General features: G+C 68.4%; 48 protein-coding genes (2 of these 48 running past the window's edge). 26 read left to right on the top strand and 22 right to left on the bottom strand.

The window, feature by feature from the left end; all coding sequences use genetic code 11:
* The 4 genes from ACFOPO_RS11045 to ACFOPO_RS11030 form a co-directional block, all read left to right on the top strand.
* Positions 1-572, top strand: the 3' portion of a protein-coding gene (locus ACFOPO_RS11045; RefSeq protein WP_386703240.1) for a sensor histidine kinase. It extends 682 nt beyond the left edge of the window; 572 of the gene's 1,254 nt are visible here — the last part of the coding sequence; its start codon lies off the left edge, out of view; its stop codon occupies positions 570-572.
* Positions 573-582: 10 nt separating this feature from the next.
* On the top strand, positions 583-1,344 hold the full coding sequence (locus ACFOPO_RS11040) for a LytR/AlgR family response regulator transcription factor (protein ID WP_386703316.1): 762 nt from the start codon (positions 583-585) through the stop codon (positions 1,342-1,344).
* Between the two features lie 82 nt (positions 1,345-1,426).
* Positions 1,427-1,768 carry a hypothetical protein gene (locus ACFOPO_RS11035; RefSeq protein ID WP_386703239.1) on the top strand — a complete coding sequence of 114 codons (342 nt, stop codon included), beginning with the start codon at positions 1,427-1,429 and terminating at the stop codon, positions 1,766-1,768.
* A 121-nt stretch (positions 1,769-1,889) separates the two neighbouring features.
* Positions 1,890-3,293: an FAD/NAD(P)-binding protein gene (locus ACFOPO_RS11030; RefSeq protein ID WP_386703238.1), complete on the top strand. Its 1,404-nt coding sequence runs from the start codon at positions 1,890-1,892 to the stop codon at positions 3,291-3,293.
* 130 nt (positions 3,294-3,423) lie between these two features.
* Here the strand turns inward: ACFOPO_RS11030 and phhA are convergent, their stop codons facing one another.
* Positions 3,424-4,317, bottom strand: a complete 894-nt coding sequence (phhA, locus tag ACFOPO_RS11025; RefSeq protein WP_386703237.1) for a phenylalanine 4-monooxygenase — start codon at positions 4,315-4,317, stop codon at positions 3,424-3,426.
* A gap of 122 nt (positions 4,318-4,439) precedes the next feature.
* Here phhA and ACFOPO_RS11020 point away from each other — a divergent pair, with 122 nt between their 5' ends.
* Positions 4,440-4,916 carry an Lrp/AsnC family transcriptional regulator gene (locus ACFOPO_RS11020; protein ID WP_386703236.1) on the top strand — a complete coding sequence of 159 codons (477 nt, stop codon included), beginning with the start codon at positions 4,440-4,442 and terminating at the stop codon, positions 4,914-4,916.
* Here the strand turns inward: ACFOPO_RS11020 and ACFOPO_RS11015 are convergent.
* On the bottom strand, positions 4,913-5,533 hold the full coding sequence (locus tag ACFOPO_RS11015; protein WP_386703235.1) for a glutathione S-transferase family protein: 621 nt from the start codon (positions 5,531-5,533) through the stop codon (positions 4,913-4,915). The two genes, ACFOPO_RS11020 and ACFOPO_RS11015, sit on opposite strands and share 4 nt — an antisense overlap.
* A gap of 132 nt (positions 5,534-5,665) precedes the next feature.
* Here ACFOPO_RS11015 and ACFOPO_RS11010 point away from each other — a divergent pair, with 132 nt between their 5' ends.
* Positions 5,666-6,136, top strand: coding sequence for an Lrp/AsnC family transcriptional regulator (locus tag ACFOPO_RS11010; protein WP_386703234.1), 471 nt, complete (start codon positions 5,666-5,668; stop codon positions 6,134-6,136).
* A gap of 30 nt (positions 6,137-6,166) precedes the next feature.
* Positions 6,167-7,216, top strand: a complete 1,050-nt coding sequence (locus ACFOPO_RS11005) for a pyridoxal-phosphate dependent enzyme (RefSeq protein WP_386703233.1) — start codon at positions 6,167-6,169, stop codon at positions 7,214-7,216.
* A 101-nt stretch (positions 7,217-7,317) separates the two neighbouring features.
* Here the strand turns inward: ACFOPO_RS11005 and fabR are convergent, their stop codons facing one another.
* A complete protein-coding gene (fabR, locus tag ACFOPO_RS11000) occupies positions 7,318-7,944 on the bottom strand; it encodes an HTH-type transcriptional repressor FabR (protein WP_386703315.1) in 627 nt (208 codons plus the stop codon).
* A gap of 128 nt (positions 7,945-8,072) precedes the next feature.
* Here fabR and ACFOPO_RS10995 point away from each other — a divergent pair, with 128 nt between their 5' ends.
* Positions 8,073-9,191, top strand: coding sequence for a ferredoxin reductase (locus ACFOPO_RS10995; protein ID WP_386703232.1), 1,119 nt, complete (start codon positions 8,073-8,075; stop codon positions 9,189-9,191).
* An 8-nt stretch (positions 9,192-9,199) separates the two neighbouring features.
* Positions 9,200-10,348, top strand: coding sequence for a fatty acid desaturase family protein (locus ACFOPO_RS10990; RefSeq protein ID WP_386703231.1), 1,149 nt, complete (start codon positions 9,200-9,202; stop codon positions 10,346-10,348).
* 72 nt (positions 10,349-10,420) lie between these two features.
* Here ACFOPO_RS10990 and ACFOPO_RS10985 read toward each other — a convergent pair whose 3' ends face one another.
* From ACFOPO_RS10985 to ACFOPO_RS10970, 4 genes are all read right to left on the bottom strand, one after another.
* Positions 10,421-11,479, bottom strand: coding sequence for a patatin-like phospholipase family protein (locus ACFOPO_RS10985; protein WP_386703230.1), 1,059 nt, complete (start codon positions 11,477-11,479; stop codon positions 10,421-10,423).
* A gap of 157 nt (positions 11,480-11,636) precedes the next feature.
* A complete protein-coding gene (locus ACFOPO_RS10980) occupies positions 11,637-12,656 on the bottom strand; it encodes a TIGR00266 family protein (protein WP_386703228.1) in 1,020 nt (339 codons plus the stop codon).
* A 100-nt stretch (positions 12,657-12,756) separates the two neighbouring features.
* Entirely contained in the window at positions 12,757-13,446 is a 690-nt protein-coding gene (locus ACFOPO_RS10975) for an aspartate/glutamate racemase family protein (RefSeq protein WP_386703227.1), read from the bottom strand.
* Positions 13,443-15,125: a M28 family metallopeptidase gene (locus ACFOPO_RS10970; protein ID WP_386703226.1), complete on the bottom strand. Its 1,683-nt coding sequence runs from the start codon at positions 15,123-15,125 to the stop codon at positions 13,443-13,445. Before ACFOPO_RS10970 ends, ACFOPO_RS10975 begins: the two co-directional genes overlap by 4 nt.
* A gap of 101 nt (positions 15,126-15,226) precedes the next feature.
* Here ACFOPO_RS10970 and ACFOPO_RS10965 point away from each other — a divergent pair, with 101 nt between their 5' ends.
* Positions 15,227-15,886 (top strand): DUF2238 domain-containing protein, encoded by a 660-nt coding sequence (locus tag ACFOPO_RS10965; protein WP_386703225.1) that lies wholly within the window; start codon positions 15,227-15,229, stop codon positions 15,884-15,886.
* 1 nt (position 15,887) lies between these two features.
* On the opposite strand, the gene ACFOPO_RS10960 is transcribed toward ACFOPO_RS10965, so the two are convergent.
* A complete protein-coding gene (locus tag ACFOPO_RS10960; protein WP_386703224.1) occupies positions 15,888-16,652 on the bottom strand; it encodes a rhomboid family intramembrane serine protease in 765 nt (254 codons plus the stop codon).
* A 124-nt stretch (positions 16,653-16,776) separates the two neighbouring features.
* Here ACFOPO_RS10960 and ACFOPO_RS10955 point away from each other — a divergent pair, with 124 nt between their 5' ends.
* Both ACFOPO_RS10955 and rmuC read left to right on the top strand, forming a co-directional pair.
* Positions 16,777-17,946, top strand: a complete 1,170-nt coding sequence (locus tag ACFOPO_RS10955) for a class I SAM-dependent rRNA methyltransferase (RefSeq protein WP_386703223.1) — start codon at positions 16,777-16,779, stop codon at positions 17,944-17,946.
* A 98-nt stretch (positions 17,947-18,044) separates the two neighbouring features.
* Positions 18,045-19,403, top strand: a complete 1,359-nt coding sequence (gene rmuC / locus ACFOPO_RS10950; RefSeq protein ID WP_386703222.1) for a DNA recombination protein RmuC — start codon at positions 18,045-18,047, stop codon at positions 19,401-19,403.
* A 239-nt stretch (positions 19,404-19,642) separates the two neighbouring features.
* Here rmuC and ACFOPO_RS10945 read toward each other — a convergent pair whose 3' ends face one another.
* The 6 genes from ACFOPO_RS10945 to ACFOPO_RS10920 form a co-directional block, all read right to left on the bottom strand.
* The gene (locus tag ACFOPO_RS10945) at positions 19,643-20,701 is read right to left on the bottom strand and encodes an MlaA family lipoprotein (RefSeq protein WP_386703314.1); all 1,059 of its coding nucleotides are present in this window, start codon (positions 20,699-20,701) and stop codon (positions 19,643-19,645) included.
* 196 nt (positions 20,702-20,897) lie between these two features.
* Positions 20,898-21,179: an STAS domain-containing protein gene (locus ACFOPO_RS10940; RefSeq protein ID WP_386703221.1), complete on the bottom strand. Its 282-nt coding sequence runs from the start codon at positions 21,177-21,179 to the stop codon at positions 20,898-20,900.
* A 2-nt stretch (positions 21,180-21,181) separates the two neighbouring features.
* Positions 21,182-21,856, bottom strand: coding sequence for a phospholipid-binding protein MlaC (locus ACFOPO_RS10935; protein WP_386703220.1), 675 nt, complete (start codon positions 21,854-21,856; stop codon positions 21,182-21,184).
* Positions 21,853-22,416, bottom strand: coding sequence for an outer membrane lipid asymmetry maintenance protein MlaD (gene mlaD, locus ACFOPO_RS10930; RefSeq protein WP_386703219.1), 564 nt, complete (start codon positions 22,414-22,416; stop codon positions 21,853-21,855). Before mlaD ends, ACFOPO_RS10935 begins: the two co-directional genes overlap by 4 nt.
* A 27-nt stretch (positions 22,417-22,443) precedes the next feature.
* Complete coding sequence (locus tag ACFOPO_RS10925) at positions 22,444-23,193, bottom strand: MlaE family lipid ABC transporter permease subunit (RefSeq protein ID WP_386703218.1); 750 nt, start codon at positions 23,191-23,193, stop codon at positions 22,444-22,446.
* Between the two features lie 28 nt (positions 23,194-23,221).
* Positions 23,222-24,010: an ABC transporter ATP-binding protein gene (locus tag ACFOPO_RS10920; RefSeq protein WP_386703217.1), complete on the bottom strand. Its 789-nt coding sequence runs from the start codon at positions 24,008-24,010 to the stop codon at positions 23,222-23,224.
* Between the two features lie 231 nt (positions 24,011-24,241).
* Between ACFOPO_RS10920 and recC the strand changes: the two genes are divergently transcribed.
* The 3 genes from recC to recD are packed head-to-tail and all read left to right on the top strand — an operon-like array spanning position 24,242 to position 33,035.
* Positions 24,242-27,583 (top strand): exodeoxyribonuclease V subunit gamma, encoded by a 3,342-nt coding sequence (gene recC / locus ACFOPO_RS10915; RefSeq protein ID WP_386703216.1) that lies wholly within the window; start codon positions 24,242-24,244, stop codon positions 27,581-27,583.
* Positions 27,580-31,188 (top strand): exodeoxyribonuclease V subunit beta, encoded by a 3,609-nt coding sequence (recB, locus tag ACFOPO_RS10910; RefSeq protein WP_386703215.1) that lies wholly within the window; start codon positions 27,580-27,582, stop codon positions 31,186-31,188. Before recC ends, recB begins: the two co-directional genes overlap by 4 nt.
* Positions 31,185-33,035: an exodeoxyribonuclease V subunit alpha gene (recD, locus tag ACFOPO_RS10905; RefSeq protein WP_386703214.1), complete on the top strand. Its 1,851-nt coding sequence runs from the start codon at positions 31,185-31,187 to the stop codon at positions 33,033-33,035. The genes recB and recD overlap by 4 nt, the downstream gene beginning before the upstream one ends.
* A gap of 258 nt (positions 33,036-33,293) precedes the next feature.
* Here the strand turns inward: recD and ACFOPO_RS10900 are convergent, their stop codons facing one another.
* Entirely contained in the window at positions 33,294-34,376 is a 1,083-nt protein-coding gene (locus tag ACFOPO_RS10900; RefSeq protein WP_386703213.1) for a LysR substrate-binding domain-containing protein, read from the bottom strand.
* 161 nt (positions 34,377-34,537) lie between these two features.
* Here ACFOPO_RS10900 and ACFOPO_RS10895 point away from each other — a divergent pair, with 161 nt between their 5' ends.
* The 6 genes from ACFOPO_RS10895 (at position 34,538) to folE (ending at position 42,790) form a co-directional block, all read left to right on the top strand.
* Positions 34,538-34,819: a DUF2798 domain-containing protein gene (locus ACFOPO_RS10895; protein ID WP_386703212.1), complete on the top strand. Its 282-nt coding sequence runs from the start codon at positions 34,538-34,540 to the stop codon at positions 34,817-34,819.
* Positions 34,816-35,862: an SDR family NAD(P)-dependent oxidoreductase gene (locus ACFOPO_RS10890; protein ID WP_386703211.1), complete on the top strand. Its 1,047-nt coding sequence runs from the start codon at positions 34,816-34,818 to the stop codon at positions 35,860-35,862. The genes ACFOPO_RS10895 and ACFOPO_RS10890 overlap by 4 nt, the downstream gene beginning before the upstream one ends.
* A complete protein-coding gene (locus tag ACFOPO_RS10885) occupies positions 35,859-37,052 on the top strand; it encodes an efflux RND transporter periplasmic adaptor subunit (RefSeq protein WP_386703210.1) in 1,194 nt (397 codons plus the stop codon). The genes ACFOPO_RS10890 and ACFOPO_RS10885 overlap by 4 nt, the downstream gene beginning before the upstream one ends.
* Before the next feature lie 203 nt (positions 37,053-37,255).
* On the top strand, positions 37,256-40,426 hold the full coding sequence (locus ACFOPO_RS10880) for an efflux RND transporter permease subunit (RefSeq protein ID WP_386703209.1): 3,171 nt from the start codon (positions 37,256-37,258) through the stop codon (positions 40,424-40,426).
* Between the two features lie 46 nt (positions 40,427-40,472).
* Positions 40,473-41,981 (top strand): efflux transporter outer membrane subunit, encoded by a 1,509-nt coding sequence (locus ACFOPO_RS10875; protein ID WP_386703313.1) that lies wholly within the window; start codon positions 40,473-40,475, stop codon positions 41,979-41,981.
* A gap of 218 nt (positions 41,982-42,199) precedes the next feature.
* Positions 42,200-42,790 (top strand): GTP cyclohydrolase I FolE, encoded by a 591-nt coding sequence (folE, locus tag ACFOPO_RS10870; RefSeq protein ID WP_200607948.1) that lies wholly within the window; start codon positions 42,200-42,202, stop codon positions 42,788-42,790.
* A 142-nt stretch (positions 42,791-42,932) separates the two neighbouring features.
* On the opposite strand, the gene ACFOPO_RS10865 is transcribed toward folE, so the two are convergent.
* From ACFOPO_RS10865 to gltB, 3 genes are all read right to left on the bottom strand, one after another.
* A complete protein-coding gene (locus tag ACFOPO_RS10865) occupies positions 42,933-43,223 on the bottom strand; it encodes a GIY-YIG nuclease family protein (RefSeq protein ID WP_386703208.1) in 291 nt (96 codons plus the stop codon).
* Positions 43,224-43,375: 152 nt separating this feature from the next.
* Positions 43,376-44,866 (bottom strand): FAD-dependent oxidoreductase, encoded by a 1,491-nt coding sequence (locus ACFOPO_RS10860; RefSeq protein ID WP_386703312.1) that lies wholly within the window; start codon positions 44,864-44,866, stop codon positions 43,376-43,378.
* Positions 44,867-44,871: 5 nt separating this feature from the next.
* Positions 44,872-49,338 carry a glutamate synthase large subunit gene (gltB, locus tag ACFOPO_RS10855; RefSeq protein WP_386703207.1) on the bottom strand — a complete coding sequence of 1,489 codons (4,467 nt, stop codon included), beginning with the start codon at positions 49,336-49,338 and terminating at the stop codon, positions 44,872-44,874.
* A 100-nt stretch (positions 49,339-49,438) separates the two neighbouring features.
* Between gltB and ACFOPO_RS10850 the strand changes: the two genes are divergently transcribed.
* Together ACFOPO_RS10850 and ACFOPO_RS10845 are read left to right on the top strand one after the other, a co-directional pair.
* Positions 49,439-49,759, top strand: coding sequence for a hypothetical protein (locus ACFOPO_RS10850; RefSeq protein ID WP_386703206.1), 321 nt, complete (start codon positions 49,439-49,441; stop codon positions 49,757-49,759).
* Positions 49,756-51,024: a TCR/Tet family MFS transporter gene (locus ACFOPO_RS10845; RefSeq protein ID WP_386703205.1), complete on the top strand. Its 1,269-nt coding sequence runs from the start codon at positions 49,756-49,758 to the stop codon at positions 51,022-51,024. The genes ACFOPO_RS10850 and ACFOPO_RS10845 overlap by 4 nt, the downstream gene beginning before the upstream one ends.
* 3 nt (positions 51,025-51,027) lie before the next feature.
* Here ACFOPO_RS10845 and ACFOPO_RS10840 read toward each other — a convergent pair whose 3' ends face one another.
* Genes ACFOPO_RS10840 through ACFOPO_RS10830 form a run of 3 tightly spaced genes read right to left on the bottom strand, consistent with a single transcriptional unit; the run spans position 51,028 to position 52,239 of the window.
* Positions 51,028-51,468: a barstar family protein gene (locus tag ACFOPO_RS10840; RefSeq protein ID WP_386703204.1), complete on the bottom strand. Its 441-nt coding sequence runs from the start codon at positions 51,466-51,468 to the stop codon at positions 51,028-51,030.
* Positions 51,465-51,926, bottom strand: coding sequence for a ribonuclease domain-containing protein (locus ACFOPO_RS10835; RefSeq protein WP_386703203.1), 462 nt, complete (start codon positions 51,924-51,926; stop codon positions 51,465-51,467). Before ACFOPO_RS10835 ends, ACFOPO_RS10840 begins: the two co-directional genes overlap by 4 nt.
* Before the next feature lie 16 nt (positions 51,927-51,942).
* Entirely contained in the window at positions 51,943-52,239 is a 297-nt protein-coding gene (locus ACFOPO_RS10830) for an I78 family peptidase inhibitor (protein WP_386703202.1), read from the bottom strand.
* Between the two features lie 129 nt (positions 52,240-52,368).
* Here ACFOPO_RS10830 and ACFOPO_RS10825 point away from each other — a divergent pair, with 129 nt between their 5' ends.
* Complete coding sequence (locus ACFOPO_RS10825; protein WP_386703201.1) at positions 52,369-52,980, top strand: DUF938 domain-containing protein; 612 nt, start codon at positions 52,369-52,371, stop codon at positions 52,978-52,980.
* 136 nt (positions 52,981-53,116) lie between these two features.
* Positions 53,117-55,027 (top strand): M61 family metallopeptidase, encoded by a 1,911-nt coding sequence (locus ACFOPO_RS10820; protein WP_386703200.1) that lies wholly within the window; start codon positions 53,117-53,119, stop codon positions 55,025-55,027.
* A gap of 298 nt (positions 55,028-55,325) precedes the next feature.
* Here ACFOPO_RS10820 and ACFOPO_RS10815 read toward each other — a convergent pair whose 3' ends face one another.
* A complete protein-coding gene (locus ACFOPO_RS10815; protein WP_386703199.1) occupies positions 55,326-55,919 on the bottom strand; it encodes an HAD family hydrolase in 594 nt (197 codons plus the stop codon).
* A 188-nt stretch (positions 55,920-56,107) separates the two neighbouring features.
* On the opposite strand from ACFOPO_RS10815, the gene ACFOPO_RS10810 reads away from it, so the two are divergent.
* Positions 56,108-56,495, top strand: the 5' end (the start) of a protein-coding gene (locus ACFOPO_RS10810; protein WP_386703198.1) for an APC family permease. Its footprint extends 962 nt past the window's final position; 388 of the gene's 1,350 nt are visible here — the first part of the coding sequence; the start codon lies at positions 56,108-56,110; the stop codon falls past the right edge of the window.

Below are 56,495 nucleotides of genomic sequence, written 5' to 3'. Positions count from 1 at the left end.
AGGTCGAACCGCACTTCCTCTACAACACGCTCGCCAGTGCGCAGTACCTGACCCGCACCGACCCGGCCCGCGCCGACGAGATGCTCGGGCATCTGATCCTGTACCTGCGCCATTCGCTTCCGCGCACCGACGAAGCACTGTCGACGCTGGGCGTGGAGCTGGAGCGCTCGCGCGCCTACCTGGAGATCCTCAAGCTGCGCATGGGCCCGCGCCTGGCGCTGCAGATCGACGTGCCCGAAGACCTGCGCGCGACGCCGCTTCCGCCGATGATGCTGCAGACGCTGGTCGAGAACGCGATCAAGCACGGCCTGGAACCCAAGCCCGGTGGCGGCACGGTGTGGATCATCGCGCGCAGCAACGACCGCATCGTTTCGGTGACCGTGGCCGACGACGGCGGCGGCTTCAACGCCGAAAGCACCGGCACCGGCATCGGCCTGAGGAACGTGCGTGAACGCCTGCGCCTGGTCTACGGCAACGCGGCAACGCTGGCGATCGTGGCCAACTTCCCCACCGGCGTCGCCGCCACCATCACCGTCCCGGTCGCGGGACCGCAGGAGGCCGGCCGTGGCTGAGAACAAAGTGATGACCGCCGTGGTCGCCGAAGACGAGGAGCTGCTGCGCAACGCGCTGGTCGAGCTGCTCGGCGAGGTCTGGCCGGAGCTGAACGTGGTCGCACAGTGCGAGGACGGCGCCAGCGCGCTGGAAGCCATCGCCGAGCACCGCCCCGACGTTGCCTTCCTCGACATCCGCATGCCGGGCTTGACGGGACTGGACGTGGCCGCTGCCGCCGCACAGGCCAGCCCGGGCACGCAGGCGGTATTCGTCACCGCCTACGACCAGTACGCCATCGATGCCTTCGAGCACGGTGCCATCGATTACCTGCTCAAGCCGGTGAGCCGCGAGCGACTGGCGGCGACCGCCAAGCGCGTGCAGGCGCGCGCCGCGGCTGGCAGCGTCGATGCGGCCACGCTCGCCGAACTGGTGGCAAGCCTCGACCTGGTGCCGCGCCGCAGCGAGCCGCCGCTGACCTGGATCACCGCCAGCGCCGGCCGCGACACGCGCCTGATCATGGTCGACGACGTCGCCTACTTCCGTGCCGACAACAAGTACACGGTGGTGATGACCGCCGAAGGCGAAGCGCTGATCCGCAAGCCGATCCGCGAACTGCTGGTCGCGCTCGACCCGACCGTGTTCCGTCAGATCCACCGCTCCACCATCGTCAACCTCAAGGCGATCGCATCGATCGTGCGCGACGACAGCGGCAAGGGCGTGGTGCGCCTGCGCCAGCGTCCGGAAACTCTCACCGTCAGCCAGCCCTTCATGGCGCTGTTCAAACAGATGTAACAGCACGCCAGCCGGCGCGACCGCCGACCCATCGTCATGCAGTACCCACGCTCGCGGCCTCGTTGCCGCGGAAGGATGCCCCATGCGCAGTGTTATGGCTTTCGTCTACTTTCTCCTCAGCCTGGTTGGCCTGGCAGGCGGCACTGGCGGCGGTGGCACCACGCTCGTTGCGCGCAGCGCCGAGAACGGCGTGGACACCCTGCTCAGCAGCACGCACGTCGCCGACGGCAAGGTCCGCTTCCAATGCCTGCGCAGTGCCAGCGGCCATTGCCACTACGTGTTGTTCGCCGATCGGCGTCCTGCCGGCGCGTTCGATGTCGCGGTCGGCCAGGCGCGCGAGCGCAACGACCTCCCGGCCGATTTCAGCCTGTGCGTGAGCCACCTCGACACCGACGTGGATGCGCAGTGCCGGCCCGCCCGCTGAGCGATATGGCAATCCGTTATGTCGCGCTGAAAAAGCGTTCCGACCGGATAACCGCAGATTTACCACCGCGCCGCGCAGTCCGGTTACCAATGGACGCCCCGACAGCGACGGAGTGGATGTCATGCGGATCAGCATCATCGGTGCAGGATTCAGCGGCTGCGTACTGGCCACCGAACTGGCGCGGGCCGCGCCTGCCGGCGTCGACATCCAGCTGGTCGGCACGCCCGACAGCTACGGTCGCGGCGTTGCCTATGGCGAAGCGCGGCCCGAGCACCTGCTCAACGTCAGGGCGCGCGACCTGGGCGCCACGTCCGACCATCCCGGCGAGTTCGCCGACTGGCTGAGCCTGACCGAACGCGCGCGCCACAGTTTCCTGCCGCGCCTGGTCTACGGCGAGTACCTGCATTCACGCCTGCACGGTGCCGCGCAGGTGTCGCTGGCGGCGCTGGCGCGGGTCGAGCAGGAGGCGATCGCGATCCAGCGCGATGCCGGAGCCTTCCGCATCCATCTCGCCGACGGCGCCGATTTCCTCAGCGACGTGGTGGTGCTGACCGTGGGCGCGCTGCCGCCGCAACCGCTGGCGGGCGTCGGGCCGCGCCTGGCCGTGCATCCCAGTTACCTGGGCTGGCCCTGGCAGAACGGGCTGGACGGAACCGGTGCGATCGACAACGTTCCACCCGGCGCGCGCGTGCTGGTGATCGGCACCGGCCTGACCATGGCCGACGTGGTGACGACCTTGCACCGCCGTGGTCATCGCGGGCCGATCACCGCATTGTCGCGGCACGGCCTGTTGCCGAACGCGCACAGCGAGGATCCCATCGCGGCCATCGCGCTGCCGCCGACGGTGCTGCAGGCGCTCAACAGCCACGACCTGCGGCAACTGGTGCGGGCATTGCGCACGCTGATACCGATCGTGCCGGACTGGCGTGCGCTGATCGATGCGCTGCGGCCGTACATCCAGCGTTTCTGGCGTGGCCTGCCGGTGCCGCAGCGCGGTCAGTTCCTGCGCCACCTGCGCGCGCACTGGGAAGTGCTGCGCCACCGCCTGGCGCCGGCGCTGGCGAACGAGATCGAAGAGCTGCGCGTGCGTGGACGGCTGCGCATCCGCGCCGGGCGGATGCTGCGCGCGCGCCGTGGCGGCGACGCAATCGAGGTGCTGATTCGCGAACGCGGCTTCGCCCACGCCAGCAGCGAGCAGTTCGACGTGCTCATCCGCGCCACCGGCTTCGATACCGACCTGGAGCGCACCAGCCATCCGCTGGTGGCGCAGTTGCGCGACTCGGGGATGCTCAGTGCCGACCCGCTCGGGCTGGGGATCAATGCGTCGCCGCGCTTCGAGGCGCTCGATGGCAACGGCAGCGTGGTGCGTGGCCTCTATGCGCTCGGTCCGCTGCTGCGCGCGCAGTTGTGGGAAATCACGGCGGTACCGGAGTTGCGGGTGGCGGCGCGGACGCTGGCGAGGCAGCTGTTGGCGGCTGCGCCGGCGCGGCACGGCCATCAGGCGTGGCAGGCGGTGCAGGGCTAGAGCAGATGGGTCCCGGCTTTCGCCGGGATGACGTGAGGGAGCTTCGAGGTTGCGGGCCTGGATCCCGGCGTACGCCGGGATGACGGTGTCAGGCGGAAGGATGACGGTGTCAGGCGGAGGGACGACGGTGTCAGACGTCGCCGTCGGTCGCCCAGCCTTCGCCGGTGCCGCGGTTGAACACCGTGTCGGTGGCCAGCACGTTGCCGGCGGGGATCGACTCCTGCTGCGCCAGGCTGGCATAGATCGGCGTGAAGTCCGGCGTGGTCGCTTCCATCAACTGCTCGTAGCTGTCGATGACGAAGTAGGTCTTCTGGAAGGTGTCGATGCGGTAGCGCGTGCGCATGATCCGCTCGAGGTCGAAGCCGATGCGGTTCGGCGACGCGCTTTCCAGGCAGTGGATCGACTCGCCCTTGGACGAAACGATGCCGCTGCCGTAGATGCGCAGGCCATCGGGCTGGCGGATCAGGCCGAACTCGACCGTGTACCAGTACAGGCGGGTCAGGTTGACCAGCGCGTCCGGGCCGATTCCGTGTGCCTTCACGCCGCCGCGGCCATAGGCCTGCATGTAGTCGGCGAACACCGGGTTCATCAGCAGCGGCACGTGCCCAAACAGGTCGTGGAACAGGTCAGGCTCGGCCAGGTAGTCGAGTTGCTCGGGCTTGCGGATCCACCAGGTCACCGGGAAGCGGCGGTTGGCCAGGTGGTCGAAGAACGTCAGCTCCGGCAACAGGCCCTCGACGCCGACCAGCTCCCAGCCGGTCGCCTTGCGCAGCATGCGGTTGAGGTCTTCGAACTTCGGGATGCGGTCGGGCGTCATGCCCATCGCTTCCTGGGTGCGCAGGAACTCGTCGCTGGCGCGGCCGACGAGGACCTCGCGCTGGCGCTTGAACAGGGTCGCCCAGACGTCGTGGTCGGCCTGGCTGTAGCTCGCCCACGGCTGCTCGACCACCGACGTCGTGTACACCGGCACATAGCCCTTGTCGGTGAGCTGGTGTTCGACGCGGCTGGGGGTAGCTGAGTTCATGGGGGACTCCTTGTACTGATCACTGACTTTAGCGGCCAGACCGCGCAATAAGCTTGCGTAGTTGCGCGGGTATCCGGTTACGGCGCAATATTCTTGCGTCTTTGCCAAAGAGAGCGCACGAAATGGCCGCCGTGGAACTGGACCGGACCGACCTGCTGGTCCTTGCCGAACTGCAGCGCAGCGGCCGCCTGACCAATGCCGAGCTGGCCGAGCGCGTCCACCTGTCGGCGTCGGCCTGCCTGCGCCGGGTGCAGCGGCTGGAACGCGAGGGCGTCATCGCCGGCTACCGCGCCGAGGTCGATCCCGACCGCCTCGGCCTGGGCCTGCAGGCCTTCGTGCGTGTGCAGCTGGTGCGCCACGACAGCGAGGCGATCGCCACCTTCGTCGATTTCATCAAGGACTGGGACGAAGTGGTGGCCTGCCACGCCCTCACCGGCGACATGGACTACCTTCTGCAGATCGTCGTGCAGGACCTCGAGCATTTCTCGCGCTTCCTGCTCGATCGCCTGCTCAACCAGGCCGGCGTCGCCGACGTGAACTCCAGCTTCGTCCTGCGCACGGTGAAAGCCTTCCGCGGCATGCCCTTGCCCGCGCGCTAGTCCTGCGTGTCACCCGACAACGGCGTGGCCAGCATCGACGGCCGCGCGGCGAACGCGTCGAACCACGCGCTCAGTCGCGGCCGCCCCTCGCGAAACGATGGCAGCTGGCGGAACTCCAGCCAGTCCAACGCGCAGGCAACTGCGACGTGGCCGACATGCAGCGTATCGACATTGAGCTCGCGCTCGAGCCAGTCGTAGCTGCTCTCGAGTTTGGCGATGTAGCCGTCGCGCAGCGGCGGGTAGCGAAGGTGCTGCGGGCGCCGCACCGTTTCCCAGCGGACCGCGATGCCGGCGTCGGCCAGGCCCTGCGCAACCGCCTGCACGCGCAGCGCGTGCCAGCGCTGCTCGCCGTCGACAGGAATCAATCGCGGGCCATCGTGCCGGGTGTCGAGCCAGGCGCAGATCACGTCCGAATCGAACAGTGGCGGCAAGCCCGGCCGCAGCAGTATCGGCACCTTGCCCAGCGGGTTGCGCGCGAACACATCCTCGTTGCGTCGCGTCGGGCTGGTCTCGTGGTGCACCACCTCGATCGAGCTGGCCAGGCCGACCTCATGGGCGAACACCAGCGCCTTGCGCGCATAGGGGGAATGGGTCTGGTACAGGAGCTGCATCTGCATGGCGGCCAGGTCGGATGGTCAGGTCAGGGTTCCCGGAGCACGAATACTGGCGCCGCCAGCGCGCAGGTTCACGGCGTTATGCCCCGCCCTCACGCGCAATTCCTGCACCGCCGCCGCGATAAGCTGCGCGCCATGGAACTCGACCGCTTCGACCGACAACTCCTGAACCTGGTGCAGCAGGATTCCGGGCAGACCGCCGACAAGCTTGCCGAGCACGTCGCGCTGTCGCCGTCGGCCATCCAGCGACGCCTTCGCCGTCTGCGCGAGCAGGGCGTGATCGAACGCGAGTCGGCGATCGTCGACCCCAGGGCGGTGGGCCGCACGACGCTCTTCATCGTTTCGCTGCAGGTCGAGCGCGAGCGCCCGGACCTGCTGTCGCAGCTGCGCAAGTGGCTGGCCGCGCAGGAGCACGTGCAGCAGGCGTTCTACGTGACCGGCGAGGCCGACTTCGTCCTCGTCGTCACCGCCCCCGACGCCGAGACGTACGATGCATTGATGGGCCGGCTGGTCAGCGAGAATCCCAACGTCGCGCGCTTCACCACCAACGTGGCGATGAGCGTGGTCAAGCGCGGCCTCACCATCCCGGTGCCGCTCGAGGATTGATCACCGCAGATGGACACGCAGGATGACGACATGGACAGCACGACACACAACACCGCGGCGGATTTCGCCCTCCTGTTTCCCGACTACCGGCCGACGGACCTGGTCGAACTGCCGCGGCTGGCTGCCACCGCAGGCGTAGGCCGCGTTTTCGCCAAGCTCGAAAGCCAGCGACCGTTCGGCAACTTCAAGGTGCTCGGCGGAATGATTGCCGGATTGCGTGCACTGGCGCGCGCCAGCGGTGCCGCGTCACTGCAGGACTTGCTGTCCACGACGAGCGCGCACGCGACGGCGCTGCCGCGACTGATCTGCGCCAGCGACGGCAACCATGGCCTGTCGGTGGCGTTGGCCGCGCAGCGCGCCGGCGCCGCCGCACGCATCTACCTGCCGGCGTCGGTCGGGCCGGTGCGCGTGCAGCGCATCGCCGATCGCGGTGCGCAGATCGTCATGGTCGATGGCAGTTACGACGACGCAGTCGATGCCGCGGCGGCAGCGGCCACGGCCGGCGACGGGCTGCTCATCGCCGACACCGATCCCGATCCCGGCAACCAGATCGTCGCCGACGTCATGGCGGGCTACCGGCTGATCACTGACGAGCTTGGCGTGCAGTTGGGCGAACTGGGCGTGCGGCCCAGCCATGCCTTCGTCCAGGCCGGAGTCGGCGGCCTCGCCGCGGCCGTGGCCGACGGACTGGCGCCGCACATGGGCGGCCCGGCGCGCCTGGTCGTGGTCGAACCTGCGGCCGCCGCCTGCGTCGCCCGCGCGCTCGAAGCCGGCCAGCCGACCCTGATCGAGGGCGACCTGCACACGGTCGCCGAAATGCTCGCCTGCGGCCTGGCCTCCGCGGCCGCCCTGCCCGCCCTGCGCCGGGCCGGCGCATCGGCCGTGGCAGTCGACGAGTCCGGGCTGGTCGAAGCGGTCTACCTGCTGCGCGAGGCCGGGGGTCCGGAGTCGACGCCGTCGGGGGCTGCCGGCCTGGCCGGCCTGCTGCGGGTGGCCGGGGATCCGGCACTGGCTGCGGCCCATGGCCTGGGCAGCGACAGCGACGTGCTGGTCATGGTCACCGAGGCGGCGCTCCCGTAACCGTTCGCCCTGAGCGTAGGCGCGCAGCGCCGAAGTCGAAGGGTCGCTTATGGGGTCCTTCGACTTCGCTGCGCTACGCTCAGGACGAACGGAAGTGGCGCCTAACTTGCCGCCAACGTCCTCGATCCGGCAATGATCATCCGCACCATCATCGTCAGCTGACGAATCAGCTCCGGGTCCTTCTCCGGCGGCGAGTCCATCGCTGCCGCCCCCATCGCGAACACCAGGCGGGTGATCGCCTTGGCCACCAGCGCCGGCTCGCGCAGGGTGATGCCCTGGGCGCGGGTCAGGCGGATCAGGTCGACGCGCAGTTCTTCCTCGAAGAAATTCAGCTCGCGGTCGACCGCATGCTTGAACGCGTCCGAGCCGACCGTGCCTTCGCGCAACAGCACGTGCAGCAGCTTGTCGTCGGCGCGGACCTGCTCCATGAACGCCTCGACCGAGCTGCGCACGATGCTGCGGTCGGTCTTCGCCCGGTAACGCGCTTCGCCCACGATCTTGCGCAGGGAGCGGCCGGCCAGGTCGATCAGGGCCACGGCCAGCTCGTCGGTGTCGCGGAACTGGCGGTAGAAGCTGTTGGGCGCGATCCCGGCCTCGCGGGCGATCTCGCGCAGGCTCAGGGTGGAGACGCTGCGGTGCGGTCCGATCAGCTTCAGCGCCGCGGCCAGGATGTCCTCGCGCGAAATCGATGCCTTGCGGCCGGCTGCGTGATCGCTTTCGGCAGGCACTGCGGGGCCAGGCAGTTCAGGACGTTGGGTCACGAAGTCGGCTGGGCTGATCGAAGGTGGCATCATACGCGTGACCTATTAATGCACACATGTATACACACTTGTATGTGTGACTGTATAGTGGACCCATGAACGCTGTCCCCCGCCCCCGGCCCCCCCGAGCCGCCCGCGCGAGAAGTCCGCTGTCGCTGCTTCACCGCTGGGTCGCGCCCGATGTCTTCGACTTCTGGGCCACGCGCCTGCACCCGACCTGGACCTGGGAGCGCCCGCTGGCCCGCATCGTCGGCCGCGAAGCGCAGTCGCGCGATGCCGTGACCTTGCTGCTGCAACCCAATCGCCACTGGCGCGGCTTCCGGCCGGGCCAGCACGTCAACCTGGGCGTGGAGATCGACGGCGTGCGGATGACGCGCAGCTACAGCCTCAGCGACGCACCGCGCGCCGATGGCCGCATCGCCGTGACGGTCAAGCACATCGAGGGCGGCCGCATGAGCCGCCACCTGTGCCAGGACGCGCGCATCGGCGACGTGGTCGACCTCGGCCAGGCCTTCGGCGAGATGACGTGGCCTCAGGGCACGGAAGGCGCCTGGCTGTTCCTCGCCGGCGGCAGCGGCATCACGCCATTGATGTCGTTGCTTCGCGCGCACGCCGCGAACGGCCTGCCGACGGCACTGACCCTTCTCTACTGGGCGCGCAATCGCGACGAGCTGTGCTTCGTCGACGAACTGCGCGCGCTGGCGCAGCGCTTTCCGCAGTTCACCGTGCACTTCGTCCTGACGCGCGAGCGCGAGCTGGCCGAAGGTGAGCACAGCGGACGCATCGGCAGTGAAATGCTGTCGGCCCTGGTTCCCGACCTCGAGCAACGGGCCGTCTATGCCTGCGGTCCCGGTGGTTTCGTCGACAGCGCACGCACCCTGGTCGCGTCGAACGCACGCAGCTTCAGCGCCGAGGCATTCACGCCGCCCCCGACCAGCATCGACGCGGAGGCAGGCGGCAATGTCGAAGTCACCCTCGCCGCCAGCGGTCGCACCCTCAGCGTGCCGCGCGGGCAGTCGTTGCTGACCGCGCTGGAAGGCCAGGGCCTCAAGCTCGCCAGCGGCTGCCGCATGGGCATCTGCAACACCTGCGCCTGCGGCAAGGTCTCTGGCACCACCCGACACCTGCACACCGGCGACGCCATCGGCGAACCGGTGTCCGCGCTGAGGCTGTGCGTCAACGCCGCCGCCAGCGACCTCGTACTCGACCTGTGAGCGATCTGATGACCGCGCCGACTGCCAAGCAAAAGCATCGCAACCGCCCGCTCACCCCGGCCGAGCTCGACCGTTTCGGCGAAGAGCTCGACGCCCTGCGCGCGCGCACCGTCGCCACGCTCGGCCAGCGCGATGCCGATTACATCCGCACCATCGTCAAGGCCGTGCGCTACATGGGCGTGGCCGGACGCGTGCTGCTATTCGCAGGCGCGATCCTCGGCAGCACGCTGCTGCCGGCGCTGTTCTGGCCGGGCTGCATCGCCGGCACGCTGCTGCTGGCGCTGGCCAAGATCATGGAAAACATGGAGCTGGGCCATAACGTCATGCACGGCCAGTACGACTGGATGCGCGACCCCCATCTCGACGGCAAGACCTACGAATGGGACATCGCCGGCACCAGCGACAACTGGCGCAAGACGCACAACTACAAGCACCACACGTACACCAACGTGCGCGGCATGGACGACGACATCGGATACGGCCTGCTGCGGATCTTCCCCGAGCAGCGCTGGCGCCCGTTCTACCTGGTGCAGCCGGTCGTGGCGGTGGTGTTCGCGCTGCTGTTCGAGTGGGGCGTGGCGATACAGGACCTCAAGGTCGGCCGCTGGCTCGCCGGCAAGACCACTCACGCGCAGATGCGCAAGGCGCTGCGCCCGGTCGCGCGCAAGATGGGCCGCCAGGTGGTGAAGGATTACCTCGTGTTCCCGCTGCTGGCCGGTCCGTTCTTCCTGCCAGTGCTGCTGGGCAACGTGGTTGCCAATGTCCTGCGCAACCTGTGGACGTACATGATCATCTTCTGCGGCCACTTCACCGCGGACGCCGAGACCTTCCCGAAGGAATCAGTGCGCAACGAATCGCGTGGCCACTGGTACCTGCGCCAGCTGCGCGGCTCGTCCAACATCGCCGGTGGTCGCCTGCTCAACGTGATGTCGGGCAACCTGAGCCACCAGATCGAGCACCACTTCTACCCGGACGTGCCGGCCAACCGCTATGCACAGATGGCGATCGAAGTGCGCGAGATCTGCGCGCGCTATGGCCAGCACTACAACACCGGCTCGCTGCCGAAGCAGTTTGGCGAAGTGATCTGGCGGATCGTGCGCCACGCCTGGCCAAGCCGTCCGCGCAAGCTGGCGCCGCTGGTCAGGCAAGAGGCCTGATGGCTCCTCCCCCTGCGAGCAGGGGGAGGTCGGGAGGGGGTCGAGGCCGAAGGCCGAGTCGCCGCCGAAACCTCAGGGCGCCGAAGCCTGCGCCGCCTCGCACTTGTCGTCGCGGCCGAACAGGCTGCCAATGCGGAAGCCTTCCTTCTCGCACTCCGGATCAACCTTCACGGGGGTCGGCGCAACCGGCGCCTTCGCCGCCTGCGCGGCGATGCGCGCGCGCTGCATCTGCGCCAGCTTCTGGCGGATCTGCGGAATCATCGACAGCGCCGCGCGCTCGCCCTCCATGATCGCGTTGTTGCGCTGCTCGAAATCGGCCGGGCCGATTTCATTGACGCTCGGTCGGATGACGACATCGGCGCGCGCCAGCTCCTGCTGGCCCAGGCGCTGGCCCATGATCGTGATCGACTGGTTGATGTTGCCCAGCACGCTGCCCGGGTTCTTGCCGCTGGCCTTGCTGGAGATGTCCACGGCGATGACGAAGTCGGCGCCGAGCATGCGCGCCGCATCCACCGGCACCGGGCTGACCACGCCGCCGTCGACGTAGTGGTACTTGCCGATCACCACCGGCTCGAACACGCCGGGGATGCTGCTCGATGCACGCACCGCCTGGCCGGTGTTGCCGCGCACGAACACCGTGCGGTCACCGGTTTCCAGCTGCGTGGCGACCGCCGCGAACGGCTTGCGCATCTGCTGGATCGTCTTCTGCCCGACCTGCTGGTTGACGTAGTCCTGCAGCTTCTGGCCCTTCACCACGCCGCCGGAGAACAGGCTGTAGTCGCGGATCTGCGCCTCGTCGAGGGCGAAGGCCTGCTTCTGCATCGCGAACGCGTCCATGCCGCTGGCGTACATCGCACCGACCACGCTGCCGGCGCTGGTGCCGGACACGACCTCGGGCTGGAAGCCGTTGGCCTCGAGCATCTTGATCACGCCGATGTGGGCGAAGCCCTTGGCCGCGCCACCGCCGAGGGCGACGCCGATACGGATCTTCGGCGGCGGCGCCACCACGGGCGGCGGTGCAACCACCACCGGCGGCGGCGTCGGCTTGACCGCCTCACCACCCCCGCAGGAAGCGAGCAGGACGGTGATGGAGGCCAGCAGCAGCGGGCGCAGGGCGGTGGGCGGCTTCATGGGAACGGTTGGCTCGGCGGCTCGGGGCGATCAGCGGCGCAGCATACACGCCCCATCCCTCGTCATCCCCGCGGAGGCGGGGATCCAGGGACGTTGCTCCGGCCCTCGGCACCCAGGCAACGTCCATGGGTTCCCGCCTTCGCGGGAACGACGGATGTCAGAACCCGTTGTCACCATCCAGGATGCGACCCAGGCCGCCCAGCACCGAGCCCTCGCCACGGTTCTGCCCGCCGCCCTGCGGCGCCGCGGCCAGCATGCGGCCGGCCATGCGCGAGAACGGCAGCGACTGCAGCCAGACCTTGCCCGGGCCGGTCAGCGTTGCCAGGAACACGCCTTCACCGCCGAACAGCATGCTCTTGATGCCGCCGACCGCACGCACGTCCATCTGCACGCTGTCGTGGAAGGCCATCACGCAGCCGGTGTCGACATCCAGCCGCTCGCCGGCACGCAACTCGCGCTCGACCACGGTGCCGCCGGCATGGACGAACACCCAGCCGTCGCCCTCGAGCTTCTGCATGATGAAACCCTCGCCGCCGAACAGGCCGGTGAGGATCTTGCGCTGGAAGTGGATGCCGACGCTGACGCCGCGCGCGCCGGCCAGGAAGCTGTCCTTCTGGCAGATCAGGCGGCCGCCGTGCTCGTCGAGCTTCATCGCCAGCACCGTGCCCGGGTACGGCGCGGCGAAGGCGACGCGTGCCTTGCCGTTGCCGGCGTGGGTGAAGACCGTGGTGAACAGGCTCTCGCCGGTCAGCACGCGCTTGCCGGCCGACATCAGCTTGTCCATGAAGCCGCCGCCCTGGCCACTCTGGCGACCGTCGCCGAATACGGTGTCCATCTGCACCGCGGCGTCCTTGTACATCAGTGCGCCGGCTTCCGCGATTGCGCTTTCGCCCGGGTCGAGCTCGACCTCGACGAACTGCATGTCATTGCCGACGATGCGGTAGTCGATGTCGTCACTGCGCCCGCGCGACGGCGGCGGCGACGGCGGCAGGTGCGCGGGCAGGGTGTCGACCGCCTCGGCGAACTCCGGCACCGACTTCACCGCCTGCCAGCCGGCCATGCCTTCGCGCCAGCACAGGTCGTTGGGATTGCGGCGCGCGTGCGCCTGCGCGGCGGCAAGGTCGAGCGGACCGATGCGCTGCGTGCTACCGGCGGGGACGAAATACCACTGCGACATGACGGCATCCTGCGGGGGTTGAAAGCGGCGAGTGTAGCCGTGCCCGCTGACCGGGCATCGGCCGAAGGTCACCGTCGTCGCGGGTGCAGCGCCGTTGCGTTCAGGCCAGTGCGGCCAGTGCCGCATGCCGTGCATGCAGCGCCGCGGTGTCGAACAGCGGCACGGTGGCGTCGTCGTTGCCGACCAGCAGTCCGATTTCGGTGCAGCCCAGGATCACACCCTGGGCGCCGCGCGCGACGAGGTCGGCGATGATCCGTCGATACTGCTGGCGCGATTCGTCGCGGACCTGGCCCAGGCACAGTTCGTCGTAGATCACGCGGTGGACGATGCCGCGGTCGTCGGCCTCCGGCACCAGCACGTCCAGACCGTGGCCCGCCAAACGCTGGCGGTAGAAGTCCTGCTCCATCGTGAAGCGCGTGCCGAGCAGGCCGACGCGCTGCAGCCCGCGGGCGCGGATCTCGTCGGCGGTGGCGTCGGCGATGTGCAGCAACGGCAGGCCGCTGGCGGCTTCCACCGCGTCGGCGACCTTGTGCATGGTGTTGGTGCAGATCACCAGCAGCTCGGCGCCGCCGGCGCGCAGTGCGCGGGCGGCGTCGGCCAGCACCTGGCCGGCGGTGTCCCAGTCGCCGCTCATCTGCAGGCGTTCGATCTCGGCGAAGTCGATGCTGTACAGCAGCAACCGCGCCGAGTGCAGGCCGCCCAATTCCTGCTTCACGGTCTGGTTGATCAGACGGTAGTACGGCACCGTTGATTCCCAGCTCATGCCGCCGATCAGGCCCAGCGTCTTCATTGCGCGTGCGCCTCCGCCTTGCCGGCCGCCTGGCGGCCGAAGCGTTCGCCGAAGAAGTCGCCCGTGTTCCATGCCGGGCGTTGCGGCGCGTCGGCAATCAGGCTGCCGATGCGGGCGTTGAGCAGGGCCAGGCGCGCAGCATCGGCGTACTGGATCGGCTGGCTGACATCATCACCGGGCTGGTGGTAACGCTCCTTCAGGAACGCCTCCTGGATCTTCTGGGCGCCTTCACCTTTGTAGCCTCCATCGAGGTACACCGCCGGCACGCCGGCGCGGATGAAGGCGTACTGGTCGCTGCGCACGAATACCACCTCGTCCGGCGACGGATCCGGCGACAGGCCGACGCCGACTTCCTTCGCCGCCTGCTGCACCAGCGCCTGCAGACTGGAGTGCTCGATGCCGATCGGCACGACGTCGTCGGTCGGCGCCAGCAGCATCGGCATGTCCATGTTGACGTTGGCCACCATCGACTCGCGCGGCACGGTCGGGTTGCGGGCGAACCACTCCGCGCCCAGCAGGCCCTTCTCCTCGGCGGTCACGGCGACGAACAGCAGCGAGCGCTGAGTCGGTGCCGGCGCGTGGGCGAGGCGATTGGCCGCCTCCAGCATCACCGCGATGCCGAGCGCGTTGTCGAGCGCGCCGTTGTAGATCGCGTCGCCGTTGACCGGCGCGCCAATGCCGACGTGGTCGAGGTGGGCGCTGAACACCACGTACTCGGACTTCTTCGCAGCATCGGTGCCATCGACACGGGCGACGACATTGCGCGAGTCGATCGGCGTGATCTCGGTGCGCGCCGACAACTTCACCGTGCCCGGCAGCTCGAACGCGCGCAGCTTGCCGTCGCGCAGCTCCTGGAACAGGCCCTTGGCGCTGCGGCCATTGGCCGACAGCAGGGCGTCGGCGCTTGCGGCGCTGATCATGGCGGCTACCTTCAGCTGCGGCCAGGTGTCGATGCCCTTGCCGTCGCTGCCGCGCAGGCGCATGCCCGGGCGGTTCCAGTTGCTGGCGGCGCGTGTCCACGGCCGCTTCTTCTCGTCCTCGTCGCTCTGCACCGCGATCACGCCGACGGCGCCGCGCCGCACCAGTTCCTCGGCCTTGGTGCGACTGGAGGAATAGAAGGCACGGCGGTCGTTGTCGAAGCGCGCCGGCGCACCGTTGAACACCACCGCGATCTTGCCCTTGACGTCGACGCCGGCGAAATCGTCGTGCTTGAGTTCCGGCGCGTACACGCCCTGCCCCACGAACACCGCCGGCGCTTCCACATGCGCATCGGCCTCGTTGTAGTTGACGTTGGGCAGGAACTGTTCGCGGAACGTTAGCGCCGTGCTGCGGCCGTCGCGGTTGATCACCAGCTCGTTGCCCTCGGCCTGGATCACGCCACGCAGCATCGGCACGCGCTGGAAGTAGCTGCCGTCGTCGCCGGCCGGTGCGAGCCCGGTCGCGCGCATGCGCTGGGCGACATACAGCGAGGCCAGGTCATAGCCGCGCGTACCGGCCTCGCGGCCTTCGAGCAGGTCGTCGGCGAGGAAGCGCACATCGGCTTCGATGCGACGCGCATCGGCGCCGGCCGAGGTGTCGTAGGTTTCCTTCGTCTGGGCGGCAGGCGCGGTGGGCGCGCTCGTTTGACGCTGGCAGGCAACAAGCAACAAGGCGAGGCTGAGCAACGCGGCAGTGCGCATGTCCGGTTCCGGTTCCCGAGGTCAGGGCGCGACGCTAGCACCGCGGGCCTGTCGGGCCAAATGCCGGCCGGGCTATGCTCGCCCGCACCGGAGGACCGCCCATGACCTCAGCCGTTGCCTTCCTGCCCGCCGACCACATCGCACGGCCACCCACTCGCGGCGAAGGCTGGGGCCTGGTCGCCCTGGTGGTTGGCGCCCTGCTCTGGTCGGCCATTGCGCCCAAGGACCGGCTGACCTGGTTCATGGAAGTGGTGTGGGTGATCGTCGGCCTGCCGGTGGTGATGCTGGCGTGGGGGCGCTTTCCGTTTACGCGGCTGCTGTGCTGGCTGCTCGCCGCGCACGCGCTGGTGCTCATTTACGGCGGCGCCTACACGTACGCCGAAACGCCGCTGGGATTCTGGTTGCGTGACTTGTTCGGCTTCGAGCGCAACCCGTGGGACCGCGTCGGCCACCTGATGCAGGGCTTCGTCCCGGCCATCCTCGCCCGCGAACTGCTGATGCGCTGCACGCCGCTGCGTCGTGGCGGCTGGCTGGTCTACCTGGTGCTGGCCGCGGCGCTGAGCTTCAGCGCCCTGTTCGAGTTGATCGAGTGGTGGGCGGCGCTGCTGTTCGGCGCCGACGCCGATGCATTCCTCGCCACCCAGGGCGATGTCTGGGACACGCAGTGGGACATGTTCCTGTGCCTGTGCGGGGCGATCGTGTCGCTGCTGCTGTGGTCGCGGTTGCACGACCGGCAGCTGGGGCTGGTCACCGCTCGCTGACTCAGGGCTCCCTGCGCGGAGGGAATCGCAAGACGGTGCCGGGCTGCTGGTCCGGGCGATTCCACAGCACCGGCACTTCGCGCGGGCTGGGCGGTTCGAGTTCGTCAACAGCGGGGACCATTGAGTCTTCCTCGTCCTCCCAGCTGTAGCGCTTGCGCGGCGGCAGCGGATCCACGCGGCGCAGCAGCCATGCGGCCAGCACGCCGGCCGCAGCGCCACCCAGGTGGGCCTGCCAGGACACGCCCGGCTCGCGCGGCAGGATCGTCAGCAGCATGCCGCCGTAGAACATGAAGGCGAGCATGGCCGCGGCGATGCTGGCGCGGTCGCGACGCAGCAGGCCGAGCACGAACACCAGGAACATCAGGCCGTGGCTGAGGCCACTGGCGCCCAGGTGATGCGAACCCGGATCGCCGAGCAGCCAGGCACCGAGCCCGGAGCCGATCCAGATCAGCGGCAGCGCGCGCAGCGTCGCGCGCGGGTACAGGCCGCCGGCCAGCGTGCCGAGCATCAGCAGTGCGATCGAGTTGGCCGCCAGGTGCTCGAACGAGCCGTGCAGCAGCGGCGCCGCCAGCACGCCGAGCAGGCCTTGCAGCGACCACGGCTGCACGGTCCAGGCGGCGACGTCGAAGTGCCCTTGGGCGCTGAACACCGCCGCCAGCACCAGCACGAAGGCCAGGCTGAGGTTGAAGGCGCGCAGCCAGCGGTGCTTGTCGGCCTTGCGCTGGGCCGGGGTGTCGGGGACCGCTTCGGGCGTGGGCAGGTGCATGTTGAGCAGATTGATCCGGCTGGCGGCGAAAACAAGCCGGTGGCGGCGGGCTTCTTTGTCCCAACCCTCTGCACGAAGCCCTATTTCCCAAGCAGTGAACACCCCCACCCCGTAAAATGCCCGGATGAACGCCCCCTACCCCGCTGTACGCCTCAAGAACGCCTGGAAATCCACCCACCCCTGGATCTTCCAGCGCCTGGTCGAAAAGCCCGCGCAGAAACCCAAGCCCGGCACGATCGTCGATGTCTACGGGGTCGAGGGCGACTGGATCGGCCGCGGCTTCTACAACGGCCACTCGCGCATCGCCGTGCGCATCCTGGAAGCCAACCCCGACGTCGAGGTCGACGCCGGCTGGTTCGCGCGCAAGATCGCCGAGGCCGTCTCGCTGCGCCGCGACGTGCTCAAGCTCGACGCCGTCAGCGATGCCTGGCGCGTGTGCCACAGCGAAGGCGACGGTCTGTCGGGCCTGGTCGTCGACCGCTACGGCGACCTGCTGGTGGTGGAGTTCTTCAGCGCCGGCATGTTCCGCCACCGCGAATGGATCTACGACGCGCTCAGGGCGCAGTTCCCGGGCTGCCGCTTCTACAGCTTCGCCGACGAGCACGTGCAGAAGCAGGAAAGCTTCGACTTCCGCGGCAGCGAACCCGTGCAGCCGGAAGTCATCACCGAATACGGCATCAAGTTCCGCGCCGATCCGGCCGGTGCCCACAAGACCGGCTTCTTCGCCGACCAGCGCGAGAACCGCGAGTGGCTGTCGCAGCAGGTCGAAGGCAAGCGCGTGCTCGACCTGTGCTGCAACACCGGCGGTTTCGCGGTCTACGCGGCGGCGCGCGGTGCCAGCGACGTCATCGGCGTGGACATCGACGCCGACGTCATCGAGATCGCCAAAGCCAACGGCAAGCTCAACAACGTGCGCCCGCGCTTCGTCCAGGCCGACATCTTCCCGTGGCTGCGCGACGCCGGCATCCGCGGCGACCAGTACGACGTGGTCATCCTCGACCCGGCCAAGATGACCCGCGACCGCGAGCAGGTGATCCCGGCGCTCAAGAAGTACCTCGACATGAACAAGCTCGCCATGAGCGTGGTCAAGCCGGGCGGACTGTTCGCGACGTTCTCGTGCACCGGCCTGGTCAGCGAGGAGCAGTTCCTCGACATGCTGCGCCGCGCCGCGTACTACGCCGGCCGCACCGTGCAGGTGCTGAAGGTGGCCGGCGCCGGTGCCGACCATCCGTGGCTGGCGCAGGTGCAGGAGTCGCGCTACCTCAAGGCCGTGTTCTGCCGCGTGGTGGACTGAGCCCGTCGTTCCCGCGAAGGCGGGAACCCATGGACGTAGGCCGTCGCCGCAGGGCGACGGTTCTCAGGGATTGAGACCGGACCGGCTAGACTGGCGCCATGCCTGATCCGTCCCTGCTGCTGCTCGTCCTGCTCGTCGCGGTGATCACCGCGATCGTCCTCCTCGTCATCCTGCTGCAGCGCAAGCCCGAGGGTCAGTTCGACCGCCTCGAGCACGCGCTGCGCGAGGAACAGCGCGACGGCCGCAGTGAACTCCGGCAGCAGCTAGACAGCCTGTCGATGCAGCAGGAGCAGCGCATCGAAGGCTTCGCCACGCGCCTCAACGATGCCGCGGCGCGCACCGACCAGCGCCTGGAAGACCTGCGCGAAGCGCTCACTGAAGACGCCCGCAAGGCCCGCAGCGAAACCGCGCTGGCGCTGAAGGATTTCGCCACCGCCCTCGACACCCGCGTCGGCGAGCTGACCCGCAACAACGAAGCCCGCATGGGCGAGATGCGCACCACGCTGGAAGCCAGGCTGCGCGAGCTGCAGGCCGACAACGCCGCCAAGCTCGAGCAGATGCGCGCCACCGTCGACGAGAAGCTGCACGCGACGCTGGAAACCCGCCTCAGCGAAAGCTTCGGCCACGTCACCCAGATGCTCGCGCAGGTGCACCAGGGCCTGGGCGACATGAACAAGCTCGCCGCCGACGTCGGTGGCCTGCAGCGCGTGCTGACCAACGTGAAGTCACGCGGCGTGTTCGGCGAAGTGCAGCTGGCCGGTCTGCTCGAGCAGGTGTTCGCGCCGGACCAGTACGCCTCCAACGTCGCCACCATCCCCGACAGCACCGAGCGCGTGGAATTCGCCGTGCGCTTCCCGGGTTCCTCAGGCGATGCACCTGTGTGGCTGCCGATCGACGCCAAGTTCCCGCGCGAAGACTACGAGCGCCTGCTCGACGCGCAGGAGCGCGGCGAACCGGAATTGGCGCGCGCTGCCGGCGACGCACTGGAACGACGCGTCCGCCACGAGGCCGCACGCATCCGCGAGAAGTACATCGCGGTGCCGCACACCACCGAATTCGGCATCCTGTTCCTGCCGACCGAAGGCCTGTACGCGGAAGTGTTGCGTCGCCCGGGCCTGGTCGATGCGCTGCAGCGCGACGTCCGCATTGCCGTGGCCGGTCCGACCACGCTGCTGGCGCTGATGACCAGCTTCCAGATGGGCTTCCGCACGCTGGCGATCGAGAAGCGCTCGAGCGAGGTCTGGCAGACGCTGGGCGCGGTCAAGACCGAGTTCGCGAAGTTCGGCACCGTCCTCGACGGCGTCAAGAAGAAGCTCGACGAAGCCAGCAACAAGATCGAGGAAACCGGCCGCCGCACCCGCGTGCTGACCCGCAAGCTGCGCGACGTCGAAGCATTGCCGGCCGAGGAAAGCCTGCGCCTGATCGGCCCGGACATCGAAGACCAGACCGACGATTGAGCCCCGTCGTCCCGGCGAACGCCGGGACCCATCTTCGCTCGTCATTCCCGCGAAGGCGGGAACCCAGGGACGTTGCACCTGCTCGTCATTCCCGCGAAGGCGGGAATCCAAGGACGTTGCACCTGCTCGTCATTCCCGCGAACGCGGGAATCCAAGGACGTTGCACTTGGATGCACCGCGCAAGCGCAAATGGATCCCGGCTTTCACCGGGATGACGGTGAGGTTGCTGGTGCCCTACCCTAGCCGCCGTCCGCCGGCATGACCGGCAGCGCGTCCACAGGCACCTGCGGATTGCTGTCGTCCTGCAGGTAATCCGGCAGCGTGTCGGTGTCGTCGCCGTTCATGCGGTCGCCCTGGATCTGGTAGTCGCGACGCTGCATCCACGCATCACGCACGAGCGTGTAATCGTCCTCGGCGCCTTCGCGAAAGCTGTCGGTGGCCAGCAACTGCGAGCGTACGTCGACCAGCTGCAGGCCCTGCAGCGGAATGCGCACGCGGTCGGCCTCGACCTGGCGCAGCGGGCTCAGCGGCGCGTCGCCGAACAGGCCCAGGGTGTCGCGCACGGTGCGCGGTCCGAACAACGGCAATTCGAAGTAACGCGAACTCTTCCAGCCCCACACGCCGAGCGTCTGGCCGAAGTCCTCGCCACGGTTGGGCAGCTTGGCGTCGGAGGCCGGGTCGAAGATGCCGCCGATGCCCAGCGTGGTGTTGAGGAGGAAGCGTCCCAGCGACTGCCCTGCCTGCTTGGGCTTGCCCTGCAGCAGCGCATTGACCGCGGACACCGGCTGGCCGAGGTTGTTGAAGAAGTTGCTTATGCCAAGACGAAAGGGACGCGGCACCACCTTGACGTAACCGCGCGCCAGCGGCCGCGCGACGCCGCGGTCCACGGCGTTGTTGAAGCGGTGCATCTTGCGGTTGTACTTCTCCCACGGGTCGTAGACCGTCGGCATCGTCGCCGGCGTGGGCAGGTTCGGATCGGCGTAGCCTTCGTCCGGCGTGCCGTACAGCGCGTCGTAGTCGCGCTCGGCATCGGTGCGCTCGTCGCTCGGCGGCACCGGCGTCGGCTCGGTCTGCGGATGCGGTTCCGGCGTGGGTTGTTCGACCGGCGTGGTCGGTGCCGGCTCAGTCGGGACGGGCTCGCTCGGGACGGGCTCAGTCGGAACCGGTGTCGCCGGTTCGGGAGTCGCTGGCGTCGTCGCCGCCGGCGTGCCCTGCTCCGGCGTGGTCACCGGCTGGCCATCGATGCTCGCCTTGACGCACGCACGCGCCTTGGCCGCGTCGTCGCCGGCTTCCTTCATGCAGCGCTCGAACTCTTCGCGCTGCTGGCCCGACAACGGGCGCGTGAGGATCTGTGCGTGGCCAAACAACGGCACGCAGGCGAGCACTAGAGCGATAAGGGGTGCGTGGGGGCGCATGGGTCGCAGTGTAGAGGCTCAAGGGGAGGCACGCCCCGGCACCGGCGTGACCGTGGCCGGAACGCAGTGTTCGTACGGATCAGCCAGCGAAGGCCAGTGCTTCGTCGAGGCGGTAGGCGGCGCGCAGTTCGGCCAGTCCCGGCGGATCGCCATTGACCTGGGCTATCGAACCGCGGGCACACAGCTCCGAGAGCAGGGCCAGCCCGGCGCTGTCGACCCGGCTGACAGCGGCCAGGTCGATGCGGCGCAGTCCCGGCCCCAGCGTGCGCAACTGCGCCCACAGCGATGCAACCGCGGCGCGCTCGAGCGCGCCGCTGAAGGCGAGGGTGTCACCGTCCTGGCGGACCGTCGCGGTGGTCATGCTCAGTTGCTGCTGGCGGCCGCCTGCAGCCTGCCCGCCTTGATGTCGGCGGCCACCTGCGGGATCGACTTCTGCTTGAGCGGGGCGTCGAACTGGTTGCGGAACGTCTGCACGAAGCTGACGCCCTCGACCATCACGTCGAACACCTTCCACTGCGTGCCGACCTTGCGCATCAGGTAGTCGACCGGCACGGCCTCGTTGCCCTGGCGCAGGTACTCGCTCGACACCTTGACGATGGCACCGCCGCGGATCGGCGTTTCCGACTTCACCCGCACCTTGAGCTTGGTGTTGAGGTCGAGCAGGGACGAGCCGTAGCGCTGCATCAGGCTGTCGGCGAGCGCGTCGGCGAAGACCTTCACGTCGGCGTCGGAAGCGCCGCGGCCGTGCACGCCGAGTACCAGGCGGGCGGAGTAGTCGCGGTCGAAGATATTGTCGAATTCGCTGGCGATGAACTGACGCAGCGCGCCGCGATCCTTGCTGAATTCAGCACGGCGGCTTTCCAGCGTCGCCAGGATGCGGGTGCTGTTGCTCAGCACCAGCGCGCTCGGCGAACCGGCCGGCGCGGTGCTGGCGGCAGCAGCGGGAGCGGCGGCAGGCGCGGCCTGCGCCAGCACGGCGGCGGGCGCGGCCACGGCGAGGGCGCCGGCAATCATCAGGGAGAGAATGCGGTTGTTCATTTGGATTTGGTCTCGTCCGTGGGGGCGGCATCGCCCTTCAGGTAGTCGGGAACGTCGGCAGAGGGGTCTGCGGCTTGGCCGGCATTGTCGGCGGGCTTGGCGCCACCGCCGCTGAACATGTATTTGCCGACCAGCTGGATCAGGTCGACCGCGGACTGGGTCAGGTAGATCTCGTCGCCCGGCTTCAGCGAGTCCGGATCTCCGCCGGGGGCGAGATTGATGTAGCTCTCGCCCAGCAGGCCGCTGGTGAGGATGCTGGCGGCGGTGTCCGCCGGCAGCTTGTCGTAGCGCTTGTTCACCGCAAGGGTCACAACGGTGTCGAACTTGACGGGATCGACGTCGATCTTGTCCACATGTCCGACCGCCACGCCGCCGATCTTGATCGGGGCGTTGGGCCGAAGTGCGCCGATCGTCGAGAAACGTGCGGTCAACGGGTAGGTATCGCTGCCAAGGCCCCAGCGGCCATTGGTCGAGGCCAGGGCCAGCACCAGCAGCGAGCCCAGGGCCAGCAACAGGAAGGCGCCGACGGCAAATTCGATTCGGGGGGCGCGGATGCTCATCGATGGGTACTCATAAGGTGCGTCGCCTCACCGGAAGAGGAAGGCGGACATGACGAAATTGAACATCAGCACCAGCAGCGAGGCATTCACCACCGCGCGGGTAGTGGCCACCGAGGTGCCTTCGATGGTCGGCTCGGCGTGGAAGCCGACGTAGGACGCAACCAGCGCCGCGGTGCCGCCGAACACGGCCGACTTCACCAGCGCCATCAGGAAGTCGTCGACAAAATCGACGCTGTCCTTCAAAACCTGCCAGAACGTGCCGGCATCGAGCCCGATCACGTGCACCGACTCGAAGTAGCTGGCGGTGATGGCGAAGCTGCAGAAAAAGCCCGTCAGCAGCGGCACGCAAATCACGGCGGCCCAGAAGCGCGGGGCCACGGCCTTGCCGACCGGGTCGATCGCCATCAGGCCCAGGGCGGTGATCTGGTCGGTGGCGCGCATCAGGCCCAGCTCGGCGGCAATCGAGCTGCCGGCGCGGCCGATGAAGAGCAGGGCGGTCAGGACCGGTCCAAGTTCGCGATACATGCCCAGGCCGAGCAGGGCGCTGACCTGGGCGGTCGCGCCGTACGTCTCGAGCGCGCGATAACCCAGCAACGTCACCGAAAGACCGACGAACGCGCCGCCAACGGCAATGATCGGCAGCGAACGTGCGCCGATCTTGTAGATCTCGCGGACCAGCTCCCTGAAGAAGTCCGGGGTTGGCTTTGAAGCCCGGAACACCGACAACGAGAACAGGCCGGCGCGGCCAAGCGAACGGGTCGCGGCTACGAAAGGCATCAGGACATCTCCATCGACTGCGGGCGCATCATGCCGCCTCCGTCGCGCGCGGCGCGGCGTCGAACGCGATCGGGCCGTCCGGCTCGCCCTTCAGGAATTGCCGCACGAGCGGGTCGTCACTGGCTTCCAGCTGGGCCGGGGTACCGGAGAAGACGATGCCGCCGTTGGCGATGACGATGGCATGGTCGGCCACCGGCAGGGTTTCATGGACGTGGTGGGTGACCACGATGCTGGTCAGGCCCAGGGTGTCGTTGAGGCGACGGACCAGGGCCATGACCACGCCGCTGGCGATCGGATCCAGTCCGGTCAGCGGTTCGTCGTAGATCATCAGCGGCGGGTCCAGCGCCAGCGCTCGCGCCAGGGCGACGCGGCGGGCCATGCCGCCGGACAGTTCCCGCGGGTAGGCGTCGGCGGCGGCACGCAGGCCGACCGCATGCAGCTTCATCAGCACCAGCTGGCGGATCACCGGCTCGGGCAGGTTGGTATGGGCGCGGATCGGCAGCGCGACGTTCTCGGCCGCGGTGAGGTCGGTGAGCAAGCCATTGCCCTGCAGCAGCACGCCGATGCCTTTGCGCAGTTCAAGCAGTGCGCGACGACCTTGCGGCACCGGCTTGCCCAACACCTCGACCGAACCCGCCGCCGGCGCAAGCTCGCCCGTCAGTGCCGCCAGCAGCGTCGACTTGCCACTGCCGGACGGACCGAGCACGGCGACGATGCTGCCGCGTGGAACGTCGAGGTTGATGTCGTGCAGCACCGTGCGTCCGCCGCGATCGAGGCGGAGCTGGTGGAGGCGGACGATGGGGCCTTCGTTGCTCATGCGCGGGGGTGCATTCCGGAACTGCCGTGCAGCAAGGCCGGCAGTGTCGCCGGGGATGGCTGAACGGGAAGCGGGGCGGGCATTGTGGCAGGTTCGGGCGGGATGCTCGACGGGGTGGCCGGCCAGGCGTCGCAAATACACAAAGTCGCCAAATTGCCGCAACGTCCGCCGCGTGCTTGTAGACGAGTCCAGTCTCAGCGCGTGCGTCGCTGGTCCGGCAAGATAGTCCGGATGGCCATACGCCCTGACATCCGCCGCCCCGACTTCCGCCTTTACCATTCCAATGCCCTGGACATCCTGGCGCAGCTGCTCGCGCGGGAGCTGCGCAGCCCGGCGCCGGGGCAGTCGCTGCTGGCACCCGACATCGTCCTGATTCCGCAGGTAGCGATGCGGCGCTGGCTGCAGGCGACGCTGGCACAGACCTATGGCATCGCCGCCAACCTGGAGTTCCTGACGCCCGGCGAGTTCGTCCATCGCGCGCTGGACGCCAACGTGCCCGGCAACGATGACGACCTTGATGCCGAGACGCTGCACTGGCACCTGTATGCCGCGCTGGCCGACCCGGCCACGCTGCGCACTCCGGCGTTGCGGCCGTTGCGCTCCTACCTGCAAGGTGCCGATGCGCTGAAGCCGTGGTCGCTTGCCGGCGAACTGGCGGGCGTGTTCGAGAAGTACCAGGCCTGGCGCCGCGACTGGCTGCTGGCGTGGGAAGCAGGGCACGAACCGGGCGATCCGCAAGCGGCACTGTGGCGGCGCGTGGCGGCCGGCGGCGGCCATCGCGCACAGCGCATCGGCGAATACCTGCAGCGTTTCGGTGACGAGTCGGGGCCGCTGCCGAAAGGTTTGCCGACGCGCCTGTTCGCCTTCGCCACCTTGAACATGTCACCCGACGTGCTGCGCGTGATCGCCACGCAGGCGAGGGTGGGAACGCTGCACTTCTACATGCCCAGCCCGACGCGCAGTTACTGGGGCGATCTGCAGACGCTGGCCGAGCAGTTGCGCAGTGGCGCCCAGGATCCCTTCGGCACGCCGCCGGAGGAGAACCCGCTGCTGCAGGCCTGGGGCGCGGCCGGGCGCGACTTCATCGCCGTGCTCGGCAGCTACGAAGTGGTGCACCCATCGCACGAGCACGCCCACTACGTCGATCCCGAAGCGGCCGAAGGCGACCGCCCCGAAAACGACACGCTGCTCGGTCACCTCCAGCGCGACCTGCTGCACCGGCGTGCACCGTCGCCTTGGCGCGCGCACGTGGATCGCAACGACCCGAGCGTGCAGGTGCATGCCTGCCACACGCGTCTGCGCGAAGTGCAGGTGCTGCACGACCAGCTGCGCGGCCTGCTCGACGACCCGCGCTTCGATCCGCCCCTGCAGCCGCGCGACATCGCCGTGCTCGCACCGGATATCGACCCGTACATTCCCTGCATCGATGCCGTCTTCGGCGGACGGGCAGGGCGCGAGGACTTCATTCCGTTCGCACTGGCCGACGCCAGCCCGCTTGCCGGCGAACCGCTGGCCGAACTGTTCCTGCGCCTGCTGGCCTTGCCGGTGTCGCGCTTCGGCCTCAACGAAATCCTCGACCTGCTCGCCAGTCCGCCGCTGGCCAGTGCCGCCGGGCTGGATGCGCCCGCGCTCGAGCGCCTGCACGGCTGGCTGGAGGAGGCCGGCGTGCGCTGGGGCCTGGACGCGGGCCACCGCGCGCAGCACGACGCGCCGCGCGACGACGCCTACACCTGGGCCTTCGCCCTCGACCGCCTGCTGCTGGGCTATGCCAGCGGCAGCGACGACGACATCGCCGGCATCGCGCCGTGGCCGGAACTGGAAGGCGGCGCAATCGACGCGCTCGACACGCTGCTGCGCCTGATGCGCGTGCTGGCCCGACACCAGCGCACGCTGGCCGAAGCGATGCCACCGTCGCAGTGGCGCGAGCGCCTGCTTGGACTGCTCGATGCCTTGTTCCTGCGGCCGCCCGTGACGGTCGCCGGCCAGCGGGCACTGGAACGCCTGCGCCTGCTGATCGGCGACTTCGCCCAGTCCGCGCAACGCGCCGGCTTCGATGCGGCGGTGCCAGCGGAAGTCGTGCGCGCGCATTTCACCGCGCGCCTGTCCGAAGCCGACACGCGCGCGCCACTGCTCACCGGTGGCGTCAGCTTCGGGCGGATGGTGCCGATGCGGCTGCTGCCGTTCCGCGCAATCTGCGTGCTCGGCCTCAACGATGGCGATTACCCGCGGCGTGATCCTGCGGCCGGCCTGAACCGCTTGAGCGCCGAGCTCGGCACCGCGCACCGCCGCCACGGTGACCGCTCGCTGCGCGAAGACGATCGCTTCCTGTTCCTGCAGTTGCTCGCTTCGGCCGGCGACGTGCTGTACCTGAGTTACCAGGGCGCCGGCCCGCGCGACGGCAGTCCGCGCGAGCCATCGGTGCTGGTGTCGGAACTGCTCAATGTCATCGGCGACTACCACTCGCCGGAGGCCGACGCGAAGCAGGCGCTGGTCGTGCGTCACCCGCTGCAGCCGTTCGCGCCGGCGGCCTTCGGCGATGCCGGCGAAACCCGCCGTTTCAGCTACCGCGACGAATGGCACCCGGCGGCCAACCTGCGTGGCGGCGCGCGGCATGCGCTGACGCCGTGGCTTGCCGGCCCCCTGGTCGCCAGCGCCGATGCCCCGGACGTCACGATGCTCGACAGCCTGCGGCGCTTCCTCTGCGACCCGGCCGGCCAGTTCCTGCGCGAGCGCATGGGCATGCGCCTTCCGGCCGAAGTGGAAGCCGCCGACGACACCGAACCGCTGCTGCTGCCGGGCGGTGGCTGGTCGAAGGCGCTGTTGCAACGGGCGGTGCTCGAGGCGTTGCTGGAACAACAGACCGAAGGCCTTTACGAACGGCTGCTGGCGCGCGCGCTGCTGCCGTCCGGCCCGCTGGGTCGACGCGAGTTCGATGCGCTGGTCGGGCAAACGCGGCCCTACGCGAGGCTCTACGCCGAATGGCGCGGCAGCCAGCGTCCGCGGGCCCTCACGGTGGAGACGCCGATCGACGGCACCGTCCTGCGCGGTCGCATCGAGAATGTGTACGAACACGGCCTGGCCCGCGTCCGCATCGGCGAACCCAACGGCCCGTCGACGATCCGCGCCGGCCTGGACTGGCTGCTGCTGTGCGCGGCAGGGCAGGGCGTACCGCTGGTGCAGTTCCATGACGACGGCGATGGCGCGCAACGCTTTGAGCGACCGGCGCTGCGCGCCGAGCCGGCCCGGGACGCCCTGCGCCAGCTGCTGCAGTTGCGCGAGCAGGGCATGCGTGAAGCGCTCACGTTTGCGCCGTACAGCGGCTGGGCGCTCTACAGCGCACTGCGCGACGGCATGGACGACGACAAGGCGTGGAAGAAGATGTCCGACCGCTGGACCGGCGAGGGCGGGCGAAACTGGGCCGAAGGCGAGGCCGATGCCATCCGGCTGACGCTGCGCGGCCACGACCTGCTGGCCGATGACACACTGCGCGCCGCCTTCGCCGCGACCACCCGGCGGGTGTTCGATGCGGTCACTGCCTACGACCGCGCGACGGAACCGGAGGCAGGCGCATGAACCTCGCGCTCGATGCATCCGATCCCTATCTCGCGCTGCCGTTGCACGGCGTGCGCCTGATCGAGGCCAGCGCCGGCACCGGCAAGACCTTCACCCTGGCCACGCTGGTCACGCGGCTGGTCGTCGAGCGCGACCTGCGCATCGGCACGATCCTGGTCGTCACCTTCACCGAGGCCGCCACGCAGGAACTGCGCAAGCGCATCCGTGAGCGCCTGGAGCATGCGGCGGCGCTGGACGGCTCGCAGGCCACCGACGACGAAGCGGCCGATGTCGCGCTCACCCGCCGCATCATCGAGGATCACCTGGCCAGCAGTGGCGAGACGCGCGAGCAACTGCAGTTCCGCTTGAAGCGCGCCGTGCTGGAAGTCGACCTGGCCGCGATATTCACCATCCACGGCTTCTGCGCTCGCGTCCTGCGCGAGCACGCGCTAGAGAGCGACCAGCCGTTCGACCCGCCGCAGTTGCTGACCAGCGATGCCGACCTGCGCGACGCGCTCGCCCGCGACCTGTGGCGGGCCATCGCTGCGCACGGCGACGACGCCACGCTGTTGCCGTCGCTGTGGCGCAATCCGGAAGAACTGGCCAAGGACCTGCCGAACCTGATGTCACCGGTGCCGCTGTTGCCGGAGCCGACGGCAGCGGCTGGAGAGGAGGGTGCGCGCGGCGACGTCGACAGCGCCTTCCACGTGCTCCGGCGAGCCTTCGACGAGCACGGCGACGACGCGCGGCGGAAACTCGAGGACGCCATCGACGAAGCCCTGCTGAACAAGGCCAGCTACAAGCGCGAGCAGCTCCCGCCGCTATGGAGCGCGCTGGAACAACAGCTCCAGCACGGCGGTCCGTTCGACGACTACCACGAGAAACTGCCTAACCTGCGCCAGGCCACGCTCGTCGAGAAGACCAAGACGGCGCTGCGCGCGCGCTGCCCGCACTCGCCGTTGTTCGTCGCGGTGAGCGACTACCTCGACGCGCGCGCCCGTCATCGCCGCGAGCACGACCGCCAGTGTGTCGAACTGCTGCACCGCGTCCGCGACGACGCACGTCGGCGCCTGCACGACACCAAACAGACCCTGCGCCTGCAGACCTACGACGACCTGATCGACGACGTCGCCAACGCGCTTGACAGCGACCACGGCGAGGAGCTGGTGCAGCGCTTGCGCAAGCAGTACGCATTCGCGCTGGTCGACGAGTTCCAGGATACCGATGCGCGACAGTGGGGCATCTTCGACCGCGTCTTCGGCAAGGAGCGCACTGCCGATGACGACGACGGCGCGCCTGCTCCCGCCGCACTGTTCCTCATCGGCGACCCGAAGCAGGCCATCTACGGTTTCCGCGGCGGCGACGTGCATACCTACCTGGCCGCTGCCGCAGTCGCCGAGCGTGCGCCGCCGCTGGACCGCAACTTCCGTTCCCGCCCGGGCGTGCTGCGCGCCATCGAATCGCTGTACGACAACGCGATTGCCGCCGGTGACGCGCCGTTTGTGGTGCCTGGCATCGACTTCCATCCGGTTCATCCCGGTGACGTGCGTCGCGATGAAGATTTCCTGATCGATGGCGCCGCGGCCCCGGCACTGGTCGTGCGCATGATCGGGCCGGACCGCAACGGCGGTGTCCACAGCGCCGAGCGATCGCGAGAGCTGTCCACCGATGCCTGCGTCAGTGCGATCCACGACGTGCTTTCACGGGCGCGCGAGGGCAGCGCGATGATCGACGGCAAACCGGTCCAGCCCGGCGACATCGCGGTGCTGGTGCGGCGCCACCACGAGGCCACGCGCATCCAGCGAGCACTGACCGCCGTCGGCATCCCGGCGGTCGCAGCGGGCATGCAGAGCCTGTTCGCCACCGGCGAGGCCGCCGAACTGCGCATGCTGTTCGAGGCGCTGTTGCAGCCGGCCGACGATGGCCGCCTGCGCACGGCCCTGGCCACGGTGCTGCTGGGCGTGGACGCAAGCACCATCGATTCGCTGGAACGCGACGGCGCTGCCTACCGCCAGCATCAGCTCGATGCGATGGCCTGGCGCGAACGGTGGCAGCGCAGCGGCCCGTTCGCACTGGTGTCGGACCTGTGTGCAACGCATGCCGAACGCCTGCTCGGCCTGCTCGACGGCGAGCGTCGCCTGACCAACTACCTGCAGCTGGGCGAACTGATGCAGGACGCCGATGCGCGTTCGCTCGGCCTGCACGGCCTGGTCGACTGGCTGTGCCGGCGCATTGCCGAAGCCGATGTGAACGATGAGGCGCAACTGCTGCGCCTGGAATCGGACGCGCAATGCGTCCAGATCGTCACGCTGCACAAGAGCAAGGGCCTGGAGTACCCGCTGGTGTACCTGCCGTTCATTGCCATCGGTGGGCAGCCGCCAAAGGCCGGCCGCTACTGCATTGTCCACGACGGCACCGCCCACCACAGTAGCCGGCGCCAGCTGCGCTGGTGCATCGACAAGGACGACTCCGATTGGAAGAGCGCCGCGGGCGAATGGCGCAACGAGCAGCTCGCCGAGGACGCGCGTCTGTTGTACGTCGGCCTGACCCGCGCGAGTCACGCGCTGTGGCTGGCGAGCGGCCACCTGTATGGCGCGGACAGTACGCGCCTGACGAAGATGCTCGCCGACACCGAGGCACTTCGCGGTCATCCGGACATGGCGGTGGTCAGCGGCGAGGTCGTCCCGGTCGCCACGCCGCTCGATGCGATGCAGACGACCGACGTGGCCCCGGCCAGGTCACCGCAGCGTGCAATCTCCCGCGACTGGTGGGTCTACAGCTTCACCCAGCTGGCGCAGGCCGAAGCCGGGGCCGAGGTAGTCGTCGCCATCGACGAGCGCGGCGCGGTCGATGAACCGGCCGAGCCCGAGGCGCGCACGGACGAAGCCGAAGCATTCGACCCGCGTTTCAGCGGCAGCCGTTTCGGTAACGTGCTGCACGATGCGCTCGAACACACCGATTTCGGCGCATGGCGGCATTGGGTGGAAGGTGACGTCGCGCCGGCGGGACAGGCGGAGGTTCTCGCCGGCGCCCTGCGCGCGGGCGGTTACGCCGACGAGGACGTTGATGCCGGCGTGCCGATCCTCACGCGTCTGGCTGGACACACGCTCACCACGACCTTGCCGGAAGGCGGGCGCCTGTGCGACCTCGAGCCTGGCGCGCGTCGTGCCGAAATCGAGTTCCACTTTGCCCTGCAGCCGACGGCGGTCGATGCATTGATCGAGGTGCTGCACGCCGGAGGCGTGGTCACCACGCGCCAGGGCTTCGGCACGCGCCGTCGCCTCGAAGGCCTGATGACCGGCAAGATCGACTTGACCTACACCGTCGACGGCCGCTGGTACGTGCTCGACTACAAGTCCAACCGGCTGCCGGCCTATGACCGCGCCAGCCTCGACGCGGCGATGACGCACAGCGAGTACGACCTGCAGGCGCTGATCTACACCTTGGCCCTGCACCGCTGGCTGCGCTTCCGACTGGGTGACGGTTACGACTACGCCCGCGATTTCGGTGGCGTCCGCTACCTGTTCTGTCGCGGCCTCGCCGAAGGGCAGGGCATCCACGCGCATGCACCGGATCACGCGCTCGTCGACGCACTCGACCGCCTCTTCGCTGGAGGTGCGGCATGAGCCTGCTCGATACGCTGTACCGCGCCGGCGCGCTCAACACGCTCGACCACGCGTTCGCGCAGAGCCTGCGCCGGCTTGGCCGCCGCGACACCAGCCACGATCTGTTCGGCACCGACACGCCCGATACCGTGCTCGCCGCCGCCGCGCTGGCGTCACAGTCGGTGGCCCGTGGCCATGCCGCGTTCGACCCGGCGCAACCGTCGTGGCTGCAGGACGACGCGATCGCCTGGCCCAACGCAAAGGCGTGGCGCGATGCGCTGCAGGGTTCGCAATGGGTCAGCGAACCGCAGGCCGACGAGGTTGCCGCCGGCGACCGGCCGCTGGTGTGGGAGAACGGCCTGCTCTACCTGCGCCGTTACCGAGAGTACGAACGCCGACTGGGCGTCGGCCTGAAGCGCGTCGCCGCGGCACGACCGCAGGGCGACGCGGTGGACGGCGTCGCTTCGTTGTTCGCCACGCTGTTCCCGAGCGCGCGCGATGGCGACCGCCAGGCGCGCGCGGCCGCGCTGGCCCTGCTGCAATCCTTGCTGCTGGTCACTGGCGGCCCGGGCACCGGCAAGACCACCACCATCACCCGCGTGCTGCTGTTGCTGATCGCGCAGGCATTGCATGCGGGCCTGCCAGTCCCACGCATTGCATTGGCCGCGCCGACCGGCCGTGCCGCCGAACGCATGGCCGAAAGCCTGCGCGCGGCGAGCGTGCAGCTGCGTGCTGTCGAAGGCGTCGACGGCACGCTGTGCGATGCCTTGCCGGTCGCCGCCAGCACGTTGCACCGCCTGCTCGGCACGATTCCCGGCAGCCCGCGCTTCCGCCATGACGCCGGCAATCCGTTGTCGTTCGATGTCATCGTCGTCGACGAAGCGTCGATGGTGGACCTGCCGTTGATGTGCAAGCTGGTCGAGGCCGTCGCCGACGGAGCACGCCTGATCCTGCTCGGCGACCGCGACCAGCTGCCGTCGATCGAGGCCGGCGACGTGCTTGCCGCCATCACCGATGCGGCAGGCGAGGGCGAGGCGCTGCCGGTGTCACTGGCGCAGCGCCTTCAGCCCTTGCTTGGTGATGTCGCAACGGCGGCGTCGACGAACAGTCCGCTGAGCGGCCATCGCGTGCAGCTGCTCCGCGGTTATCGCCAGTCGCAATCGCTGGACCTGGCGCCGCTGGCCGACGCATTGCGTGTCGGCGACGCCGACCGCACCAGCGAACTGCTGCGCAGCAACGCGCTGGCGGGCGTCCACTACCACGAAGGCGTGACCGATCCGCTGCTCGGACCGCGTCGCGAAACGCTTCTGTCGGTCTGGCGTGGTCTGCTCGAACTCGATGATCCGGTGGTCGCACTGCAACGTGCCTCGGCGCTGCGTGTGCTGACCGCGCTGCGCGAAGGCGCGCAGGGTGCCGGGGTACTCAATGGCCGCATCGAGGAGGCCTTGGCCGGTGCCCACCGCGACCCGTACTTCCAGGGCCGCCTGCTGCTAGTGACGGAGAACAGTTACCGCCACGGGCTGTTCAATGGCGACATCGGCGTGTGCCAGCGCGATGCCAAGGGTCACACCGTGGCCTGGTTCGCCGGCGGCAGCGAAGGCGTGCGCGGCTTCCATCCGGCGGCGTTGCCGGCGCACACCGGCGCATTCGCGATGACGGTGCACAAGGCGCAGGGGTCGGAGTTCGACACCGTGTGGCTGCTGCTGCCGCGGCAGGATGCGCGGACGTTGTCGCGTGAGCTGTTGTATACGGCGGTCACGCGGGCGCGCAGCGAGCTGCATGTGTGCGCGAGCGAGGCGGTGCTGCGCGCGGCGCTGGCGAGGCATGCGGCGCGGGTGTCGGGGTTGGCGTGGCGGTTGCGGGGGTAGCGGTCCTTCGACTTCGCGGCTACGCCGCTACGCTCAGGACGAACGGTGTTTCCCAATCCCGTTCGTCCTGAGCGTAGCGCAGCGAAGTCGAAGGAAGCGTAGCGCAGCGAAGTCGAAGGAAGCGTAGACGCAGCGAAGTCGAAGGAAGCGTAGCGCAGCGAAGTCGAAGGAAGCGTAGACGCAGCGAAGTCGAAGGAAGCGTAGCGCAGCGAAGTCGAAGGAAGCGTAGACGCAGCGAAGTCGAAGGAAGCGTAAGCCTCACTCCTCCTCGTCCACCTCCGACCCCACCGGCTCCTGCAGCGGCTTCGGTTTGGCCTTGGTCTTGGCTTTCGCCGCCGGCAGTCCGGCCACCTTCGCCAGCTCCGCGGTGATCGCTTCGGCAGCCGACTTCTCCGCGGCCTGGTAGCGCGCGCGCACATTCGGGCACAGCACCTGCATGTAGTCGGCGTCGAAGTTCAGGCGTTCAACCAGGAAGTCGACGAACGCGCGCACCTTCGGCGATTGCACGCGTCCACGCGGGAACACCGCGTTGAACTCGTACTCCGGTCCGGTCCAGCCGGCCAGCACGCGTTGCACATAACCCTGTTCGGCATACGCCTTGACGGTGACGTCGCTGGCCAGCATCAGGCCTTCGCCGCACAGCAGCGCGCCGCTGAGTGGCGCCGGGTCGTTGGCGAGCAGCACCGGGTCGATGCGGTAGTCGACCGTGCGCGTGCCGTCGCTCAGCGGCCAGAAATACTGACCGTTGCGGCGCGACTTCGGCATCGCCACGGTGCGGTGGTGGATCAGGTCGTCCGGGTGCAGCGGCTCGCCGTGGCGGGCGATGTAGTTGGGACTGGCATAGACCTGGGTGCGGAAGGTCGCCAGCTTGCGCGCGACGAGGTTGGAGTCGGGCAGGTTGCCCACGCGCAGGGCGACATCGATTTCCTTGTCGATAATGTCCAGCGCTTCATTCGTCAGCACCATGTCGACGCGAACTTCCGGATGGCGCGCGTGGAATTCGCCGAGCAGCGGCGCGATCCAGGTGATGCCAACCGAGTAGGGCGCCGTGAATCGCAACCAGCCGCGCGGTCCGCCCTGCAACTGGCCGACGGCACTTTCTGCTTCGTCGAGTTCGCGCGCGATGCGCTGGCAATGCTCGAAGTAGATGTTGCCGGCTTCGGTGAGGCCGAGCTTGCGCGTGGTCCGGTGCAGCAGCTGCGCACCGAGGCGGGTTTCCAGTTCCTGGACCTTGCGGCTGACCGTGGTCTTGGGCAGCTGCAGGGCGCGGGCGGCGGAAATGAAACTGCCGTGTTCGACCACCCGCACGAAGATCAGGGTGTCATTGAGATCGCGGGCCATGGCGGGGGCTCCTGAGTGGCGCGCCGGGGGAGGCGGAGGCGGTCCGAAGGGGGTTTGGACCGATCACGGGACAATTATTCCCTCAATTACCGGCTAATCAAGTGCCGGTCGGAGGCCTAGTCTGTCCCGCAGATTCCCCCAATCCCCCGACGGCCGCCGCCATGCTGACTCCCCGCCAAGCCCGTTACGCCTTCTTCCCGCTGATGCTGGCCGCCATGTCCGTGCTGATCGGCCTGGCCGTGATCGTTGTCCAACAGGGCCTGGCAGCGGGCCCGGACGAGTTCTGGATGCTGGCCTGGGTGCTGGCCTTCACCCTGGCCCTGCCGGCGGCGATGCTGGTTCTTCCCATCATCTCTGTTGTCCTGCAGCAGGCCACGCGTCGCGAGACCGTCCCGGTGGCGGGAGAGAAAATCCCGCATTCGGGACATTGGGGTCGGATGTGAAATCCCCGGTCGCCCGTTCCGCCCCGTCGGCATCGGCCCAGAAGGCCTCGGTATCCAGGACGCCCGTCGTCGTCCTGGGTGCCACCGGCTGCGTCGGGCGCGGCGTGGTCGAGGCCGCGCTCAAGGCCGGCCGGCCGGTCATCGCGGTCGCCCGGGACAAGTCCGGCCTGCAGTGCCTGAAGTCGCACCACGCCAAGGCCGACCTCAGCGTCGTCGCCGGTTCGATCAGCAGCGACGCCGACGGCGAGCGCCTGGCCAAGGCGCTGGCCAAGCTCGGGCGTCCGATCGGCGGCGTGATCGCCGCGGTCTCGGGCAGCGCAAGTCGCGGTCGCCTGCTCGACCACCCCGCCGCGTACCTGCGCCAGCGCCTCGATGAGGATCTGCTGCCGCATCTGGCCGCGGCCCGGCACCTGCTGCCACTGCTGGCACAGGGCAACCGCGGTGGCACCTATGTGCTGATCGGCGGCCCGGGCGCGGAACAGCCCTGGGCCGGTTACGGCCATCGCTCCATCGCCACCGCGGCGCTGCGCATGCTCGCGCGCGTGCTGCACGAAGAAGCGCGGAGCATCGGTGTGCGCGTGCAGCTGCTGTCGATCGACAGCCCCGTCAGCACCGAGCTCAATCGTGAACATGCCTGTCCGCAATGGCCCAGTGCGATTGCCGTTGGCCAGCGCGCATTGGCCCTTGTCGAGCCGCACAACACGCCGACGGCGGCGCAAGCGGTGGTTCGTTTCGCGGACGTGACGCCGGCCACCAGCGCGAATGTCGATTCGGTCGACGCTGATTCGATTACCTCACAGGACATTACCTCCGAGGTAACCGACGAAAGCGCCGGGCAGGCTCAAGCTGGCGTCGAAAGCGCGACCGACATCACCCAGGACCCTGAAGCACTACTGCCATCACGCTGTCTGCAGGACGCGCGCACGCTGCTCAGGAACCTGCTGTCTTCCGGTACGGCGCCATCCGCTACGGGAGCATCCGATACCGCAGAAACCAACAACAACAACCCGCCATTCTCGAACCAGGAACGTTCAAAGCCATGATCCCCCGCAAAGCATTGGCCCGCTCCACCGCCGGAGTCCCCGTCCTCGCCCTTGCGGTGAGCCTTCTGGTTGCTGCCGTCATCACCGCCTGCAGCAGCCAGGCCGAACCCGCCGCAGGCATGCCGCCGCCGCCGGAAGTCAGCGTCGCCCAGGTGCTGAGCAAGCAGGTCAGCGAGTGGGACGACTTCACCGGTCGCGTCAGCGCGATCGAAACCGTCGAACTGCGTCCGCGCGTGTCCGGTTACGTCGAGCGCGTGGCCTACCAGGAAGGGCAGGAAGTGAAGAAGGGCGACCTGCTCTTCGTCATTGACCAGCGTCGCTACAAGGCGCAGCTCGACCAGGCCCAGGCCGACCTCGAACGCGCCCGCGCCGAAGCCCGCCTCGCCCAGACCCAGGACGTGCGTGCGCAGACCCTGGTCGAGGCCAAGGCGATCTCGCGTGAGGAATTCGAGACCCGTCGTGCCGCCACCACCCAGGGCAACGCTGCCGTCCGTGCTGCCGAGGCCGCCGTCGCCAACGCCCAGCTCGACCTGCAGTTCACCCAGGTGCGTTCGCCGATCAACGGCCGTGCCGGTCGCGCCGCGGTCACCGAGGGCAACCTCGCCCAGGCCGATTCGACGCTGCTGACCACGCTGGTCTCGCAGGACCCGGTGTTCGTCTACTTCGAAGCCGACGAGCAGAGCTTCCTGCGTTACCAGGCGCTCGCCCGCGACGGCAAGCGCGCGCAGTCGCAGAACCCGGTGCGTGTCGGCCTCGCCAACGAGCAGGGCTATCCGCACGAGGGCACGGTCGACTTCACCGACAACCAGGTCGACGCGGCCACCGGCACCATCCGCGCCCGCGCGGTGCTGCGCAATCCGGACCGCATCTTCACTCCGGGCCTGTTCGCGCGCGTGCAGCTGGAAGGCAGCAGCAGCGTCAAGGCGATGCTGATCGACGAGAAGGCCGTGCTGACCGACCAGGACCGCAAGTACGTCTACGTGCTTGGCCCGAAGAACGCCGCGACCCGCAAGGACGTGCAGCTCGGCCGCATCGTCGATGGCCTGCGCGTGGTGAATTCCGGCCTCGCGCCGACCGACAAGGTGATCGTGCATGGCGTGCAGAAGGTGTTCTTCCCGGGCATGCCGGTGTCACCGAAGCAGATCGCGATGGGCGCGGCTGCTCCTGAGATGAAAGTGGCGATGAAGTAACGACATGGCTCCTCCCCCTGCTCGCGGGGGGAGGTTGGGAGGGAGTCGAGGCGCGCAGCGCCGAGATCGCCGCGATGCGGCTCACTACCCCTCTCCAGCCCTCCCCTGCAAGCAGGGGAGGGGGCAACAAGCAGACCCGTTTGGCGACGCTTTCCGGCGTCGCCCAGGACTTTGCGGCCTGAAGGCCGCATCAGGAACCCCTCATGGACTTTTCAAAGTTCTTCATCGACAGGCCGATCTTCGCCGCCGTGCTGTCGATCGTGATCTTCGCCGCCGGCCTGATCGCGATTCCGATTTTGCCGATCAGCGAATACCCGGAAGTGGTGCCGCCGTCGGTGGTGGTGCGCACCGTCTACCCGGGCGCCAACCCGAAGGTGATCGCCGAGACCGTGGCCACGCCACTGGAAGAAGCGATCAACGGCGTCGAGGACATGATGTACATCAAGTCCGTCGCCGGTTCCGACGGCGTGCTGTCGATGACGGTCACGTTCCGTCCCGGCACCAATGCCGACGACGCGGCCGTGCGCGTGCAGAACCGCGTCGCGCAGTCGCTCGCGCGCCTGCCCGAGGACGTGCGCCGGCAGGGCGTGACCACGCAGAAGCAGTCGCCGACCTTCCTGATGGTCGTGCACCTGACCTCGCCTGACGGCAAGTACGACACGCTGTACCTGCGCAACTACGCCCGCCTGCACGTCAAGGACGCGCTCGCGCGCATCCAGGGCGTCGGCGACGCGCAGATCTTCGGCGGTGGCGACTACGCCATGCGCGCCTGGCTCGACCCGGACAAGATCGCCTCGCGCGGCCTCACCGCCGGCGACGTGGTGCGTGCGATGCGCGAGCAGAACGTGCAGGTCTCGGCCGGCCAGCTCGGCGCCGAGCCGATGCCGAGCAGCGACTTTCTGACCCTGATCAATGCCCAGGGTCGCCTGCGCACGGTCGAGGAGTTCGGCCAGATCGTGCTCAAGAGCGGTGCCGACGGCGAGATCGTGCGCCTGTCCGACGTCGCCCGCCTTGAACTGGGCGCTGGCGACTACACCCTGCGCTCGCAGCTCGACGGCAAGAACGCGGTCGGCATCGGCATCTTCCAGGCGCCGGGCGCGAATGCGCTCGAGATCCAGGAGAAGGTGATCTCGACCATGGACGAGATGACCAAGCGCTTCCCGGCCGGCGTCAAGTACGAAGCCGTGTACGACACCACCATCTTCGTGCGTGACTCGATCAAGGCCGTGGTGACCACGCTGCTGGAGGCGATCGCGCTGGTGGTGCTGGTGGTGATCCTGTTCCTGCAGACCTGGCGCGCCTCGATCATTCCGCTGATCGCGGTGCCGGTGTCGGTGGTGGGCACGTTCGCCGCGTTGTACCTGCTTGGCTTCTCGATCAACACCTTGAGCCTGTTCGGCCTGGTGCTGGCCATCGGCATCGTGGTCGATGACGCGATCGTGGTCGTGGAGAACGTCGAGCGCAACATCGAGGAAGGCCTGTCGCCGATGGATGCGGCGCACCAGGCGATGAAGGAAGTGTCCGGCCCGATCGTCGCGATCGCGCTGGTGCTGTGTGCGGTGTTCGTGCCGATGGCGTTCCTGTCGGGCGTGACCGGCCAGTTCTACAAGCAGTTCGCGGTGACCATCGCCATCTCGACGGTGATCTCGGCGATCAACTCGCTGACCCTGTCGCCGGCCCTGGCCGCGCGCCTGCTCAAGCCGCACGGCGCGCCGAAGGACGCACCGTCGCGCCTGATCGACCGCGCCTTCGGCTGGCTGTTCCGCCCGTTCAACCGCTTCTTCAACTCCAGCTCCACCAAGTACCAGGGTGCCGTCTCGCGCACGCTGGGCCGTCGTGGCGCGGTGTTCGCCGTCTACGCGGTGCTGCTGGTCGCCACCGGCCTGATGTTCAAGGTCGTGCCGGCCGGCTTCATCCCGATCCAGGACAAGCTGTACCTGATCGCCGGTGTGAAGCTGCCGGAAGGTTCGTCGATCGCCCGCACCGATGCGCTGCTGAAGAAGGTCAGCGACATCGCAATGAGCACGGACGGCGTGGCGCACTCGATCGCGTTCCCGGGCCTCAATGCCCTGCAGTTCACCAACACGCCCAACACCGGCGTCGCGTTCTTCCCGCTCAAGCCGTTCAGCGAGCGCAACGGACGCACGGCCGAGCAGATCAACGCCGAGATCAACCAGAAGATCGCCGGGCTGCAGGAAGGCTTCACCTTCTCGTTCATGCCGCCGCCGATCCTCGGCCTTGGTAACGGTTCGGGCTACCAGTTGTTCATCGAGGACCGTGGCAATCTCGGCTACGGTGCGCTGCAGAACGCGGTGAACTCGTTCCAGGGCGCCGTGTCGCAGACGCCGGGCATGGGTTTCCCGATCAGCAGTTACCAGGCCAACGTGCCGCAGCTCGACGCCGAAGTCGATCGCGTCAAGGCCAAGGCCCAGGGCGTGCCGCTGACGGAGTTGTTCGACACGCTGCAGACCTACCTGGGCTCGGCCTACGTCAACGACTTCAACCAGTTTGGCCGCACCTGGCAGGTGATCGCGCAGGCCGACGGCTCGTACCGAGACAGCGTCGAGGACATCGCCAACCTGCGTACCCGCAATGATCGCGGCGAGATGGTGCCGATCGGTTCGATGGTGACGATCAAGCAGACCTACGGTCCCGACCCGGTGCTGCGCTACAACGGTTACCCGGCGGCCGACCTGGCCGGCGAGGCCGACCCGCGCATGCTGTCGTCGGCACAGGCCATGGGCCAGCTTGAGGAGATCGCCGCCAAGGTGCTGCCCAACGGCATGAGCCTGGAGTGGACCGACCTGAGCTTCCAGCAGGCCACGCAGGGCAATGCCGCACTCGTCGTGTTCCCGCTCGCCATCCTGCTCGCCTTCCTCGTGCTGGCGGCGCTGTATGAAAGCTGGACCCTGCCGCTGGCGGTGATCCTGATCGTGCCGATGTGCATGCTCTCGGCCCTGGCCGGCGTGTGGCTCACCGGTGGCGACAACAACGTGTTCGTGCAGGTCGGCCTGGTCGTGCTGATGGGCCTGGCGTGCAAGAACGCGATCCTGATCGTCGAGTTCGCCCGTGAACTTGAGATGCAGGGCAAGACCATTGTCGAAGCCGCACTGGAAGCCTGCCGCCTGCGCCTGCGTCCGATCGTGATGACCTCGATCGCGTTCATCGCCGGCACCGTTCCGCTGGTGCTCTCGCACGGCGCTGGCGCCGAGGTCCGCTCGGCCACCGGCATCACCGTGTTCGCCGGCATGCTCGGCGTGACCCTGTTCGGCCTGTTCCTGACGCCGGTGTTCTACGTTGCCCTTCGCAAGATGGTGAGCAAGACGCCGAAGTGGGTGAGCGAGCAGAGCTCGATGGGGAAGGCGCATGCGTAAGCCGACCACCGCACTGATTCGTAATGAGGATCCCATCGTGCAAGCCATGCAACCGCAAGGATTGACCGCTGCTGCAGTCGCCAAGGTGTTCGCGCCGTCGCTGCTGGCGCTCGCGCTGGCCGCGTGCGCGGTCGGCCCGGACTACGTGCGGCCGGACGTGCCGACGCCGGCGACGTTCGCCCGCGACGAAGGCGCCTCCGCCGGCACCACGGCGACGGGTGGCGGTGATGCCGCCGTCGCCCAGGACGCCACCCCGCAGGCCAACGCCGAGTTCTGGACCAGCTTCAACGACCCGCTGCTGACGCGGCTGGTCGAGGAGTCGCTGACCGCCAACCACGACCTGCGCATCGCCCTGGCCAGCTATGACCGTTCCAACGCGCTGCTGCGCAATGCCAGGCTCGACCGCTTCCCGACCGTGACCGCCAGCGCCACCGGCACCGACTCGCGCTCGAGCGCCGACCAGGCGCCGGGGGTGAGCCGCAACGATCGCGACGGCGAAAGTTACAACGTGCAGGCCGACGCCAGCTGGGAACTCGACCTGTTCGGTCGTGTTCGCCGCAATGTCGAATCGCAGCGCGCCGAAGTGTGGGCCGCTGCGTCCGACCTGGACGCATTGCAGGTCGCGATCGTCGGCGAGGTGGCGCGCACGTATGTCGAGCTGCGCGGTTTGCAGGAGCGACTGCGCGTTGCCCAGGACAACTCGGAAAACCAGCGCGAGACCCTGCGCCTGGTGCAGGCCCGCTTCGACGCCGGCCGCGGCACCGAGTTCGACACCTCGCGTGCCCGCGCGCAGCTCGAAGCGACCCTGTCGCGCGTGCCGAACCTGGAAGCACAGGTGGCAGTGAGCATGCACCGCCTCGCGGTGCTGACCGGCAAGACGCCCGAAGCGCTGATCGCCGACCTGACGCCGCAGCAACCGCTGCCGACGCTGCCGGCACGTCTCGACCCCGGCACGCCGGGCGACCTGCTGCGCAACCGTCCGGACGTGATCGCCGCCGAGCACCGCCTGCATGCCGCCACGGCAAAGATTGGCGTGGCCACGGCCGACCTGTTCCCGCGCTTCACGCTGTTTGGCTTGATTGGCAGCCAGGCGATCGACACCGGCGCGCTGTTCGAACGCGACAGCGAGACGCGCCTGATTGGCCTGGGCATCGACTGGTCGTTCCTCGACATCGGCCGCGTGCGTGCGCGCATTGCCGCCGCCGATGCCGATGCCGCCGGCGACCTGGCCCGCTACGAGCAGGCCGTGCTGCTGGCGCTGGAGGACACCGAGAACGCGCTGGTGCGCTACTCGCGTGCCCGCGTCGAGGACCAGCACCTGGAGCAGGCCGCGATCGACAGCGCCACCGCGGCTCGATTGGCGCGCGTCCGCTACGAAGCCGGCGCCGCCGACCTGTTCGAAGTGCTGGACGCCGAGCGTACCCAGCTGGTCGCCCAGGAAGCGTTCGCCGACGGCCGCACCCGCAGCGTCACTGGCGCTGTCGCGCTGTACAAGGCGCTGGCCGGTGGCTGGCCGACCCGCGTGCCGCTGCGCGAGGACGTCGCCACGCGCTGAGACAACAGGCTCCCCCCATCCAACCCGACGGCCGGTGGCGGCACGCTTTCCCCTCCCTCGAGCGTGACGTCATCGGCTGATCGGCGCGGACCACCGACATTCCGCAGGCTCCTCGCAGCCTTTTGCTTGCCGCAGGGGTCTCATCCCGTCCCTGCGGCATTTTTTTATCCCCGCCACCCCGGTGGAGTAGCATTTGCGTCCCCCACAGGAGCCGCGCCATGGCCGACAACGACAAGCCGTCCCGCGAACAGGCCGAAGCGGCCGTGCGCACCCTGCTGCGCTGGGCCGGCGACGACCCGGCCCGCGAAGGCCTGCTCGACACCCCCAAGCGCGTGGCCAAGGCGTACACGGACTGGTTCAGTGGCTACGCCGAGGACCCGGCCGATTACCTCAAGCGCACCTTCGAGGAAGTCGAGGGCTACGACGAGATGATCGTGCTGCGCGACATCGAGTTCGAGAGCCACTGCGAGCACCACATGGCGCCGATCATCGGCAAGGCGCATGTCGGGTACCTGCCTGACGGCAAGGTCGTCGGCATCAGCAAGCTTGCGCGCGTGGTGGAGACCTATGCGCGCCGGTTGCAGGTGCAGGAGAAGATGACCGCGCAGATCGCGCAGGTGATCCAGGATGTGCTGCAGCCGCGCGGTGTTGGCGTGGTGATCGAGGGCGCGCACGAGTGCATGACCACGCGCGGGGTGCATAAGCGCGGGGTGAGCATGATTACGTCGAAGATGCTGGGGAGCTTCCGCGAGGATGCGCGTACGCGGGCGGAGTTCTTGCAGTTTATTGATGTGGGGCCGGGGCGGTAAGGCCTGCGCTGGTCCTTCGACTTCGCTGCGCTACGCTTCCTTCGACTTCGCTGCGCTACGCTCAGGACGAACGGTCATGGGAGACCCCGTTCGTCCTGAGCGTAGGGCCGAAGGCCCGAAGTCGAAGGACAGCCCGCAAGCCTCACCGCTGATGCCGATGCTTCCCCCGGCATAGCCGCTTGATCCTGTCCCAATCCCCATCAATCAGCGCCAGCTTCTTGGCCCGGCTCCATCCCTTGATCTGCCGCTCTGCGACAAGGGCTTCCTCCCTCGTCGGGAATTCCTGCGAGAAAACCAGCGTGACTGGTCGGCGCCGTTGGGTATAGCAAGCGTGCTGCCCGCCGTGGTGCTGGTCCATCCGACGTTCGATGTCGTCGGTATGGCCGAGGTAGAAGCTGCCGTCGGCGCAGCGAAGCATGTAGGTCCAGAACATGCGCTCCTCCTTGAGCGAGTCCGTGGCTGTGGTCCTTCGACTTCGGGCCTGTGGCCCTACGCTCAGGACGAACGGTGACTCTACTGACCCCCGTTCGTCCTGAGCGTAGCGCAGCGAAGTCGAAGGAAGCGTAGCGCAGCGAAGTCGAAGGACTACCCCAGCAGCAGCTTCACGATCCCCGCTGCCGCCTCGCGCCCCTCATACGCCGCCGTCACCACCAGGTCCGCCCCGCGCACGCTGTCGCCACCGGCGAACACGCGCGCATTGGCGGTCTGGAACGGCAGCCGCGCATCAGCGGCAACCTTCTTCCGCGAACCGCAGCCCGAAGCCGCCGGCTGCACGCGAATCCTTCCGTTGCCCTCCAGCTCGATCCCATGCGCCGACAGCCACTCCGGCGGATCGGGCTGGAAGCCGAAGGCGATGATCACCACGTCTGCCGCCAGCACCGATTCGCTGCCTGCGACAATCTCGGCATTGCGCCGACCCTGCGCGTTCGGTGCGCCCAGTTGCGTCTCGGCCACGCGCACGCCGGTGACGTCACCGTCCTCGCCCAGCAGCGCCAGCGGTGCCCGGTTGAAGAGGAACTGCACGCCTTCCTCGCGCGCATTGGCCACTTCGCGCGCCGAACCGGGCATGTTGGCTTCGTCACGACGGTAGGCGCAGGTCACGCGCGAGGCGCCCAGGCGCACCGCGCTGCGGACGCAGTCCATGCCGGTGTCGCCGCCGCCGAGCACGACCACGCGCTTGCCGCGCAGGTCGGGCAGGGCGACGTGGTCTTCCCAGCCGGCGATCGGCTTGCCGGCGACATCGTCCTCGCCATGCACCAGGCGTCCGTTCTGCACCAGGAAGGGCAGGGCGGGAAGGACGTTACGCAGGTCTTGTCCCGGCAGGCCGCCATCGGTGTAGCGGTAGCTGCCCAGGCCGAGGAACACCGCGTCGAACTCGGCCAGCAGCGTGTCCAGGCCGATGTCGCGGCCGATCTCGACGCCGAGGCGGAACTTCACGCCCATGCCTTCGAGCACATCGCGTCGCGTGGCCATCACCGACTTGTCGAGCTTGAAGCTGGGGATGCCGAAGTGCAGCAGGCCGCCGATCTGTTCGTAGCGGTCGAACACGGTCGCCTCGATGCCTGCGCGGGCGAGGCGGTCCGCGCACGACAGGCCCGCGGGACCCGCGCCGATCACCGCCACGCGCTTGCCGGTGGCAACCACGCGTGAGAGATCCGGCCGCCAGCCATCAGCCAGCGCACGGTCGGCGATGTACTTCTCGACCGCGCCGATGGTGACCGCGCCGAAGCCGTCGTTGAGCGTGCAGCTGCCTTCGCACAGTCGGTCCTGCGGGCAGACGCGGCCGCACACTTCCGGCAGCGGGTTGGTCTCGTGGGCGAGCGCGGCGGCTTCGTGGATGCGGCCTTCGCGCGCCAGTTCGAGCCAGTTCGGGATGTAGTTGTGCAGCGGGCACTTCCACGCGCAATACGGGTTGCCGCAGTCGAGGCAGCGGCTGGCCTGGTGTTTGGCCTCGGCCTCGCCGAAGCGGCCGTAGAGTTCGTTCCAGTCGCCGCTTTGCCGCAACTCGAGCGGGATCCGCTCCGGCATCTGCCGGGGCGTCTCGCGGAAGGCGAACACGGGCTTCTTTGCGTCCATCTTGCTCACGCTGCCCTCCGCAGATTCTCGGCGAGCGACTCGAGGCTCGCCGCCTTCGGCTTCACCAGCCAGAACTTGCCGAGGTAGTCGCGCATCTCGTCGAGGATGCGCTGCGCCCATGCGCTGCCGGTCAGCCGGATGTGCGACTCGAGCAGCTCGCGCAGGTGCGAGCGGTGGTTCTCGAAGCCATCGGCGGCGATGCGCAGGATGTCGATGAGTTCGTGGTTGTAGCGGTCGACGAAATCGCGCTCGGTATCGAGCACATACGCCATGCCACCGGTGAAGCCGGCGCCGAAGTTGAGGCCGGTGCGGCCGAGCACGGCGACCACGCCGCCGGTCATGTACTCGCAGCAGTGGTCACCGGCGCCTTCGACGACGGCAGTCGCGCCGGAATTGCGCACGGCGAAACGTTCGCCGGCACGACCTGCGGCATAGAGCTCGCCGCCGGTGGCGCCGTACAGGCAGGTGTTGCCGAGGATCGGCGTTTCATGGGCGACGTAACGCGCGCCCTGCGGCGGCCGGATCACGATGCGTCCGCCGGCCATGCCCTTGCCGACGTAGTCGTTGGCTTCGCCGTTGAGTTCGAACTGCAGGCCGCCGGCGTTGAAGGCACCGAAGCTCTGGCCTGCAGTGCCATCGAAGCGCAGCGTCAGCGGCGTGTCGCTCATGCCGCGATCGCCGTGCACGCGCGCGATGCGTCCGGAGAGGCGTGCGCCGATGCTGCGGTCGGTGTTGCGGATGGCGTGGCGGTACTCGCCACCGCGCTTGTAGTCGATCGCATCCGCCAGCTCTGCATCCAATCGGGCGGCGAGGCCCTCCGGATCGGCCGCCGGTTGCGGCGCACCGCAGTGGCCGCCATGCGCAAGGCCGGTGCCGGCCAGCAGCGGTGCCAGGTCGAGGCCGTGCTGGCGACCGCTGTCGCCGTCGACCTGGCGCAGCAGGTCGGTGCGACCAACCAGTTCGCCGAGGGTGCGCACGCCCAGTTGCGCCAGCCACAGGCGCACTTCCTCGGCGAGCAGGCGGAAGAAGTTCTCGACGCGTTCGGGCAGGCCGGTGAAATGGTCGCGGCGCAGCGCATCGTCCTGCGTCGCCACGCCGGTGGCGCAGTTGTTGAGGTGGCAGATGCGCAGGTACTTGCAGCCCAGCGCGATCATCGGCGCGGTGCCGAAGCCGAAGCTCTCGGCGCCGAGCAGCGCGGCCTTGATCACGTCCAGGCCACTCTTGAGGCCGCCGTCGGTCTGCAGGATCACGCGCTCGCGCAGGTCATTGGCGATCAAGGCCTGCCGCGCTTCCGACAGGCCCAGTTCCCACGGCGTGCCGGCATAGCGGATCGACGACAGCGGGCTGGCACCGGTACCACCGTCGTGGCCGGAGATCGTCACCAGGTCGGCTCCGGCCTTAGCCACGCCGGTCGCGATCGTGCCGACGCCGGCATGCGAGACCAGCTTCACCGACACCAGCGCCTGCGGATTGACCTGCTTGAGGTCGAAGATCAGCTGGGCGAGGTCCTCGATCGAATAGATGTCGTGGTGCGGCGGCGGCGAGATCAGGCCGATGCCGGGCATCGCGTAGCGCAGTCGCGCGATCAGCTCATTGACCTTATGCCCGGGCAGCTGACCGCCTTCGCCGGGCTTGGCGCCCTGGGCGATCTTGATCTGCAGCACTTCGGCGTTGACCAGGTACTCGGGCGTGACACCGAAGCGGCCGGACGCGATCTGCTTGATCTTGCTGACCTTGTCGGTGCCGTATCGGACCGGGTCTTCGCCACCTTCGCCGGAATTGCTGCGGCCGCCGAGGCGGTTCATCGCGATCGCCAGCGCTTCGTGTGCTTCCGGCGACAACGCGCCGAGGCTCATCGCCGCCGAATCGAAGCGGCGGACGATCGCCGACACCGGCTCGACGTCATCAATGGAGATGGGTGTCGCCGACGAGGCGTCGACTTCGAGCAGGTCGCGCAGCGCCGCGGTCGGCCGCTCGTTGACCGCTTCGGCGTAGCTCTGCCAGTCGTTCCAGTCGCCGGTCGTCACCGCGCGCTGCAGGCGCGTGACCACGTCGGGATTGAACAGGTGGTACTCGCCGCCGGGCGTGTACTTGAGCAGGCCGCCGATGGCGGGCAGGGCATTGACGTTCCAGGCATGGTCGGCGAGCTGGACCGCATCGGCATGCAGGTCGTCGAAGCCGGCGCCGCCGATCCGCGACGGCGTGCCGGCGAAGCACAGGTCGACCACTTCACGGTTGAGGCCGACGATCTCGAACAGGCGCGCGCCGCGATAACTGCCGATGGTGCTGATGCCCATCTTCGAGATGATCTTGAGCAGGCCCTTCTTGATGCCGCGCCGGTAGCTGCGGCCGATCTGCGCGACCTCGCCGTGCTTGGTCTTGAGGATGCCGCGCACGCCCAGGTCGTGCAGCGTCTGGTAGGCCAGGTACGGGTACACCGCGGTGGCGCCGAACCCGAGCAGGCAGGCAAAGTGGTGCGGATCGCGCGCGGTGCCGGTCTCGATGATGAGGTTCGATTCGCAGCGGATGCCAGCGCGGGCCAGGTGCTGGTGGACCGCACCGGTGGCGAGCAGCGCGTGCGCCATCAAACGATCGGGCTGCGGGTAACGGTCGCTGAGCACCAGCAGCACTTTGCCGGCGCGCGTGGCGGCTTCGGCTTCGGCGCAGATGCGTTCGAGCGCGGCCTTGAGGCCTTCTTCCGGCGCGTAGTGCAGGTGGATCAGTGCGTGCGACTCGTCGTACGGCGCCATCGCCAGCAGCTGGCGCAGCTTGCGCTGCGACAGCACCGGCGAATTGAGGTGCACGTGGCCGACGTTGCCCGGGCCATCAGCGAAGACATTGCCTTCGCGACCCAGCTGCGTCGCCAGCGACATCACGCAGTCCTCGCGCAACGGATCGATCGGCGGGTTGGTGACCTGGGCGAAGGCCTGGCGGAACTGGTCGTACAGCGGACGCACCTGCTGGCTCAGCACGGCCATCGGCACGTCGTCGCCCATCGAGCCGATGCCTTCCTGCTCGGTTTCGGCGAGCGGGCGCAGCACCTGCTCGCGTTCCTCACGGGTCAACTGGAACAGCTTCTGGAAGGCCGACAGCGTTTCGGCGTCGAACGGCTCGGCCGCCAGCTGCGGGTCGATCAGCTCGGTCTGCAGGTAGGTCATGCCCTGCTTGAGCCAGCGCTTGTACGGCGCGCGTGCGCGGTTGATGCGATCGATCGCGTCGGAGTCGAGCAGCTCGCCGAGATACAGGTCGGCGGCGATCATCTCGCCCGGGCCGAGCTTGCCCTTGGCCTCGATCTCTTCAGCCGGCAGTTCCCACACGCCGGCTTCGGAGGCGATCAGGAAGTGGCGGTCGCGCGTGCGCAGCCAGCGCGCCGGACGCAGGCCGTTGCGGTCGAGCGTGCAGGCGGCGTAGCGGCCGTCGACGGTGACGATGCCGGCCGGGCCGTCCCACGGCTCGGTGTTGAGCGCGTAGTACTCGTAGAACGCGGCGAGGTCGGCGTCCTTGTATTCCAGCGACTGCGTGGCCGGCGGGATCAGGATCCGCATCGCCTTGAGCAGGTCCATGCCGCCGGCCTGGAGCAGCTCGAGCATGTTGTCGAGCGACTGCGAGTCGGAGCCGTCGGTGGAGATCACCGGATCGAACTCGGTGAGGTCCAACGCTGGCGTATGCCAGGCATGCACGCGTGCCTGCGCCCAGGCGCGGTTGCCGGCGATGGTGTTGATCTCGCCGTTGTGCGCGAGCAGGCGGAACGGCTGCGCCAGCGGCCAGCGCGGCGTGGTGTTGGTGGAGAAGCGCTGGTGGAACACCACCACGCTGGCGGTCAGGTCGGCGCGCTGCAGGTCCGGGTAGAGCTGGGCGAGGCGATCCGGCAGGACCATGCCCTTGTAGCCGATGCTCGCCGCCGACAGGCTGACCACGTAGAAGTCGGCCAGGTCGCGCAGCGCCTGCTCGGCGCGGCGCCGGGCGAGGAACAGCGAGCGCTGGAAGATCGCCGCGTCGAACGCGCCGGCCGGCTTGACGAAGATCTGCTCGATGCGCGGCATCGTGCGCTTGGCCAGCTCGCCGCAGGCGCTGGTGTCGACCGGCACGACGCGCCAGCCGGCGACGTCGACGCGTTCGCGCTGCAGCTGCGCATTGAGCGTGTCGCGCGCACGTGCGGCGTCGGTCTCGTCATGCGGCAGGAACACCAGGCCCGATGCGTAGTGCGAACCCAGCGCGATGCCGGCTTCGCGCGCCAGCGCGCGCAGGAAGGCATCGGGCTGGCGGATGAGCAGGCCGCAGCCGTCGCCGCTGAGGCCGTCGGCGGCGATGCCACCGCGGTGGGTCATGCGTACCAGCGCATCGATGGCGCGATCGACGATCGCACGGCTCGGGGCATCGTCGAGCTGCGCGATCAGGCCGAAACCACAGGCGTCCCGCTCGTCGCGGGGGTCGTAAAGACCGACTGGGCCGGTGCGGTACTGCTGCTCCATCGTTACTCCGTCGCTGTACTGGCAGCTTGAAATCGTTGGACAACGAAACCTGGCTCGCAGCGACGGGGCATGACGGTCCGCTCGCGCAGTCCGGCCTGCCTTGACACTGGTTCACCCGAATAAAGCACAAATTGTGCGATGCGGCAATTTGCGCGATACGCATGCGGATTGGCGTCTGCCTGGCGAAGCTAAGATATTGATGGTGTTGAAGGTTTTTGACGGGAAACGGACGATTTTGGTATCGCTTGAAACCAATGTTTGCGACCTTGCGCAGCACACTCTCGTCATCCCGGCGAAAGCCGGGATCCAGTTGCTTTTGCTCCTGCTCGCACTGCAACAGCAAATGGGTCCCGGCTTTCGCCGGGATGACGTTGATAAACTCCGCCCATTCCCGACACACGCCCCTGCGGCCCATCCGTGACCGACTCGACTCCTGCCGGCGGCGCTCGCCGTAGCGCTGCGCTTGCCTTCATTTTCGTCACCATCCTGATCGACGTGCTCTCGTTCGGGCTGATCATCCCGGTGCTGCCGCACCTGATCGAGCAGTTCGCCGGTGGCGATACCGCGCACGCGGCCTACTGGGTGGCGGCGTTCGGTTTCCTGTTCGCGGCGATCCAGTTCGTGACCTCGCCGATCCAGGGCGCGCTGTCGGACCGGTTCGGCCGACGCCCGGTGATCCTGATCTCGTGCCTGGGCCTGGGCCTGGACTTCGTGTTCATGGCGCTGGCGCCGTCGCTGGCCTGGTTGCTGGTGGGCCGCATCATTTCCGGCATCACCTCGGCCAGCTTCACCACCGCCAATGCCTACGTCGCCGACGTCACCCCGGCCGACAAGCGCGCCAAGAGCTACGGCCTGCTCGGCGCCGCGTTCGGTGTCGGCTTCATCGTCGGTCCGCTGATCGGCGGGCAACTGGGCGAAATCGACCTGCGCCTGCCGTTCTGGTTCGCCGCCGGCCTGGCGCTGGTGAACTTCTGCTACGGCTGGTTCGTGCTGCCCGAGTCGCTGCCGAAGGAAAAGCGCAGTGCGCGCTTCGACTGGTCGCACGCCAATCCGCTTGGCTCGCTGGTGCTGCTCAAGCGCTACCCGCAGGTGTTTGGCCTGGCGGCGGTGGTGTTCATCGCCAATCTTGCCCACTACGTCTATCCGAGCGTGTTCGTGCTGTTCGCCGACTACCAGTACCAGTGGGGGCCACGCGAGGTCAGCTACGTCCTCGCAATCGTCGGCGTCCTGAACGTGATCGTGCAGGCCGGCCTGGTCGGCCGCATCGTGCATGCGATCGGCGAGCGCCGTGCGCTGATCATCGGGCTGTGCTTCGGCGCGGTCGGTTTCGCGATCTACGGCTTCGCCAACGTCGGCTGGGTGTTCCTGATCGGCCTGCCGATCTCGGCGATCTGGGGCCTGGCGGCACCGTCGACGCAGGCGCTGATCACGCGCCAGGTCGGCGCCGACGTGCAGGGCCGCATCCAGGGCGCGCTGATGAGCCTGGTCAGCCTGGCCGGCATCATCGGCCCGGCGGTGTTCGCCGGCAGCTTCGGCTACTTCATCGACGACCGTGCGCCGGTGCACCTGCCGGGCGCGCCGTTCCTGATTGCGTCGGTGCTGTTGTGCGTCGCCGTGGGCATCGCGTGGCGTTATGCGCGCGTGCCGGGTCCGGCAACGCCGGTGGTGGCGGCCGAAGCGGGTTGAGCCTCAGTCTTCTTCCAGGGCGGCGAGTTGCTCGGCGGGGAACGGCAGCAGCGCCCAGAACGCGATGTTGTTGCCGGCCCAGCGGAACGCGCTCTCGTTGAGGATGTCGAGCAGCGTGTCGAAGTCCTCGCCGTTTGATGCGCGCCAGCCATCGGCGTGTTCGACCAGTAGCAGGTATCCCGCGGCCGGCCGCCACGACAGGTCGGCCAGCGCGTCGGCGAGGGCATCCCAGTTGCCGCCGAACCACTCCGGGAACTGCCCCGCGGCGGCAAACCGCTGCATCAGCGCGGCCTTGTCGTTGCAATCGGCCAGGTCCACTCGCAGCACCGCGTAGTCCAGTGCTTCGCCGGCCTGCGCCATCGATTCAGTGTCGCGCGCATCGATGAAGTAGGCGCCGCTGTGGGCCGGATCGGCGAGGATCGAGCGCAGGTCGGTCGCACTCATCGACGTGCCTCCGGCGGCGGCAGCTCGAAGCGGCGGAAGCTGCGGTAATGATCCTGCGTGTACCAGTACTCCACCGGCGGATCGCCGCCGGTGATGATGCGGCGCGCACCGCGATCATCCGAACCCGGCGTCTCCACCGTGAACTCGCGGTAGTAGCCGCGCGGCTGTGCCGGCAGGCGCTTCTCGCGGTTCTGGAACACGCTGCCGTCCTGGCGGTGGGCGTACGGGCCGCCCTGTGCGATCCGGGCGAGGACGTCGTGCGCCTCGCGCGGCAGGAACTCGGGGTACTGCAGCGTCGATGCGGACGGCGCCGGCGCCGGCGCCGGCGCCGGCGCGGCCACCTGGCCGGCCGGCGACGCCACCGGCGGATGCAGGTCACCGTTGTCGGAGCGCTTCGTCCACAGCCACAGGCCGATCAGGACGATCGCGGCGAGCAGGCCCAGGTGGCGACGACGCATCTGTCAGCTTCGCCGGTCAGCCGCAACGCAGGCCGGTGATCGCGCCGCGGTCGTTGACGTCGACGTTGATGCGGTCTTCGCGGTAGTCCATGGTTGCCGGCTGGCCCGGGCGCAGTACGCGCGCGTCGCGGCTGCTGGTGTCGCGCAGGATGCGGTTGACGATCTCGTCGTTGACGCCCTGGCCAATCGCCCAGCGCGCGGCCTCGACATTGCACACGCCCGACGGCGGCACGGCGCCACCGGCAACAGGAGGTGCCGATGCGCAACCGGCCAGCGTCAATGCGATCACCGCGAAGGAAAGAGTGCGGAACATGGGGGATCTCCGGTTCGGTTGGGCGCACCGTGCGCCCGCTGCCGTGTGCGGGGCGTAAACGAGGGGTGCAACGCGGGAGAGGATAGCCGGTTGGTCGTGACAGCGATGGCGTGCGTTATAAAGCCAGTCATGTCCGAGCGCCCCCATGCCCCCGCCTGCGATCGCAACCGCGATCCCATCCTCGCCGTCCTGCAGCGGTACTTCGCCGATCGCCGCGACGTGCTCGAAGTGGGCAGTGGCACTGGCCAGCACGCCGTGTACTTCGCCGCGGCCATGCCGTGGTTGCGCTGGCAGTGCAGCGACCAGGCCGATGCCTTGCCGGGCATCCGCATGTGGCTCGATGAGGCGGCGCTGGACAACACGCCGGCGCCGGTCGAGCTGGATGTATCGACAGGCCCGTGGCCGCGGGCCGGTAGCGATGCCCGCTTCGATGCGGTGTTCAGCGCCAACACGCTGCACATCATGGGCTGGCCTGAAGTCCATGCATTCTTCGAGGGACTGGCACGGGTGCTCGCGCCGGGCGCTGTAGTCGTCGTCTACGGGCCGTTCAACTACAACGGCCAGTACAGCAGCGACAGCAACCGCGATTTCGATGGCTGGCTGAAGGCACGCGACCCGCGCTCGGGCATCCGCGATGCGGCCGACGTCGACGCACTGGCCGCGGCGATCGGACTGCGCCTGGTCGAGGACGTGGCGATGCCGGCCAACAACCGCTGCCTGGTCTGGCGCCGCGACCCCTAGCGGCTTTGCCAATTCTGGCGAACGTGCGCGCGGTCACGCCCGACCGTGCCCAATGGCAGGGGTGCACAGGCGCCAACCCTCGTAACGATGCGGGGTTGGTGGTCTTCCGCCGTCTTCTTTCTCAGGGGTTGGGTACATGCTTCGTCGTTCGTCTGCTGCGCCGCGACTGCGCGCGCTGCCGCTGCTGGTCTCCGTGCTGCTCGCGGCTCCCGTCACCCAGGCGCAGACCGCGCCGCCGCAGGACGTGGCCTACCCCGGCACGCTGTCGCTGACCATCGATGCCACCGACCTGAGCCACCGCGTGTTCCGCGCCAGCCAGCGGATCCCGGTGCAGCCCGGTCCGCTGACGCTGCTGTACCCGCAGTGGATTCCCGGCAACCATTCGCCGAGCGGCCCGGTCAATCGCGTCGCCGGCCTGAAGTTCAGCGGCAACGGCAAGGCGATTGCCTGGCGTCGCGATCCGCTCGATGTGTACGCCTTCAAGCTGGTCGTGCCCGAGGGCGTCAGCACGCTGGACGTCAGCTTCGACGTGCTCACGCCGACGGCGGGCGACCAGGGTCGCATCACCATGACCCAGGACATGCTCAACCTGCAGTGGAACCAGGTTGCGCTGTACCCGGCCGGCCACTACGCGCGCCAGGTCCAGATCGCGCCGTCGCTGAAGCTGCCGACTGGCTGGCAGGCCGGCACCGCGCTGGAGGTGGCCTCGAAGGAAGGCGACACGCTGCGCTACAAGCCGGTGCCGTTCGACACGCTGCTCGATTCGCCGGTCTACGCCGGCCGCTACTTCAAGCAGGTCGATCTCGACCCGGGCGCGAAGGTGCCGGTGCGGCTGAACATCGTCGCCGACGATCCGAAGTACCTGGAGGCCAAGCCGGAGCAGATCGAGGCGCATCGCAAGCTCGTCGCGCAGGCTTACAAGCTCTACGGAGCGCGCCATTACGATCACTACGATTTCCTGTTCTCGCTGTCGGACCAGATGGGCGGCAACGGCCTGGAGCACCAGCGCTCCAGCGAAAATGGCGTGGGCCCGGAGTACTTCACCGAGTGGGGCAAGAACGCAGCCGATCGCGATCTGCTGCCGCACGAGTTCACTCATTCGTGGAACGGCAAGTACCGTCGTCCGGCGGACCTGACGACGCCCAACTTCAACGTGCCGATGAGCGACACGCTGCTGTGGGTGTACGAGGGGCAGACGCAGTACTGGGGTTATGTGCTGGCGGCGCGCTCGGGGCTGTGGAATGCGGACCAGGCGCGTGATGCGCTGGCGCTGGTGGCTTCGACCTACAGCACGGACCGTCCGGGGTTCGCCTGGCGCAACGTGCAGGACACGACGCTCGATCCGATCATCAATTCGCGCAAGCCGCAGGCGTACCGCAGTTGGCAGATGAGCGAGGACTACTACAGTGCGGGGCAGCTGATCTGGCTGGCGGTCGACAGCAAGCTGCGTGATCTCAGTGGCGGCAAGCGTTCGCTCGATGATTTCGCCAAGGCGTTCTTCGGGGTCAGGGACGGTGACTGGGACGTCAATACGTACGACTTCGATGAGGTGGCGCGCACGCTCAACGGTGTGGCTGCCTACGATTGGGCGTCGTTCCTGCGTGAACGGGTGGATGCGAACGCGGCGCCGCTCGATGGTCTGGCGGCCAGTGGCTGGAAGCTGGTCTACACCGATACGCAGAGTGACTACCACAAGGCGATCGAGGGTGATCGCAAGTCGGCTGACTTCGGTGCGTCCTTGGGCATGTCGGTGTCGAGCAAGGATGCGACGGTGAGTGGGGTGCGCTGGGATGGTCCGGCGTTCGAGGCGGGCATTGCGCCGGGTGCGACGCTGTTGGCGGTCAATGGGTATGCGTTCGAGAACGATCGGCTCAAGGATGCGATCAAGGCCAATCGCGATGGTTCGAAGCCGATCGAGTTGGTGGTCAAGCACGGTGAGGTGGTGCGGACGGTGCGTCTGGATTACCGCGAGGGCTTGAAGTATCCGCACCTGGAGCGGATTGCCGGCACGCAGGATCGGTTGTCGAAGATTCTCGCGCCGAAGTAACGCTTGCGTTGACGCTTCCTTCTGGCGTCGTCCGCCGGGTCGGGGATTGCTCCGCCCCGCGGACGACATCCTGTCTTTACGCGGGGCGCGGGACATCCATGTCCCGCTGCTCCGCAATCCCCGACCCGGCGGACGACGCTCCAGCAATTCATTGCCCGGTCTTCGTTGAAGCGCCGTCATTCCCGCGAAGGCGGGAATCCATGGACGCTGCCTTCTGCCCGTCATCCCCGCGAAGGCGGGGACCCAGCGTCTTCTGCCCGTCATTCCCGCGAAGGCGGGAATCCATGGACGTCGCTCGTCAGGCCACTTCACGCCAGCGGTAATACCTGCGATCCGCAAGTTCCAGCAGGTCCAGGTCTTCGTGCGTGTCGCCGTAGGCGTAGATGACCGGGAAGCCGGCCAGGTCGTAGCGCTCGCGCACGCGCCTGGCTTTTTCCTCGCCGGCGCATTGTTCGCCGTCGTAGCGGCCGGTCATCACGCCGTCGTTGGATTCCAGCGATGAGCACAGCAGTTCCAGTCCGTGCTGTGCGCACCAGTGCGACAGGTACAGGTCGAATGCGCCGGAGACGACGACGATCTTGTCGCCCTGGGCTTTGTGCCAGGCGATGCGTTCCAGGGCCTGTGGCCGCAGTACCCGTGGCAGCACTTCACGCGCGAAGCGTTCGCCCGCGGCCTGGACGTGGGCGAGGTCGGCGCCGCGGAAGCCATATTCGACCACGCGCGAACGCACGCTGTTAGCGCTCACCATTCCGAGTTTGTAGCCCACCAGCATCGGTGCAAGCACGATCCTGCCGATGGCCAGCCGTCTGGGCTCGACGGCGTGGCCCATGAAGTCGGCAAACATCTCGCGTGTGGTGATCGTGCCGTCGAAATCGAATAGAGCCAGGTTCATGGGGGAATGCTTCGTCCTTGAGGGGGAAACCGCTGAACAGCCACGAGCGCCTTCACCTGCAACGCTTTCGTCCTCCCTGTGGATGCTTGTCGGCCTATCCGGGATAACGCAGCGGCGGACGCAAGCTTAGACATCTCCGGTACCGATGTGCGACCCTCCCCCGAAATCCAGGACCGATCGCACGCCCAATGACGGACACCGCCAGCACTTCCCCCGACTCGTCGCTACGGGGTGAGGCCGCGCTGGTTCGCTCGCTGGGGTCGTTCCAGCTCGGCGCGTCGATCATCAACATCATCGTCGGCGCCGGCATATTCATGTTGCCGGCGCTGCTGGCCGCGCGCTTGGGCAACGCGGCGCCGCTGGCGTTCGTGGCCGGTGCGATTGCGATCATCCCGATCGCGCTGTGCTTCGCCGCCGTCGGCAGCCGTGCCTCGGCGACGGGTGGGCCCTATACCTATGTCACCGCCTGCTTCGGGCCGTTCGCCGGCTTCCTGACCGGCGCGCTGATGTGGATCTGCAACGTCGCCTCCAGCGCGGGCGTGGCCGCGGCGCTGACCAGCCAGGTCGCGCATGCGT

The sequence above is a fragment of the Lysobacter sp. GCM10012299 genome (genome assembly GCF_042649405.1).
In the GTDB taxonomy this organism is placed as follows: domain Bacteria; phylum Pseudomonadota; class Gammaproteobacteria; order Xanthomonadales; family Xanthomonadaceae; genus Lysobacter_J.
Note: the sequence above shows the minus strand (reverse complement) of the source record. Positions and strands in the feature narration are given on the sequence as shown.

Excerpts from the sequence above, each read along its gene's own strand:
- ACFOPO_RS10955 (WP_386703223.1), top strand. The coding sequence starts at position 16,777 with ATGAACGCCCCCTACCCCGCTGTACGCCTCAAGAACGCCTGGAAATCC.
- ACFOPO_RS10995 (WP_386703232.1), top strand. The coding sequence starts at position 8,073 with ATGAACGCTGTCCCCCGCCCCCGGCCCCCCCGAGCCGCCCGCGCGAGA.
- ACFOPO_RS10935 (WP_386703220.1), bottom strand. The coding sequence starts at position 21,856 with ATGAACAACCGCATTCTCTCCCTGATGATTGCCGGCGCCCTCGCCGTG.
- ACFOPO_RS10815 (WP_386703199.1), bottom strand. The coding sequence starts at position 55,919 with ATGAACCTGGCTCTATTCGATTTCGACGGCACGATCACCACACGCGAG.
- gltB (WP_386703207.1), bottom strand. The coding sequence starts at position 49,338 with ATGGAGCAGCAGTACCGCACCGGCCCAGTCGGTCTTTACGACCCCCGC.
- ACFOPO_RS10985 (WP_386703230.1), bottom strand. The coding sequence starts at position 11,479 with ATGAAGCCGCCCACCGCCCTGCGCCCGCTGCTGCTGGCCTCCATCACC.
- folE (WP_200607948.1), top strand. The coding sequence starts at position 42,200 with ATGGCCGACAACGACAAGCCGTCCCGCGAACAGGCCGAAGCGGCCGTG.
- ACFOPO_RS10865 (WP_386703208.1), bottom strand. The coding sequence starts at position 43,223 with ATGTTCTGGACCTACATGCTTCGCTGCGCCGACGGCAGCTTCTACCTC.
- ACFOPO_RS10925 (WP_386703218.1), bottom strand. The coding sequence starts at position 23,193 with ATGCCTTTCGTAGCCGCGACCCGTTCGCTTGGCCGCGCCGGCCTGTTC.
- ACFOPO_RS10825 (WP_386703201.1), top strand. The coding sequence starts at position 52,369 with ATGTCCGAGCGCCCCCATGCCCCCGCCTGCGATCGCAACCGCGATCCC.
- ACFOPO_RS10990 (WP_386703231.1), top strand. The coding sequence starts at position 9,200 with ATGACCGCGCCGACTGCCAAGCAAAAGCATCGCAACCGCCCGCTCACC.
- ACFOPO_RS11015 (WP_386703235.1), bottom strand. The coding sequence starts at position 5,533 with ATGCAGATGCAGCTCCTGTACCAGACCCATTCCCCCTATGCGCGCAAG.
- mlaD (WP_386703219.1), bottom strand. The coding sequence starts at position 22,416 with ATGAGCATCCGCGCCCCCCGAATCGAATTTGCCGTCGGCGCCTTCCTG.
- ACFOPO_RS10920 (WP_386703217.1), bottom strand. The coding sequence starts at position 24,010 with ATGAGCAACGAAGGCCCCATCGTCCGCCTCCACCAGCTCCGCCTCGAT.
- ACFOPO_RS10860 (WP_386703312.1), bottom strand. The coding sequence starts at position 44,866 with ATGGACGCAAAGAAGCCCGTGTTCGCCTTCCGCGAGACGCCCCGGCAG.
- ACFOPO_RS11020 (WP_386703236.1), top strand. The coding sequence starts at position 4,440 with ATGGCCGCCGTGGAACTGGACCGGACCGACCTGCTGGTCCTTGCCGAA.
- ACFOPO_RS10940 (WP_386703221.1), bottom strand. The coding sequence starts at position 21,179 with ATGACCACCGCGACGGTCCGCCAGGACGGTGACACCCTCGCCTTCAGC.
- ACFOPO_RS10885 (WP_386703210.1), top strand. The coding sequence starts at position 35,859 with ATGATCCCCCGCAAAGCATTGGCCCGCTCCACCGCCGGAGTCCCCGTC.
- ACFOPO_RS10820 (WP_386703200.1), top strand. The coding sequence starts at position 53,117 with ATGCTTCGTCGTTCGTCTGCTGCGCCGCGACTGCGCGCGCTGCCGCTG.
- recC (WP_386703216.1), top strand. The coding sequence starts at position 24,242 with ATGGCCATACGCCCTGACATCCGCCGCCCCGACTTCCGCCTTTACCAT.
- ACFOPO_RS11035 (WP_386703239.1), top strand. The coding sequence starts at position 1,427 with ATGCGCAGTGTTATGGCTTTCGTCTACTTTCTCCTCAGCCTGGTTGGC.
- ACFOPO_RS10895 (WP_386703212.1), top strand. The coding sequence starts at position 34,538 with ATGCTGACTCCCCGCCAAGCCCGTTACGCCTTCTTCCCGCTGATGCTG.
- ACFOPO_RS10835 (WP_386703203.1), bottom strand. The coding sequence starts at position 51,926 with ATGCGTCGTCGCCACCTGGGCCTGCTCGCCGCGATCGTCCTGATCGGC.
- ACFOPO_RS10965 (WP_386703225.1), top strand. The coding sequence starts at position 15,227 with ATGACCTCAGCCGTTGCCTTCCTGCCCGCCGACCACATCGCACGGCCA.
- ACFOPO_RS10975 (WP_386703227.1), bottom strand. The coding sequence starts at position 13,446 with ATGAAGACGCTGGGCCTGATCGGCGGCATGAGCTGGGAATCAACGGTG.
- ACFOPO_RS10945 (WP_386703314.1), bottom strand. The coding sequence starts at position 20,701 with ATGAAGGAAGCCGGCGACGACGCGGCCAAGGCGCGTGCGTGCGTCAAG.
- recD (WP_386703214.1), top strand. The coding sequence starts at position 31,185 with ATGAGCCTGCTCGATACGCTGTACCGCGCCGGCGCGCTCAACACGCTC.
- ACFOPO_RS10840 (WP_386703204.1), bottom strand. The coding sequence starts at position 51,468 with ATGAGTGCGACCGACCTGCGCTCGATCCTCGCCGATCCGGCCCACAGC.
- ACFOPO_RS10900 (WP_386703213.1), bottom strand. The coding sequence starts at position 34,376 with ATGGCCCGCGATCTCAATGACACCCTGATCTTCGTGCGGGTGGTCGAA.
- ACFOPO_RS10980 (WP_386703228.1), bottom strand. The coding sequence starts at position 12,656 with ATGTCGCAGTGGTATTTCGTCCCCGCCGGTAGCACGCAGCGCATCGGT.
- phhA (WP_386703237.1), bottom strand. The coding sequence starts at position 4,317 with ATGAACTCAGCTACCCCCAGCCGCGTCGAACACCAGCTCACCGACAAG.
- ACFOPO_RS10830 (WP_386703202.1), bottom strand. The coding sequence starts at position 52,239 with ATGTTCCGCACTCTTTCCTTCGCGGTGATCGCATTGACGCTGGCCGGT.
- ACFOPO_RS11010 (WP_386703234.1), top strand. The coding sequence starts at position 5,666 with ATGGAACTCGACCGCTTCGACCGACAACTCCTGAACCTGGTGCAGCAG.
- ACFOPO_RS10875 (WP_386703313.1), top strand. The coding sequence starts at position 40,473 with ATGCAACCGCAAGGATTGACCGCTGCTGCAGTCGCCAAGGTGTTCGCG.
- ACFOPO_RS10970 (WP_386703226.1), bottom strand. The coding sequence starts at position 15,125 with ATGCGCACTGCCGCGTTGCTCAGCCTCGCCTTGTTGCTTGTTGCCTGC.
- ACFOPO_RS10960 (WP_386703224.1), bottom strand. The coding sequence starts at position 16,652 with ATGCACCTGCCCACGCCCGAAGCGGTCCCCGACACCCCGGCCCAGCGC.
- rmuC (WP_386703222.1), top strand. The coding sequence starts at position 18,045 with ATGCCTGATCCGTCCCTGCTGCTGCTCGTCCTGCTCGTCGCGGTGATC.
- ACFOPO_RS10880 (WP_386703209.1), top strand. The coding sequence starts at position 37,256 with ATGGACTTTTCAAAGTTCTTCATCGACAGGCCGATCTTCGCCGCCGTG.
- recB (WP_386703215.1), top strand. The coding sequence starts at position 27,580 with ATGAACCTCGCGCTCGATGCATCCGATCCCTATCTCGCGCTGCCGTTG.
- ACFOPO_RS11040 (WP_386703316.1), top strand. The coding sequence starts at position 583 with ATGACCGCCGTGGTCGCCGAAGACGAGGAGCTGCTGCGCAACGCGCTG.
- ACFOPO_RS11030 (WP_386703238.1), top strand. The coding sequence starts at position 1,890 with ATGCGGATCAGCATCATCGGTGCAGGATTCAGCGGCTGCGTACTGGCC.
- ACFOPO_RS11005 (WP_386703233.1), top strand. The coding sequence starts at position 6,167 with ATGGACAGCACGACACACAACACCGCGGCGGATTTCGCCCTCCTGTTT.